Annotated in this window: 45 protein-coding genes (1 of these 45 running past the window's edge); 6 read left to right on the top strand and 39 right to left on the bottom strand. The window is 63.1% G+C overall.

Annotated features, from left to right (window positions below; translation table 11 throughout):
- Both HNQ60_RS00225 and HNQ60_RS00220 read right to left on the bottom strand, forming a co-directional pair.
- A protein-coding gene (locus HNQ60_RS00225; RefSeq protein WP_184329013.1) for a serine hydrolase domain-containing protein crosses the window boundary here: on the bottom strand, window positions 1-1,065 show its 5' portion. Its footprint begins 522 nt before the window's first position; the window shows 1,065 of its 1,587 coding nt (coding positions 1-1,065); its start codon is at window positions 1,063-1,065; its stop codon lies off the left edge, out of view.
- Between the two features lie 17 nt (window positions 1,066-1,082).
- Window positions 1,083-3,371: a TonB-dependent siderophore receptor gene (locus tag HNQ60_RS00220; RefSeq protein ID WP_184329012.1), complete on the bottom strand. Its 2,289-nt coding sequence runs from the start codon at window positions 3,369-3,371 to the stop codon at window positions 1,083-1,085.
- Window positions 3,372-3,510: 139 nt separating this feature from the next.
- On the opposite strand from HNQ60_RS00220, the gene HNQ60_RS00215 reads away from it, so the two are divergent.
- Complete coding sequence (locus HNQ60_RS00215) at window positions 3,511-4,473, top strand: AraC family transcriptional regulator (RefSeq protein WP_184329011.1); 963 nt, start codon at window positions 3,511-3,513, stop codon at window positions 4,471-4,473.
- Here the strand turns inward: HNQ60_RS00215 and HNQ60_RS00210 are convergent.
- On the bottom strand, window positions 4,457-5,233 hold the full coding sequence (locus HNQ60_RS00210) for an SDR family NAD(P)-dependent oxidoreductase (RefSeq protein WP_221303945.1): 777 nt from the start codon (window positions 5,231-5,233) through the stop codon (window positions 4,457-4,459). The two genes, HNQ60_RS00215 and HNQ60_RS00210, sit on opposite strands and share 17 nt — an antisense overlap.
- Window positions 5,230-5,961: an SDR family oxidoreductase gene (locus tag HNQ60_RS00205; RefSeq protein WP_322096823.1), complete on the bottom strand. Its 732-nt coding sequence runs from the start codon at window positions 5,959-5,961 to the stop codon at window positions 5,230-5,232. The genes HNQ60_RS00210 and HNQ60_RS00205 overlap by 4 nt, the downstream gene beginning before the upstream one ends.
- Before the next feature lie 272 nt (window positions 5,962-6,233).
- Here HNQ60_RS00205 and HNQ60_RS00200 point away from each other — a divergent pair, with 272 nt between their 5' ends.
- Entirely contained in the window at window positions 6,234-7,097 is an 864-nt protein-coding gene (locus HNQ60_RS00200) for a fumarylacetoacetate hydrolase family protein (RefSeq protein ID WP_184329009.1), read from the top strand.
- Here HNQ60_RS00200 and HNQ60_RS00195 read toward each other — a convergent pair.
- Window positions 7,082-7,447, bottom strand: a complete 366-nt coding sequence (locus HNQ60_RS00195) for a nuclear transport factor 2 family protein (RefSeq protein ID WP_184329008.1) — start codon at window positions 7,445-7,447, stop codon at window positions 7,082-7,084. The two genes, HNQ60_RS00200 and HNQ60_RS00195, sit on opposite strands and share 16 nt — an antisense overlap.
- Window positions 7,448-7,553: 106 nt before the next feature.
- Window positions 7,554-8,243 carry a hypothetical protein gene (locus HNQ60_RS00190; RefSeq protein WP_184329007.1) on the bottom strand — a complete coding sequence of 230 codons (690 nt, stop codon included), beginning with the start codon at window positions 8,241-8,243 and terminating at the stop codon, window positions 7,554-7,556.
- Between the two features lie 299 nt (window positions 8,244-8,542).
- Here HNQ60_RS00190 and HNQ60_RS00185 point away from each other — a divergent pair, with 299 nt between their 5' ends.
- On the top strand, window positions 8,543-9,670 hold the full coding sequence (locus tag HNQ60_RS00185) for a serine hydrolase domain-containing protein (RefSeq protein WP_407676425.1): 1,128 nt from the start codon (window positions 8,543-8,545) through the stop codon (window positions 9,668-9,670).
- On the opposite strand, the gene HNQ60_RS00180 is transcribed toward HNQ60_RS00185, so the two are convergent.
- Window positions 9,667-9,831 carry a DUF1287 domain-containing protein gene (locus HNQ60_RS00180; RefSeq protein WP_322096842.1) on the bottom strand — a complete coding sequence of 55 codons (165 nt, stop codon included), beginning with the start codon at window positions 9,829-9,831 and terminating at the stop codon, window positions 9,667-9,669. The two genes, HNQ60_RS00185 and HNQ60_RS00180, sit on opposite strands and share 4 nt — an antisense overlap.
- Before the next feature lie 306 nt (window positions 9,832-10,137).
- Here HNQ60_RS00180 and HNQ60_RS00175 point away from each other — a divergent pair, with 306 nt between their 5' ends.
- From HNQ60_RS00175 to HNQ60_RS00165, 3 genes are all read left to right on the top strand, one after another.
- Complete coding sequence (locus HNQ60_RS00175) at window positions 10,138-10,581, top strand: nuclear transport factor 2 family protein (protein WP_184329006.1); 444 nt, start codon at window positions 10,138-10,140, stop codon at window positions 10,579-10,581.
- A gap of 135 nt (window positions 10,582-10,716) precedes the next feature.
- Entirely contained in the window at window positions 10,717-12,435 is a 1,719-nt protein-coding gene (locus HNQ60_RS00170) for a DUF4062 domain-containing protein (RefSeq protein ID WP_184329005.1), read from the top strand.
- Window positions 12,432-16,772 (top strand): nSTAND1 domain-containing NTPase, encoded by a 4,341-nt coding sequence (locus HNQ60_RS00165; protein WP_184329004.1) that lies wholly within the window; start codon window positions 12,432-12,434, stop codon window positions 16,770-16,772. Before HNQ60_RS00170 ends, HNQ60_RS00165 begins: the two co-directional genes overlap by 4 nt.
- Here the strand turns inward: HNQ60_RS00165 and yjjJ are convergent.
- From yjjJ to HNQ60_RS28000, 32 genes are all read right to left on the bottom strand, one after another.
- Window positions 16,763-18,118 carry a type II toxin-antitoxin system HipA family toxin YjjJ gene (gene yjjJ, locus HNQ60_RS00160; protein ID WP_184329003.1) on the bottom strand — a complete coding sequence of 452 codons (1,356 nt, stop codon included), beginning with the start codon at window positions 18,116-18,118 and terminating at the stop codon, window positions 16,763-16,765. The two genes, HNQ60_RS00165 and yjjJ, sit on opposite strands and share 10 nt — an antisense overlap.
- A gap of 154 nt (window positions 18,119-18,272) precedes the next feature.
- Window positions 18,273-19,532 (bottom strand): serine hydrolase domain-containing protein, encoded by a 1,260-nt coding sequence (locus tag HNQ60_RS00155; RefSeq protein WP_184329002.1) that lies wholly within the window; start codon window positions 19,530-19,532, stop codon window positions 18,273-18,275.
- Between the two features lie 80 nt (window positions 19,533-19,612).
- Window positions 19,613-20,794 (bottom strand): tetratricopeptide repeat protein, encoded by a 1,182-nt coding sequence (locus tag HNQ60_RS00150; protein ID WP_184329001.1) that lies wholly within the window; start codon window positions 20,792-20,794, stop codon window positions 19,613-19,615.
- Complete coding sequence (locus tag HNQ60_RS00145) at window positions 20,794-21,351, bottom strand: tetratricopeptide repeat protein (protein WP_184329000.1); 558 nt, start codon at window positions 21,349-21,351, stop codon at window positions 20,794-20,796. Before HNQ60_RS00145 ends, HNQ60_RS00150 begins: the two co-directional genes overlap by 1 nt.
- Complete coding sequence (locus HNQ60_RS00140; protein ID WP_184328999.1) at window positions 21,338-33,904, bottom strand: RHS repeat protein; 12,567 nt, start codon at window positions 33,902-33,904, stop codon at window positions 21,338-21,340. Before HNQ60_RS00140 ends, HNQ60_RS00145 begins: the two co-directional genes overlap by 14 nt.
- Before the next feature lie 179 nt (window positions 33,905-34,083).
- Window positions 34,084-34,812: a flagellar type III secretion system pore protein FliP gene (fliP, locus tag HNQ60_RS00135; protein ID WP_184328998.1), complete on the bottom strand. Its 729-nt coding sequence runs from the start codon at window positions 34,810-34,812 to the stop codon at window positions 34,084-34,086.
- Complete coding sequence (locus tag HNQ60_RS00130) at window positions 34,809-35,120, bottom strand: flagellar biosynthetic protein FliO (protein ID WP_184328997.1); 312 nt, start codon at window positions 35,118-35,120, stop codon at window positions 34,809-34,811. The genes fliP and HNQ60_RS00130 overlap by 4 nt, the downstream gene beginning before the upstream one ends.
- Window positions 35,121-35,135: 15 nt before the next feature.
- The gene (locus tag HNQ60_RS00125; protein WP_184328996.1) at window positions 35,136-35,492 is read right to left on the bottom strand and encodes a FliM/FliN family flagellar motor C-terminal domain-containing protein; all 357 of its coding nucleotides are present in this window, start codon (window positions 35,490-35,492) and stop codon (window positions 35,136-35,138) included.
- The gene (locus HNQ60_RS28005) at window positions 35,489-36,274 is read right to left on the bottom strand and encodes a FliM/FliN family flagellar motor switch protein (RefSeq protein WP_184328995.1); all 786 of its coding nucleotides are present in this window, start codon (window positions 36,272-36,274) and stop codon (window positions 35,489-35,491) included. Before HNQ60_RS28005 ends, HNQ60_RS00125 begins: the two co-directional genes overlap by 4 nt.
- Complete coding sequence (locus tag HNQ60_RS00115) at window positions 36,271-37,461, bottom strand: flagellar hook-basal body complex protein (protein WP_184328994.1); 1,191 nt, start codon at window positions 37,459-37,461, stop codon at window positions 36,271-36,273. The genes HNQ60_RS28005 and HNQ60_RS00115 overlap by 4 nt, the downstream gene beginning before the upstream one ends.
- 25 nt (window positions 37,462-37,486) lie before the next feature.
- Window positions 37,487-37,891: a flagellar hook capping FlgD N-terminal domain-containing protein gene (locus HNQ60_RS00110; RefSeq protein ID WP_184328993.1), complete on the bottom strand. Its 405-nt coding sequence runs from the start codon at window positions 37,889-37,891 to the stop codon at window positions 37,487-37,489.
- Window positions 37,892-37,933: 42 nt separating this feature from the next.
- Entirely contained in the window at window positions 37,934-38,140 is a 207-nt protein-coding gene (locus HNQ60_RS00105) for a hypothetical protein (RefSeq protein WP_184328992.1), read from the bottom strand.
- Window positions 38,141-38,376: 236 nt separating this feature from the next.
- Window positions 38,377-38,826 (bottom strand): hypothetical protein, encoded by a 450-nt coding sequence (locus tag HNQ60_RS00100; protein ID WP_184328991.1) that lies wholly within the window; start codon window positions 38,824-38,826, stop codon window positions 38,377-38,379.
- Window positions 38,816-40,147: a FliI/YscN family ATPase gene (locus HNQ60_RS00095; RefSeq protein WP_184328990.1), complete on the bottom strand. Its 1,332-nt coding sequence runs from the start codon at window positions 40,145-40,147 to the stop codon at window positions 38,816-38,818. Before HNQ60_RS00095 ends, HNQ60_RS00100 begins: the two co-directional genes overlap by 11 nt.
- Entirely contained in the window at window positions 40,144-40,857 is a 714-nt protein-coding gene (locus HNQ60_RS00090) for a FliH/SctL family protein (RefSeq protein WP_184328989.1), read from the bottom strand. The genes HNQ60_RS00095 and HNQ60_RS00090 overlap by 4 nt, the downstream gene beginning before the upstream one ends.
- A complete protein-coding gene (locus tag HNQ60_RS00085; RefSeq protein WP_184328988.1) occupies window positions 40,845-41,387 on the bottom strand; it encodes a hypothetical protein in 543 nt (180 codons plus the stop codon). Before HNQ60_RS00085 ends, HNQ60_RS00090 begins: the two co-directional genes overlap by 13 nt.
- Window positions 41,374-42,819 (bottom strand): flagellar basal-body MS-ring/collar protein FliF, encoded by a 1,446-nt coding sequence (gene fliF, locus HNQ60_RS00080; RefSeq protein WP_184328987.1) that lies wholly within the window; start codon window positions 42,817-42,819, stop codon window positions 41,374-41,376. Before fliF ends, HNQ60_RS00085 begins: the two co-directional genes overlap by 14 nt.
- A gap of 7 nt (window positions 42,820-42,826) precedes the next feature.
- Complete coding sequence (gene fliE, locus HNQ60_RS00075) at window positions 42,827-43,126, bottom strand: flagellar hook-basal body complex protein FliE (protein WP_184328986.1); 300 nt, start codon at window positions 43,124-43,126, stop codon at window positions 42,827-42,829.
- A gap of 20 nt (window positions 43,127-43,146) precedes the next feature.
- Window positions 43,147-43,578, bottom strand: a complete 432-nt coding sequence (gene flgC, locus HNQ60_RS00070; protein WP_184328985.1) for a flagellar basal body rod protein FlgC — start codon at window positions 43,576-43,578, stop codon at window positions 43,147-43,149.
- A gap of 1 nt (window position 43,579) precedes the next feature.
- A complete protein-coding gene (locus tag HNQ60_RS00065) occupies window positions 43,580-43,897 on the bottom strand; it encodes a flagellar basal body rod protein FlgB (protein ID WP_184328984.1) in 318 nt (105 codons plus the stop codon).
- A gap of 26 nt (window positions 43,898-43,923) precedes the next feature.
- Entirely contained in the window at window positions 43,924-45,012 is a 1,089-nt protein-coding gene (locus tag HNQ60_RS00060; protein ID WP_184328983.1) for a flagellar basal body P-ring protein FlgI, read from the bottom strand.
- A 23-nt stretch (window positions 45,013-45,035) separates the two neighbouring features.
- On the bottom strand, window positions 45,036-45,638 hold the full coding sequence (locus tag HNQ60_RS00055; protein ID WP_184328982.1) for a flagellar basal body L-ring protein FlgH: 603 nt from the start codon (window positions 45,636-45,638) through the stop codon (window positions 45,036-45,038).
- Window positions 45,635-46,357, bottom strand: coding sequence for a flagellar basal body P-ring formation chaperone FlgA (gene flgA, locus HNQ60_RS00050; RefSeq protein WP_184328981.1), 723 nt, complete (start codon window positions 46,355-46,357; stop codon window positions 45,635-45,637). Before flgA ends, HNQ60_RS00055 begins: the two co-directional genes overlap by 4 nt.
- Window positions 46,357-47,118, bottom strand: coding sequence for a flagellar hook-basal body protein (locus tag HNQ60_RS00045; RefSeq protein WP_184328980.1), 762 nt, complete (start codon window positions 47,116-47,118; stop codon window positions 46,357-46,359). The genes flgA and HNQ60_RS00045 overlap by 1 nt, the downstream gene beginning before the upstream one ends.
- Before the next feature lie 3 nt (window positions 47,119-47,121).
- The gene (locus tag HNQ60_RS00040; RefSeq protein ID WP_184328979.1) at window positions 47,122-47,874 is read right to left on the bottom strand and encodes a flagellar hook-basal body protein; all 753 of its coding nucleotides are present in this window, start codon (window positions 47,872-47,874) and stop codon (window positions 47,122-47,124) included.
- Complete coding sequence (locus tag HNQ60_RS00035; RefSeq protein WP_184328978.1) at window positions 47,871-49,982, bottom strand: flagellar biosynthesis protein FlhA; 2,112 nt, start codon at window positions 49,980-49,982, stop codon at window positions 47,871-47,873. Before HNQ60_RS00035 ends, HNQ60_RS00040 begins: the two co-directional genes overlap by 4 nt.
- Entirely contained in the window at window positions 49,979-51,061 is a 1,083-nt protein-coding gene (locus tag HNQ60_RS00030) for an EscU/YscU/HrcU family type III secretion system export apparatus switch protein (protein WP_184328977.1), read from the bottom strand. Before HNQ60_RS00030 ends, HNQ60_RS00035 begins: the two co-directional genes overlap by 4 nt.
- Window positions 51,061-51,825 (bottom strand): flagellar biosynthetic protein FliR, encoded by a 765-nt coding sequence (locus HNQ60_RS00025; protein ID WP_184328976.1) that lies wholly within the window; start codon window positions 51,823-51,825, stop codon window positions 51,061-51,063. The genes HNQ60_RS00030 and HNQ60_RS00025 overlap by 1 nt, the downstream gene beginning before the upstream one ends.
- Window positions 51,826-51,852: 27 nt before the next feature.
- Window positions 51,853-52,113 (bottom strand): flagellar biosynthetic protein FliQ, encoded by a 261-nt coding sequence (locus HNQ60_RS00020; RefSeq protein ID WP_184328975.1) that lies wholly within the window; start codon window positions 52,111-52,113, stop codon window positions 51,853-51,855.
- Window positions 52,114-52,376: 263 nt separating this feature from the next.
- On the bottom strand, window positions 52,377-52,925 hold the full coding sequence (locus HNQ60_RS00015; protein WP_184328974.1) for a cytochrome P460 family protein: 549 nt from the start codon (window positions 52,923-52,925) through the stop codon (window positions 52,377-52,379).
- Between the two features lie 99 nt (window positions 52,926-53,024).
- Window positions 53,025-54,347: an epoxide hydrolase family protein gene (locus HNQ60_RS00010; RefSeq protein WP_184328973.1), complete on the bottom strand. Its 1,323-nt coding sequence runs from the start codon at window positions 54,345-54,347 to the stop codon at window positions 53,025-53,027.
- A 252-nt stretch (window positions 54,348-54,599) separates the two neighbouring features.
- Window positions 54,600-57,557 (bottom strand): GAF domain-containing sensor histidine kinase, encoded by a 2,958-nt coding sequence (locus HNQ60_RS28000; protein ID WP_184328972.1) that lies wholly within the window; start codon window positions 57,555-57,557, stop codon window positions 54,600-54,602.
- Window positions 57,558-57,671: the final 114 nt, after the last annotated feature.

Here is a 57,671-nt window from a genome sequence, read left to right as displayed (position 1 = left end):
ATCTGGGATTGCGCCGTCGGACATCCCCGGGAGCAGATGCTCCCAGACGAGATTCAGCAAGCCCTGCATATCGGGCGTCATGCTCGTCATGGCAATGACGGCGTCCTGCCTCGGCAGGACGATGCAGAATTGCCCGAACGCGCCATCACCGCGATAGGCATCGTGACGGCAGCGCCAGAACTGGTAGGCGTAGCCCTGATGCCAGTCACTCACCTGTTTCAGCTGAGCGAGATCCGGATTGGGCGGTGGACCGCCGGGCTGCTGGATCTTGAAGCTCGTTGCCTCCTCGATCCATCGCTTAGGCAACAATTGCCGGCCGCCCCATTGACCTTGCTGCAGATAGAACTGCCCGAAGCTCGCAATCGATTCGGTTGAGATGCTCAGTCCCCAGCCGCCGGTATCAATGCCGCGCGGGCAAACGGCCCAGCGAGCATCGGCGATGCCAAGCGGCACGAGCAGCCTCGGCCGCAGGTAGTCGATGAGCGACACGCCACACACTTTCTGGAGAATCGCAGAGAGCATGTAAGTCGCACCGCTGTTGTACAAGAACACGCTGCCAGGTGCGTGTTCGATCGGCAGCGCGAGGAACGCGCTGGTCCAGTCGTCTTGTCTCGTGATGACCGGCGTCGAGTCCACAGCGTGCCCGACTGACATGGTGAGCAGGTCCTGAATGCGCAACGCCGCGAGATGGTCGCTGATCTGCTTCGGACGCTCATCGGGAAAAAAGTCGATGACCCGATCCGTCACCTTCAATCGCTTCTCCGTGACCGCGAATCCAACGGCCGTCGACGTGAAGCTTTTGCTCAGTGAATACAGGCTCTGCACCGCGCCTGCACGATACGGCGCCCACCATCCCGCGACGACCTGCGCTCCATGGCGGCGGATGACGAGACTGTGCATCTCATGACGCGAAGACGCTGCCTGAATGAATCGCGATATGGCTTCCGGGTCGACTCCGCCAGATCCCGCGGTGGCGTTTGCGAAGATCCGGACAGGCGCGGCGGCACCCAGACCGAGTACCGCCGCGGAGAGACCCAGAAACTGCCTGCGCTGGAAGTTTGCCATCTCGTCCAATGCGTGAGTCAGAGCGAATAGTTCAGCATCAGATACACGGATCGCGGCGGGTTGGGCTGGAAAGCGTTGTTCATGACGTAGCCATCGCGGTCGGTGACGTTCTTCACGTTCAGCCGGGCATCCAGCTTACCGAAGAACGTGTAGCCGAGGAATGCGTCCGCCTGGACCAGCGAGGGAATGTGGATGTCGTACTTCCAGTCACCCGCCATCACGCCGCGCGTTTCGGACTGCCCATGTATCCAGGCGCCGAGATACAGGCCCGACAAAGCACCTTCCTCGAACTGGTAGCGGCCGGTCAGGTTCCACTGCTCTTTCGGAGTCGACGGGAAGCGCAGTCCGATCTGCTGCGGCACGCCTGGATAGTCGATGTACTCCGCGGTGGGCAGATACGTGTAGTTGGCGGAAATCTGCAGTGCCGCGCTTGGCGTCCACACGACCTCCGCCTCGGCGCCTTCCGTGCGGCCTTTGCCGCCCAGGTGATACGAGACGATCGAGCCGTTCTGTCCCTGGTCGGAATAATCCGGGGTCGCGATGTTCTCGAGATCATCCTGGAATACAGAGATCGTGCTCGCGACCTTGCCGCCGAACCATGCTGTCTTGATGCCGATTTCCTTGCCGACGCCCTGCGCGGGCGGCACTACATCGTCCGTACCCGGCTGAAGCAGGCCCGACGGCGTGAACGATTCGGAGTAGTTCACGAAGATCGATGTATCCGCAAATCGCGAATCAGGCGAGAACGGCTTGAATACGAGACCCACCTGCGGAGTCGTGTCGCTCACACGATTACCGCTCTGCTTCGTCTCGGTGTAGCGTCCGCCGACCAGCAGGCGCAGTCGCTCATCGAATGCCGACATCTGCTCAGCGATGTAATAGGCATGCGTGCGCGTGTGCCCGTAGTCTTCCTGCAGAATGTCTGGCACCGGATTCACTGCGAGCCGTGCATTGAACTCATCACGAAGCATGCGCGGGCCGTCGGTGAAGTAGTCCCACATCTGGCCGGCGCCATTCATTGCCGGCGGCCCGATGAAGACCCTCATTCTGTCCGCTTCGCGATACTGATCGTTGTAGCCGACCAGCATGGCGTGACTGACCGGTCCGGTATCGAACGTGAAGGCAGCTTCCAGCTTGTTTTCCCAGCCCGTCTCGGCCACCTCGCCGGTCAGGAAGCTCGAGAAGATGCTCGAGCGCCCGTCCGCGCCGATCACCTTGGCGCCGCTCTGGATCAGCGACAGCGGCTTCCACGAGTACGTGTTGTACATGAAGCCGTTTCGCACTTCGATGTGATCGTTGACCTTGATCGTGAAGTCCAGCGAGGCGATCTCCACGTCGGTCTCGTTGAGGTTCTGCGGCCCCATGACGTTGTAGCGCTCGCCGCCGGGCAGATACTCGGGAATCGTGATGGTCTGCGGCGGCTCGTTCGGGCCGTAAACGGCGTCCACCCACGCATCCAGCGGCACGAACCAGGGCGTGCCCGATCCCATGAACCCCTGGTGGCTCACCGGCAGCGTCGACGCGCGAAGATCGCTGTCGATGCGCCGATAGTTCAGGTTCAGCCTGATCGCGTCGGTGGGCGCATAGGCGAGCCCGGCGATGATGGTTTTCTCTTCGCTGCCCGTCCAGTCGACCCAGCCGTCAGCATCCTTGTAGTAAGCATTGATCAGGTACGCAAGCTTGTCGGAAAACAGCGGACCCGTCGAAAACAGCTCGCCGCTCTTGTAGTCCCAGCTGCCGATCCCCGCTTCGAGATAGGTCTTCGGCGTGAAGGACGGCTTCTTGTAGATGATGTTGATGATGCCGCCCGGCGGCACATTGCCGTTGAAAACCGCCGAAGGACCCTTGATCACCTCGATGCGTTCCACACCAATGGACGAGCCCAGGCCCGCGGCCGTCGACAGCGTGTTGAAACCGTCGACCTGCGGGGTGATCGCATAGCCGCGCACACCGAAATTGGTCCCCGTTTCGCCGCTGTTGCTCTGCCCGGTGACGCCGGTCAGCGAACCGATCGCATCCATGATCTGCGTCGAGCCGGTGTCCTTCAGGAACTGGTCCGTCATCGCGGTGATGGAGATCGGCGTATCCAGGATGTCCGTGACGATACCGGTCGCGCTGGTTGACGCGTCAATCCGGTAACCCCTGACAACCACCTCCTCCAGAAGCATGCTGGAAGGCGGCGTAGTCGTAGGCTCCGCCGACTGGGCGGATGCGAGCGACGCGAACGAAAGCGCGCACAGCGTGCCCCAGCGATATTTGTTGATCGACGCGATTGAAGTCAGGACGGGAATGTCGTGACGGATCATGCAGCCCCCGGTAAGACCAGTTGTACTTTGCGGACGCTGACGATTAGGACACACGCTGCGCGCGCCGGACTATGCAATAGTTGGCCGCATTCGTGTACGGTTTTAATATCCGCGGGCAGTCATCCGGGGGAACGAGATCATGGAGCCACAATTCGAAAACGTGCAGACCGATTCCGAGAGCTCCTTGTGCAGTCTCTGGTTCGCCTGCGCGAGCCTCGCGGCCGACCACACGTGGCACTACCACCCGGAGTTCGAGCTCACGTGGGTTGTTCGCAGCGAAGGCACCCGCTTCGTCGGCGACAGCATCGAACAGTACCGGCCGAACGATCTGGTGCTGCTCGGGCCCAACCTGCCGCACTGCTGGCACGATGGAAACGAGCGTCGCGGTGACGACCTGCGGTCCGAAGCCGTCGTGCTGCAATTCCGCCCCGAGAGTTTCGGCGGCGATTTTCTCGGCCTGCCTGAACTTGCTCCGATCAACAAGCTGTTTCGCGCCTCCAAGTGCGGACTGCATATTCAGGGGGAAACAGCGGAACGTGTGCAGGTGCTGATGAAGGGTATTTTCCAGAAGACAGGCCTGGTGCGCCTCATGGGCCTGCTCGAAATCCTGCAGGTTCTCGCGCAGTCTCCCCACGATCTGCGCTCGCTTGCCAGCGCGGACTATCACATCACGAACGACATCACCCAGGCGAATCGCCAGCGCATCGAGCGTATCCACCGCTATGTACGCGACAACCTCGGGCGCGACGTGAGCCAGTCCGAGATCGCTTCACTCGTGGGCCTCACGCCGCCCGCATTCAGCCGCTTCTTCCGCAAGGCGACCGGGCAGACGTTCGTCGGCTTCGTCAACATCCTGCGCATCAGCGAAGTCTGCCGCGCCCTGATGGAAACCGACGAAAGCATCACCGATATCGCGATGCGCTGCGGCTACAACAACATTGCGAACTTCAACCGGAAGTTCCTCACGCTGAAGGGAATGAACCCGACGCAGTTCCGTGATCAGCGCAATCGCCTGACCGATGGACAACGCACATCTGTTCCCGGCAACGAGCGCGGCACGACGCCGGCTCCGCGCAGCGGCCGGATCAGTATGGCCAATTAGGCTGCGTGAAAACGCCGCCGTCGACGTGCAGCGTCTGGCCGGTGATGAAGTTCGACTCTTCGCTCGCGAGAAAAAGAATTGCATTGATGACATCGGCGGGCCTGCCCACTCGCCGCATCGGAGTCACGCTCGACCAGCGCTGCACATAGTCGGGCGCTTCATGGCGCGTCCGCTCGACTTCGATCGCTCCGGGCGCGACGCAATTCACCGTGATGCCATGCGGGCCAAGTTCTATGGCCGCAAGTCTCGTCAGCTGAGCGATCCCCGCTTTCGACGCGGAATAGTCGACCAGATTCGGGAAGGCGACTTTGCTGCAGCCCGAGCCGATGTTGATGATGGCGCCCGGCTGCCTCGCCGCGATCATCAGCCTGGCGGCCTTCTGTGTGTTGAGAAAGCAGCCCTTGAGATTCGTGCGCAGCACGAGATCCCATCGCGCTTCATCCAGCTCCAGCAGCGAGCTCCAGGTCTGCACCGCCGCGTTGTTGATCAGCAGGTCCGGTGCGCGGCCGAAATGTTCAGCGACGTCATCGAAGAAGCGTTCCACCTCACATTGAATGCCGGCATCGCATCGGGCCACCCATGAGCGGCGCGCTTCTGCTTCGACGCGATCGGCCACTGCCTTAGCGGCGTCCTCGCCGTCGATATAGCTGACGGCGACATCCCATCCGCGACGCGCCAGGGCCACGACGGTTTCATAGCCGATGCCCGTCGTCCCTCCGGTGACGACGGCCAGCCTTGACGGCGCTGCGAAAGTCCTCAAAGGCTGATGCCTCCGTCGACGACCACATCGGCGCCGCTCATGAATGAGCTCTCGGCGGATGCGAGCATTACAGCGACGGCGGCAACCTCGGCTGCCTGTGCCATTCGGCCCAGCGGCTGTCGCTGAATGAGTGCTGTGCGCGCAGCATCCGGATCAGCAGCGGCGTTCAGCCGTACCGCGAGCGAGGGCGTGTCTACGGTGCCTGGACTGATACTGTTGCAGCGAATTCCCTCACGTCCGAAGTCGAAGGCGATCGACCGGGTCATTGCGATCACGGCACCCTTCGTTGCCGCGTATGCAAAACGGCGCGGCGCCGCCATCGTCGTGGACACGACGGAAGCAATGTTGATGATCGCGCCATCGCGCCGCTCGATCATGCGGGGCAGGAACGCCTGCACCATGTAAAGGATGGATCGCACATTGACGTCGATGCTGGCGTCGAAGTCGTCGGCTGTGCATTCGAGCGCGGTTCCCATGGCCACATAACCCGCACAGTTCACCAGCACATTGGTTGACGCGAAGCGCTGTGCCACCTCACATGCGTCCCGCTGACTCGTCACATCGAGCTGCACAACCTCCACGTCGCCGCGCAACTCCGCCAGCGGCTCGACGTTGATGTCCGTGGCGATGACTTGCGCGCCCTCGGCAAGGAACTCTTCGACAATCGCCCGCCCCATTCCATGCGCCGCGCCCGTGACCAAACAAGTCTTACCTGCCAATCGAGACACTGATACTCCAATGATCGAAATGAAGCGAAGAATGCTTCGCGCATGCGCGGTACGATGCAGGCAAGCTATCGACGGGGTCACTGCAGGCACCACGACGCAGTTGACGCGATACCGATATCGATTTGATCGTGCCGTCGGAGCGTTCGACGGGTGTCGTTTTGATTCAATGCTGACACGGTCAAATCAGCATCGCAGTTCAATCAAACCCATCGTGTCGCCCGCCGCGCATTCGCCGTACCGTCGCAACGACACCAAGCTGCGATGGGTTGAAGATGAAGTTGCTGCGATTCGGCCCGAAGGGCCACGAGCGGCCGGGCATGCTCGACAGCGCCGGCCGCATCCGCGATCTCTCCGCGGAAGTCGGAGACATCGATGGACGCACGCTGGAAACCGAGCTGCCGCGCCTGCGCGCACTCTCCCCCTGTGCGCTTCCACTTGTCGATTCAGCGGTTCGTATCGGCCCCGCAGTCGCGCAGGTCGGCAAGATCGTCTGCGTCGGGCTCAACTACGCAGATCACGCCCACGAGACAGGTCAAGCGGTCCCTGCCGAGCCGATCCTGTTCCTGAAAGCCACCTCATCGATCGTCGGCCCGTTCGACGACATCATTCTGCCTCCGGGATCGCAGAAGGGTGATTGGGAGGTGGAGCTGGGTGTCGTGATCGGGCGGCCAGCGAGCTACGTGTCGAATGAAGACGCACTCGACCATGTCGCAGGCGTCTGTGTCATCAACGATGTTTCGGAGCGCAGCTATCAGCTCGAACGCGGCGGCCAATGGGACAAAGGCAAGGGATGCGACACGTTCTGTCCGCTCGGCCCCTGGCTCGTCACGCTCGATGAAGCCTGTGACCTGGGATCACTGGACCTGTGGTGCAAGGTCGATGGTCAGACGATGCAGCACGGCAACACTCGCACGATGATCTTCGATGTGGCGCATCTGGTGCACTACACGAGTCAGTTCATGAGCCTTCAGCCCGGCGATGTGATCAGCACGGGCACTCCTCCCGGAGTCGGCATGAGCATGAAGCCTCCACGCTGGCTGCGCGAGAACGACATCGTCGAGCTCGGGATCGCCGGGCTCGGCGAGCAGCGACAGCGCGTAGTGCGCTATCGCGGCAGCGATCAGGCGTCGACGTGAGTAAACGTCTTGTTGACGATGCGCCAGCCGGTTCCGTCATTCGCCAGTGACAGAAAGTCGATATAGATGAGCCCGAGCATGGGGCAACGCGCGCGGACCGAAGCCACCTGGTTCACGACTTCGACGCTGAGCAACTGCATCTCGAAGGGCTCAGCCTTGGCGTGCGGCGACGGGCGGCCCGCTACCGCTGTGAGATATCCATCGAGCGTGTTGTGGTAGGGCTTGCCGCGGACTTCGCCGAACAACTGGGCTTGCGGATGAAAGACGCTGCGCAGCAGGTCGACGTCGCCCTTGTACAAACCCTCGAAGTACCGGTCGACGACCGCCGAGATCTGCGAATTCCCCTGCATTTGCAATGCCCTCTGAGCTGAGATTACTCCAAGGGTTATACGCTGCGACTGATGCGACACGCGTTGCGATCGGCGCTCGGGTCGGTGTGCTTCCATCACCGCCGGCTCAATCGCCGTGCAACGGCATTGAAGCTGTGTATTTCTGTACGAAGAAGATCAGGTCGTGATTCATCTCTGAACCATCCACGAGTTCCCCTGCGGAAGCATTCTTGATTGACGTTCCCGGCATCGGCCGCACGCGGCATGGCGGATCCGACGAACAGAACCAGGCTTCGCCAGCCTCGACTGATTCGATCCTGATGTGCGTGATGTCCGAACCGACGTACGTGCCGGCTGGCGCGATGCCCGGGCGCCGCGGCTCTATTGCACGGCTCGAATGAAAGTTGCCGGCAAGGGCGATCACGAAACCCTCCTTGACGAGCGTCTTCAGCGCCATGCCGCTGTACTCATCGATGCTCATGCCCGCCGGCACCTGGCCGCCGTGCTGAAAATGCAGCCGCAGCGCGCCCTCTCTTTCCTTCTGAACCAGGAACTCGAGCAGCGACCACATCGCCGCGGAGGAACGCCCATCCCTGATGTCGCGCCAGTGAAGAGAGCCGGAATCGCGGGCGCGCTCTGAAAGCTCCAGGGACACGATTACCGTTTCATTTACACGAGGAAGAGCGCGCTCCACCAGGCATTGCATGAGGCGCGGTGATTCGACCGTGCCGTGAACTTCGCCGATGAACAGATCGCCATGGCTGAGCAGGCGATCGAGATACGGCATCAGGCGGGCATGTCGGTTCAGTCGACTCACCCCTGACATCCCAACCCATGAACGCAACCATGGAGAACAGAGCGACTCGCCAACTCATGGATCACCGGGAACTTTGCATGATGGTCGCCAAGCTATCAGTTGCGCGGCGGGTAGCTCCATTCGCTTTCTTTCTATCCCCGATCTGGAATATTCATCGTACGAGCGCTGTACTATGCATCCATACGCCGCCCCGAGGAGCACTCGTGCGAAGCCTCCAGATAGCAAACCTGACGACTAACTGCCTTGGGGTCACATGCCTCCTGCTGCTTCTGAGTACTGCGGTTCTCGCAGGCGAACCTATCGCCAGCGTGCGCGTCGCTTTCGATCGCGACGGCGTCACCGCCACCCGAGTGCACGGCTTCGCCGACAAGGCCGCAGGCCGCAAGGTGACTGCAGATGACCCGGTACGAATCGCGTCGATCTCGAAGCTGGTCACCACTATCGGCGTCATGCGATTGGTGGAGGCCGGCAAGCTCGATCTGGATGCGGACGTGTCGACCCTGCTCGGCTGGCGCCTGCGCAATCCGGCGTTCCCTGACGCGCCCATCACGCTTCGTCTGCTGCTATCTCATCGCTCCAGTCTCACCGACGGTGCCGGCTACTGGCAGGTGACGCTGGGCGGAAAATTGCGGGACGTCGCCGAAGATCCTCGCGCATGGGACACCGCGCATGCGCCAGGCACGTACTTCCGCTACGCCAATCTCAACTTTCCGCTCGTGGCCCAGATCATGGAGCGGGTGACCGGTGAGCGCTTCGACAAGCTGATGGATCGGCTCGTGCTGGAACCGCTCGGCATCGACGCCTGCTTCAATTGGGATAGCTGTGACGCAGCCATCGCCGCCCGCGCAGTGGTGTTGTACGACGCCGATGGCAAACCGGTGAAGGACGACAATCAGGGCCGCAAGCCCGACTGCGCAGTAGTCCCGCCTGAGGACGGCAAGTGCGATCTGTCGCGCTGGCGTGCCGGCGAGAACGGTGCGCTGTTCTCACCGCAAGGTGGCTTGCGCATTTCGGCCAACAGCCTGACCCGCATCGGACGATTGCTTCTCGGCAACGGCAGCATCGATGGCAAACGGTTGCTCGCGCCTGCCTCCGTGCAATCGATGATCACCCCGCAATGGCAATACAGTGCCGGCAACGGCAAGACCTTCGAAGAAGATACGGGTGATGTCGATCAGGGCTTCTTCTGTCGCTATGGCCTGGCAGTGCAGACGCTGGCCACACCGATACAAGGCTGCCGCGACGACCCCTTCGGCGATGGTGTCGCACGCATTGGGCATTCCGGCTCTGCATATGGGTTGCAGGCCGGGCTGTGGCTGGACATCAACGGCGGCAAAGGCGTGATCTGGTTCGTCACTGGCATGCCGGACGATCGCTTGGGCGGGAAGTCGGCATTCAGTGCGGTGGAGGAAGAGTTGGCGCGTTAGTTGGGAAGATCTTCCGCCGACAATCTGTGGTGGCCAATGATCAGGTTGAACTGCAGCAGAACATCTTCTTCCCTGGTGCCGCGGCCAATGTTGTGAATGATGAGCAGCCTGCCGTCGACTGACCCGTCGGACACGATGCCAATGTGCAGGACCTCGACCACGAGGCTCAAGGGCAGTTCACTTGCCGCTTCTAAGCACTCGCGATGATCGATGCCCGCTGCTTTTCATATTCTTCAGCGTTGATGTGGCTGTCCATCGAGCCACGTCAGCGGCGCCAGATAGACGCCGCCCTGATACCAGCCGCACCGCGACCGCGGATTCTTGCGGACGAAGCATCCGGTGCCCCGGAAACACCGCGCGTATCGCAGAACTCGCCGCTCGCGAAGAGGCACCTCCATACAATGCCACGGTGCGCGGCATCTTCGCCGACTCCCCACAGCCGCGCGCATGGAACCGAGGCAAGCAAGATGAACAATAAGTCCCCAGTCCTTTGGTTGGCGCTGGTCGCAGCGTTGGCACCGACCGTGGCGTTGGCGGATCTCAAATCCGATCTACTGGCACGGGAACAGGAGATGTGGATCGGATGGGGAAAGAAGGATGCGGGGCCCTACTCAAAGTATCTCGACGCTGACTACCGATTCGTTGCGGAGAACGCGGCCCCCATCGTCGGGAAGGAGGCGAATGTAAACGCCTTGAAGAGCCACTCCTGCGAACTGGGCGCCATCTCCTTTGAGGATGTCACAGTGCGTCAGCCTGCCCCGACGGTTGGCGTGCTCGGCTACACGGCCATTGCGGACATCCGGTGCGGCGCAAAGTGGGAGACTCTCCAACTGGTTGTCACAGCGGTCTGGCACCAAAGCAATGGCAGCTGGACGACGTCCCACTATCACCAATCGCTGATCAGCAACTGATAGCTGGAACCCGCTGATGCGTCGCGACATGGGGCCTCGCACCACCCCACTGACCACTGGCGGCTCCGGCAACGATGTGCTTAGCTTCCTGCGAGCCGAACTACAAGAAGTCGATCCGCGGCGGAGCAGGATGCCATGGCGTACTCGGTGTATCTGTCGTCGACGCTCGAAGACCTGAAGCCGGAACGGGCCGAGGTGGAACAGGTCCTCAGTTCCCAGGCACAGATCATCCAGAGCTACGAAGCTTCGCCTCGAGCACTCATTGAATCCTGCTTCGAGGACATCGAGAAATCTGATGTCTACGTGCTCATTCTCGGGCTGCGTTACGGCTTTCGACCAGTCAATGCCAAGCTCAATCCCGAAGGCCTCTCGATTACCGAGCTCGAGTATCGGCATGCTGTCCGGAAGAAGAAAGACTGCTACGTCTTCAGCAAGCATCCGGACGCTGTCGCCGCCCCGTTTGCCGATGGCTTCACGAAGAAGGCAGATCCAGCGCTGATCGAGGGCTTTCGCAGTCGCGTGAACGAACGCGCAGCTGAATTCCGTGACCTCAAACAGCTGTCGGAGCTGGCGTTGAAGGGGTTCTTCAGGTTCAAGCTCGGCCGCGAGCGCGGCGCCTCGGCGTTGATGCAGCGGGATGGCTTCGACGCTGAACATCCAGCGGAATTGCGCACGGATGTGGCCATCCTCTGTGCGAAAGGAACAGACGCCAAGGCGGCGCAGTCGATCAATGCGCGCGGCGACAGCCGATTCAGCGCAATCGAGATATCACCGGACGATCAAAAATTGCAGCTCACGGTCAGCTCTGCGATCCGATCCGCCAGAGTGGGCGCTTTTCTCATCACAACACAGGCTCTGGACCGAATGAAGGCGAGGCCCGCGATGGATCTGGCGCTTGCGATGGCGGCGCAGCGCTGTGGCCAGGCTTTCCTTCTGCTGGATGGCGTCAGAGAAAGCGACATTCCACCTGCATGGCTCGCTGTTGCGAAACCGATCGAGGCTACGAACATTGCAGATTCCACCAGCGGCGTATTGAACGTCGCTTACAACGCGATCCGCGAATGCAGCCCGTCAATTGCCAGCGATCGCCGTCTCGGTGTGCCCTGCGTCGTGGTGGCACTCACGGACGACAAAGCCCGGGAACTCGTGGCAGTCAAGGGCGCCATTTTCAACGACTTCAAGGACACGCAACGCACGACGCGCCGCAAGCAATTCAACAAGCTTCGCAAGGCCATCCAGCACATCCATGCGGACTGGCCGCTGAACTTCTATGGACAGCGGCCCGAGGACTGGAAACCGTTCGGACCGGAGGGCTCGACCATTGCGGAACTGCTGGACCGTACGTTCGATCGCATCAATGGTGACCAGCAGCCCGGCAGCCGGGAACGGCGATTGCTCCGCGAGTACCGGCTGCAACCGCGCCCTTACTCGTTCGACGACTTCTGCAAAGACCGATTTGGCTCGCGCGCCATGATGGAAGAAGCGCGCGACCAGGGATGCCTGATGTTGCTCGATGAGATCGCACTGCTGTCGCCGCAGATGCGCGAGCACATTGGTTCCTTCGTCAGCGGCCATCGCGTGGCAGTCGTTTCCGCAAACCCTTGCGATCCCGCGCACCTCTCGACCCGCGATCTGCTGGACGAGTTCTCACACCTGCACGTGGGATCGCTGTTCACACGCTTCCGGGATCAGGAAGATCCTCGTTGCGAGCTGTCGCTCAACAGCGTGGCGCGGCTGCAGCGCTGGCTGCGACTCGTGCTGCCGGAGTTCGTGAACACGTTGAGCTACCAGGAAGCGCAGACAGAGCTGGTTGCCAGATCGTCGTCGGAGCTCTTCGGCGGCACCGGCCCATGATCTACACCTTCTACTCCTTCAAGGGCGGCGTTGGCCGCTCGATGGCGCTGGCCGGAGCCGCGTACCTCTTCGCCGAGCGCGGACTGCGAGTGCTTGCGATCGACTTCGACCTCGAAGCGCCGGGCCTGGAGCGATACTACTTCGAAAGAGATGCCGCGCGCGATGCGCGCACGCGGCGCGGTGTCATCGATCTCATCCTCACTTACAAGCGCGCGCTGACGACCCCCCAGGAGTTCGAGAAGAAGGAATTCCGTGCGTGGCGCAACTTCAGGACCGAGGCAGTACCGTCGACAGCGAAGGGCGGATGCGTGCACCTGATGACGGCTGGATGCCGGGAGCCTGACAACAAGCTCCGGGGCTATGCGCAAGCCGTTCGAAACTTCGACTGGCAGGACTTCTTCGACAACTGGAATGGCGCTGAATTCTTCTCCTGGTTGCGCAGGGAACTCGACGATCCGCAGACCGGCTACGATGTGGTGCTCGTAGACAGCCGCACCGGTGTGACGGAGATGGGCGGCGTGTGCGCATATCAGCTCGCTGACGTAGCCGTCATGCTGTGTGCTGCAAACTACCAGAACCTGGACGGCACACTTGCGGTCGCCCGTGATTTCCGTTCCGACGCGGTGCTCGCATTACGCGGCGGCCGTCCGCTGGATTTGCTCGTGATTCCTGCCCGGCTCGAGAACGATCATCCACAGCGCGAGGCCTTCATCACTGAATTCGAGCGCGCGTTTTCCAGCGAGGGACTACCGAAGGTCCTGGCCGACGCACGGATCGGTTATCGTGAACTGGCGTTGCCCTACGACCGCAGCTATGCCGTCGCGGAGCGGCTGGTAGGCGAATCGCCGCAGGCAGCAGCCGCGAATGTCGGGGTCCTCGGATTCTCCAAGTTGTGCGATGCACTGACGTTGCTTGCCAGCGGAGGCAAGCTGGCGCAACAGCAACCCAATGCGCTCCGGCGCTTGCGTGGAGAGGCGATTGGCGATGCCCCACTACCGATCGCAGATGTCACGCAGGGGAGCGCCGGTTTCGATGTTCTGCTCGACTACGCAACTGTCGACGGGACGCTCGCCCACCAGTTGGCAGCGGAACTTCGCAAGGCTGGGCTTTCGGTGTACGACCCGGCTGATGCCACCATGGATGCGAACGATCCAAGTCCGCTCGAGACCGCGCTCGCCTACAGTGCGTTTCTCGTGACGCTCATCGGTCAATCGCAGACGAGTGCATTCCGGGAAATGCTTTTGCGGCGGGCGCGCGAGCGCAGCAAGCCGAAAGTGCTGCCGGTGCTGCTTGGCAACGTACCGCTCAGCGCGCTCACATCATTCGGCCTGGATCAGCTGCACTCGATTTCGTTACCGGATACGAGCGCAACCGGCCTCCCGCATCTAGTGTGGAAGCTGATTGAATCTGTGAAGGAGACTCAGCGCGCCGCCCCCGGTGCTTCGGCTGAAGCGACTCCGTATCCTGGCACGCGAGCATTTGGTGAGGATGATGCACCTTTCTTCTTCGGCCGGGATCGAGACGTGGAGACGCTATGCGCGGCGGTAGCCACTCACGACATCATTCTGGTCACGGGTGAATCAGGCGTTGGCAAGACGTCGGTGCTGCGAGGTGGCGTGCTACCGCGGCTGCGTGCGGCTGTCGAGGGCGGTCAGTGGGACCTGGAAATGGTGGACATATCCATTGGCGAGGAGGTATCCACACTGCATGGGGGTGGCGACGCAAGGCGAGGACTGCTGATCATCGATGGTGCCGATACCTTCATCGAGGGTGGCGACGAAACAGCACGCGCCGAACGCATGGAGCTCGTAACCACAACTGTCGTACGCGAATCCGCGAGCCGGAAGGTGCTTGTGTGTGGTCGCGGCACCTGGGGCAGTATTGCCGAAAGGAGTCTGATGAGTCGGCTCGAGCCGCGAGCTGCGAAGATGTTCCACTATCTGATCAGCGCGCTGCCTGCGACGTCGCTGCGCGAGGCCATCGAACGGCCAGCGCAGAAGCAGCGTCACCTGTTCGAGAGCGGACTGGTTGATCGTCTCGTGACGGATGCGGGCACCAAAGCTGCCGCATTGCCCCTCCTCCAACTCGTTCTGCCACAGCTCTGGAAGGAACGCCGACGCGGCTGGCTGACCAATCATGCTTATGATCAGTTGGGAACAATCAACGGCGTGGTTCGTCAACGCAAGGATGCGTTCTACGAGACGCTGTCCCCCGCGGATCGCCGCCGCTCGACAATCTTCTTCGCCAATCTCGTCAGCCTCGACAGCCGCCTGACCCTCGTGCCGGGCCAGTGCGGGTGGCGTCGGCTGGGAACAATTCCAGCCCTCGGCCCCGACGCCAGCTCGCTGCGCGATCGGCTCGCGGCCCAGAGACTCATCGTCGCAACGGCCGATGAGGATGATCTCTATTGCTCACTCGCCGCCAGCGATGCATCCACGTGCTTGAGGAGCAGTGACATCAATGCAGAATTCATGTTGTGGCGGCAGAGATTTGCATCCTTCGTGAACTCGTGGCAAACCGCTCGCGCGCCCATCGCAGAACCGGCTTTGGGCGAGGCGCAGCGCTGGCTCAATCTCTGGCGCGAAGAGCTGAGCGAGGATGAGCGCGCCTTGATCGAGGCATCGGCTGAGAGCAGGTCGCACGCGCAGCGCGAAGCTCAACAGCAGCGCGCACTCGAGCAAGCTCGCGAACTGGTGAAGGATGAGCAATCGCGAAGAGAGGATTACCGTCCGGCGGAACTCGAAATTGCCGAGTCCCACCTTCGTGAACGAGGCAGTCGTGTGCTAGCGAGCCTCAGATCCCCCGGCGACGCGGTGAGCTTTGCAACCGCCAGAGACTTGGTTTTGCGACTCATGAGCGCGAGAGACTATGAGTTCGCATCGCTCCTGCTCGAGGCGATTGCGCGCCGTGATCCGCAGGATGCCACAACCCGCCGACGCTATGCGCAATGCCTGATCGAGACCGGTCGCGTCATGGCTGCCATCGATATCCTGTCGAGTCTTGTTCATCGCCTGTCGCCGGATCACCCGGAAAGTCTTGAAGTGCCCGGCCTGCAGGGGCGTGCGCATAAGCAGATCTTCCTTGATGCGGCCGATCCGACCAGCGAAGTTGCGCAGGAAGGTCTGCGCCATGCGATCGCTGCTTATGCAGTCGCGTATGCACGGAGCCCCGAGCACGTGTGGCATGGCGTAAACCTCGTCGCCCTGCTCGATCGAGCGCAGCGCCTGGGAGTGCACACCCATAGCGATCAGACTGCGGGTGACGTCGCCGAGTCAGTCATCGCGAGCATGGTGAAGATCCAGCCGCAGGACCGGGATTCCTGGTATCTGCCGACACTGATGGAAGCGTATCTCGGAGTGCGCGATTGGGACGCCGCAGAACGCTGCTTGCGCGAGTACGTATCCTCGGCATCGGCGGCAGCTTTCGCAATCAACAGCACACTGCGCCAACTGACGCAGGTATGGGACCTTGAGCGCACAGGAAGTCGCGGATCGGGCCTCGTCGCGGCGTTGCGCGCCAGCTTGCTGAAATTCGAAGGCGCCAGGATCGAAGTGGAAGCGAAAGACATACAGCGCTTGACTGCCGAGGAGGCCCCGCAGTCTCAGCAACTTCAAGCGATACTGGGTGACGGCGGCTCACAGACATTCGAGTGGTGGAAGAAGGGACTGGAACAAGCCAGAGCGATTGCATCCATCCGTATGCCGCAGCTTGGCCGGATCGCGACCGGGTTCTTGATGCGCGCCGCTGAACTGGGATTTGCGCACGAGGAACTGGTCCTGGTGACGGCGTTCCACGCGGTCAATGAAAGTGGCACCTCACCTGGTGTCGCACCTGCGCACGCCGAGATCGTCTTCGAGTCCGCGGAACCGGATGCCATCTACGGAATCAGCACCATCCTGTTTCAGTCGCCCTCTGATCGACTCGACGTCAGTATCCTCCGCCTGTCACGCCCCGTCGAAGGTGTTCAGCCACTGCAGTTGGCAAAGCACTTGCCGATCATCGACAACAGCCAACGCCTTTACGTCGCAGGCCACGTCAACGGACGAGCGTTGAGTCTCGCCGATGCGGGCCTCCTGGATCACGAAGGACCTCCATCCGGCAAGCCGCAGATTCCAGGCGTCTGCCGCATCCACTATCGCGCCGCTACCGGACCCGGCAGCGCAGGCAGTCCCGTGCTCAATATGCTCTGGCAAGTAGTTGGTCTGCATCACAGCGCAGGGCACGCCGGAATGCCCCGGCTGAACGGAGTGGAGGGCACCTACGCCGCTGGGGAAGCCATCTGGATTCAGTCGATTGTGCAGGCGATCAGTGCTTCACCGCATTCGTCTCAAACATAAGCCCCTGTTCTCGGTAGCGCCCGGAGCGCGCCGAGACACGCTGTGCTGATGGCTTGGAATTCCGCGGAGATTTGACTGTCCCGCGCGCAGCGCCCCCAATACCTCTCCGCGAGCTCACGCGCCCGTCCATACGATTGCATCGTGCTCGTGGTCGGAGTGGGCGGCTCGAAGACTCGCTCGACGATCTGATCGTGCTCGGGCTTGTAGAGCATCGGCAGCATGTCGTAGATCGGTGCGAGTGCGAATTCGCCGTCATATCGATCGATGAACGCCAGGTTGCCGAAGTGGCGATCCGTGTTGGCAATCAGCTCGCCAAAGGTTGCCGCCAAGCGAACTTGCTCGAGTGTTCCTTCGGAGATTCGTCCATCAGCGCGCAGTCGCGTTGCGGACGATATCCAGTTGTCTATCTTTCCATAGAGCGAAGCATCCACAGACAGGAGTGATGTCACGCCTGTTCGACCTTCCGGTCCATGACGGTCGAAGCGGTCCACCTCCAGGTAGGTGCGATCTGCGGCTTGAAGCATTCGGGACCGTGCAGCAGGCAAGCCCGCCTCGCCCAGCACTTCATGCGCTATGTGCTCGGCGATGAGCAAGTCAGACCACCGTCTTCCCACTGCAGTTGTAACGATCGGCGAGAACTTCACGATGACGTGCTTCGGTCCCGAAGCGTCCTCGATCAGCGTGGAAAATTTTGGGTGTTCACCGTGCGCGGACGACCCTGGCAGTCCGCCTTCCAGCACCTGCGTTGCCAGTTGTGGATAACGGGCGAGACGCTCGGCATCAGCGATTGGGAGACGGTGTCTTTGCTGTCCGAGATACTGATCTAGTGCGGCGTCACCCAGGATGAGATCGCCCACGGTATCGCCACCGCGCTGTGTGAGATACCGAAGATAGTGATCATCGTTCCAATCGATGACTCGCTGCGGCAGACCAAGTTCGGGATAGCGCTGCGGGACCGCTCGCCCCAGGAAGCCACCTGGGCGCTGATCTTGCAGAAAATAGGGAATGCCTTCGCTGAGACCGCTCCAAGCGAACTGCTCCGTCGCAGGATCGAAGTGATATTCGTCCGACGCAAGGGCGCTCAGCATACCGAGCGCATGGATGTCCCCTTGCTCGTCGATCCGCCGCAGTGGCCACTGCTTGCCGATGCCTTCGATTTCACGAAGCAGCGCATACCTCGCCCCTCGCGTCGTGCCCAGGCGAATGACAACTCGTTGCGAAATGAGCTCGCGTAGCCGTCGAGAAACTGCGGATTGTGATTGACCAATGGCTTGCTCCAACTCGGCGGACGAGGCTGAGCCTTCGGTCAGGCGGCGGACGATGAGATCACTGGGACTGGATGGCATCGCCCGAGTGTACTCGCATTTGCTAGTTATATGACTAGTTTAGTGACTTAATTATTTATTTTATAATCAATAATTTATATCTCGTCTCCATAAGTACGTGACTAGATACGGATGCTAGTCCAGGCGCGCCCGCGACCCTAGGAGCCGGGGGAAATCAGGCTGAGACTTGGGGTGAGAATTCTGAAGACGTTGAGACCCGGGATGCCATCTGCTGGAAGCGGTGGATTACATCGTATACGCCGAGACCGATCCCTGTTTCGAACTGCTCTCGCTCCATGGCGTTGTGGCACAGAAAAACGAGAACAGTGTTCCTCCGTGGGTCAGCGCGCCACCAGCCGCCGAACGCGCCCGGCCAGCCAGATGACCCCACGGATCCACCGCAGGGTGTGGAGCTCGCTTTCTTCTCATCCATGACGACAGCTACACCTAGCCCGAAACCGTGCCCTTCACCCAGAAGAGGCATTCCGAATATCGTGGCGCTGGCGCGCTGCGCCGCCGTCAATTGGTTCGTCGTCATCATCGCAACGGTTTCAGGGCGAAGAATGCGGACGCCATCGACTGATCCTTCTTGCACGAACAACCGAGCGAAGGTCAGGTAGTCATCCGCGGTGGACCAAAGACCTTGTCCTCCGGAAGCGAACTGCATGTCATCCGGCCGCTGGATCATTGTCGATCCACCTGGTGCTGTGAGCCGCGGAACCAGGTGCCCACTGCTGTCGTGCCCATACAGCGCAGCTTTTCGGTGAGCATTACCGGGATGGATGCTGAAGCTCGTGTCCTTCATACCGAGCCGATCGAATATCCTTCGATGCAGGACGCGATCCAGCGATGCTCCTTCGATTCGCGCGATCAGGAAACCGAGCAGGTCCGTTGAGTGGCCGTAGTGCATCTGCGACCCGGGCTGACTCAGCAGCGGCAGTGAGGCGAGGCGGGCGATCCATGCGTCTGGGCTTAGCGGATTGTCGATGCCAGGTCCGACCCTTTCTTGATAGGCCTGTGCGATTGCGCCCGTGTGCAAGTCGCCATACGTGAGACCGGACCGATGCGTGAGCAGGTCTCTGAAGCTGATGGGTCGTTCCGCTGCATCCGTCAGGTCAAGCGGTCCCGCCGAAGATCGAAGCACGCGGACATCAGTGAACTCGGGTGCCCATCGGGTGATCGGCTCATCGAGCTGGAAGGCGCCTTCCTCCAGCAACGTGAGAGCGGCAACCGAAGTGACGGGCTTGGTCAACGAGGCAATGCGGAACAACGAATCTCGACACAGGGGTACTTCGCGCGCTATGTCGGCCCAGCCGCCGGCGGCGTGGATGGTTTCGTTGTCGCGCCAGATAAGGGTCGTCGCACCTGCGATGGTCTGTGCTTTGACTGCCGCGTCGATGTACGCCGCCAAGTGACTGTTCTGGATCGGTCCCATTCGCTGAGTATGCGGTAATTGCCAGGGCCTATGTAACGACGTGATTCATGCGACGGTCCCGACCCGACGCCCTCGTCCACTCAATGCCGTGTCGCGAACATGGTGGCGGTCTCTGGATCGTCGCGCAGCGATCGCAGATGCGCTGCAACGAAACTGCGGTAGGAACCTCCTTCGTCAGCGATGCGCGTCGACATCAGCTCTTCGAAGGCTGCCTGCGCTGCCTCGCGCTTGCCTGCCCTATCCAGCGCGAGCGCATCCGCGTAGCGCGCCGAGAGACATCCAGGCTGCAGACGCAAGGCGCGCTTGATGCAGGCGGTCGCTGCAGCGCCGTCGCCTTCGAGGACCGCGACGACCGCGAGTCCGCCATGCGTTTCCGCAAAGTTGCGATCGATGGACAGCGCGCGCTGGAAGGCACTTCTCGCCTCTGGAAAGTTACCTCGCACGACCTCGATCCATGCGAGCACGTGCAGTGAGCCTATATGGTCCGGCATCGTCGCCGTCGCCAGAGCGATGTAGCGCTTCGCACTGTCCATACGCATGCGCAGCAGGTCGACGAGCGCGAGCCCAAGCCAGCCGCGACCGCATAGCGGGTGCGCCTCGACGAGTGTGAGGTAAGTGCTCGCAGCGGTCTCGTAGTCGCGTTCGTCCGCGGCTAACGCACCGAGCGTGAGCATCGCTTCCAATTGCGTTGCGTTCTGTAGCAGCGCAGCCTCCGATAGACCCCGCGCTTCGCTGAGGCTGCGCTTCTCGTAGAGCAGCAACGACAACAACCCTTTCGCATCCGCATCGTCGCTCGCAAACTCGAGATAGGCCTTGCAGTCGGCGATTGCCTCGAGCGGGCGATCGAGGTGATGAAGACAGCGAGCGCGCAGCAGCAGTGCGATCGGCAGAACCGGCACGAGAACTGGGTCCGCCAGCAGCTCGAGAGCCTGGGCGTAGTCGCCCAGGCCGAAACGACAGAACGCGAGATTGAATCGCACTTCAGGTGCTTCCAGGCCACCTGCGAGTGCGGCCACGAGCGCACATTCCGCTTCGACATAGCGCTGTGCCTGCAGCTCCACCAGCCCAAGCGACGCGAGCAATGCCGCGCTCCCCGGGTGCTTGCTCAAACCACTTTCGATAAGAGCGCGTGCGATCTTCCACTCGCCAGCGTCGCAGGCTTCGCGGATCGCATCATTGCGCAGTGCCAGGTTCGTGCTATCGCTCTCGATGTAGCTGAGCAATCTGTCGAGGCGTGACGGGTGCCCGGTCGGTGTGCTCATCACGATCGGTTTCCGTATGCGCCGAGGTTGATCGGCGCGGGCGCCGTGCCCGCTTCGCTCGCAGGCGTTGCCGCTTTCGCATTAGAGAGCTTCGCCAACAATTGCATCATGATGTTCGTGAGCCCCGGGTTCCCCACCTTGCGCGACAGCCCGGACTCGATGTGGGATTTCGCAGCCACGATGTTTCCGTCCGCGAGCGCGCCCAGTGCACTGGCGTAGCTCTGCATCGCCTGATCAGCGCTGGTCGCAAGTGTTCCGAAGTGCGTCTTCGCCTCCGCGACCGCACCTGCGTCCATCAGCATCCAGCCCAGCTGGAAGCGCGCCGCTTCTAGTCCGGGATCGATGGCCAGCGCTGACTTCATGCCCGCGATCGCGCGCGCATGCAGCCCCAGATCCGCGTGCTGGGTGGCGAGCAGGTACAACGCTGTCGCGTTCCGCGGCTGAAGGCTCAATACCTCCTTCAGGTACGACAAGCACGCATGATGCTGACCGTGCGCGCTCGCATGGAACGCGAGGTGCAGATACTCATCCGCGTCGAGCACGTCAGAACCGTCCATAGCTGCGCAGCGATCCCATCTTCGCGCTGATTGTCGGAGCGTGCTCGCGCAGCTCGCTCAGGTTCTGCTGCACCTGCTTGACCGTCGGCTGGATGCCATGCTGGATCGTTACCGCCGCAACAGCCGCCGGCCACCACCGCAACGCAATGGCCTTGAGCGGAGCGGCCACCCACCGGTAGGGATTGCCGCTCTGAACGTCGCTCTTGATGTCGAGCGCTACGAGCGGCGCGGCCACGGCATTGCCGACCGTCGATGCAGCGCGGCCGATTGCGAGGGCGCGTTCCGAGCCTCGCAACATGCCATACAGCAATGAGCCCTGGCCCAGGATCTGTGAACCGCCGCTCGTGTAGTTCAACGAGGCGATCACGGCGTTGTCTTCGCGTGTCCCCTGATAGATGTCGAGGGCGCCGAAGGCCAGGCCAAGGCCGGTGCTCACAGGCAGCGAACCATAGTCATTGAGCTTGGGCAGGTTCACGTCCCGCGGGACAGCGAGCGTCAGCGACATACGCGCCGGTGAGCTGTTCGCTGTTGCGTTGACGCCCCAGCAGATCGCATACAGGGATGCGGCGCCCGGCATTCTATGTCGCGCAGTATCCGCCTGGATCTCGGCGAACCTGATCAGGTCGGCCGGATTGCCGAGGCTGTACATGTGCACCTTCAACCCCGGATGCCGGGCTTCGATTTGCACGATCGCCCGCTCGTACTGCGCCTTGAAGGAATCATCCGCCTGCGTGCGCCCGTTCGCGCTGCCATGTCCGTTCGCCAGCATGTGGATTTCGGTGTAACCCGCCCGGCCGAGCCGATCGAGGTCATCGATGTGCTGATTGTTCGTCGACAGCCCGTCGTACATGTATGCGTCGCCGACCGATGTGCGAACCGAGAATTCCTCGATACCGCTGCCGCCGAGGCCAGCGAAGGGGGTAGCCCAGGGCGACGGGAAAGTGCGCGGATAGGGCGACCAGATGGCGTCCGCATGCGCCTCGCCAAACGTGAAGCGCGAGTCGTGAATGAGCGATTGTGCCTGCGCAATGGAGGCGCGCTGCGACAGTGCCGGATTTGCGTGGAACGACAGCGGGCCGTTGTCGGACCAGCGGCGCTGTGCCTCCTCCCGTTGGCGCTCCTGCTCGTCCATCGCAGCAATTTCCCGCCGCAGCATATCGAGCGTATAGGGCTCGGATGTGATGGGCTCAGGTGCGCCGCTGCCTTCGGCCACAGCCAGCAGCGCTCGGATATTCGCGCTCGCGCTCACCACCGGGTCGGGCGCCTTTCCATGGTCGGTGTCATCGCGCGGTCCTTCCACCAGCGTGTGGTAGATGGATTCATCGAAGGACTCCCAGTGCTCCTGCCCATCAGCGTCGATGCTCAACATTCTCACGTCGCCATCGGGCATGGGAACCTGGACGATCATTCCGGGATTCGCTCTCGCCATCGCGTACGCCTCATCCATGACGAGCGACTGTTCATCCCCGCCGACGAGTGTCTGCCTCTCATAGGACGCCGGCGTCAGCGCGGCGCCAAAGGCCGCATCTCCAAGCTCCACCTGCGTGGATTGCACTTGGGACTTGCCGCGCGGCTTCGCCGTCGGCGCGGCGATCAGCTCCCTGTAGCCGCGCGCCAGCTCCGCGCCGAACGGCGCGAACAGGCCTTCGCCGCCGTAATTGACGTCCTGCTTTACCAACCCGCCAACCAGATTCGAGAACGACTGGCGCGTCGCGCGCGTACCGAACTTGAAGGAGCCCGAATCGAGCGTCGAGAGATCGGCGTACTTTGCGAGTCGCGCCCCGGCGTACGCGCCCGCGAGGTCACCGGCCAGATCGCGCCAACGGAATGTATGGTCCTGGCCTGTGAGTCGAGCAAGGCCATAGTTACCCGCCTGGTTCGCCGCAATTGCGGCGAGTTCGCCTGCCGTCGAGCTCCAGCTCGCGATCGGTGCGGCCGCCAGACTCACGGCGCTGCTCACCGCGCCCTGCGCGGCCGACATGCCCACCGCTTCGGCATCGAAGTCCTCGCGCACGCCGAGCCCCATGCCGACGAGTTGTCCGCTTGCATTGCCCGCCGCCGCGCCGACGGCCCCACCCAGCACAGTGCCGAGCACGCCATGACTGAGGAGGCCGGCCATCGCGCCGCCGGTATACGCTGTGACTGCCACAGCGACCGCTGTAATGACGACCGCTGCGAGCACCTTGCCGACCGCCGTGCAACCGCTCGATGACGGAACAGGCACTGGTGGATACGGCGTGCTGTCGCCAATGATTCGGGCTGCGTTATACGGCGCGAACGTATTCGCGTCGTTGTGCAGATTGCTGACGACGTTCGGAACTGCGTACGACTTGCCGTGCTCCGATGCGGGCAGCGGATCGTTCGGCGACGCGCTGATGTTATTGGCGTCGGCGATCAGATACCACAGCCGGCTGTCGCCGAACACTGCCATTGCGATGCTCGCGAGCGAGTCGCCCTGCGCGACCACATACGAGCCCGGCGTGAGTCCCGGATAGGAAGCGCTGATCGGCGTAAAGCCGTTGCTGAACTGGTTGCCCGAGATGTTGCCGACGCTCGCGACTTCGTGACCGTCGCCGTAGTAGTAGTCCTGCGTGCGCACCACGTTGATGTAGTCGGAATCGCGTTTCGTGAGAATGCGGCCCTCGTTGTCGTAAGAGAACGTAAGCATGCGGCGTCCGTTCGCACCGTTCTCCTTGCGCTGGATCACGAGCCGGCCGCGCGCGTCGTACTGACTCTCGGTGTAGGCGCGCCGCGAGGGCCCCATAGTGGAGGTCACTGTGACGAGCGTTTCCTTGTAACCGCCGAACGCGGAGGTGTACTCGTAATCGTAGGTGTCGATGAAGCCGTCTTCGGTCGTTCCGCCCTGTTCGTACGTGTAGTAGTCGATATTGCCGACCGCGTCGTACCAGTTGGTCGCTGCGGAGGAGTTATCCGCATCGAACTCGTTGTACACGTACTTGTTCACGTACGTGCCGAACACCTGACCATCGGCATTATAGGTGGTGCTGGTGACGGACCGGTGGCCGTTCAATCCATACGCGCGCTGCATCAGCACCAGCCCGCGCTTGTCGAGCTCCTGCGTGAGCACGGGGCGCTCCGCCGAAGGGGGGCGTCCGTCACTGTAACTTTCGACTGCAGTGATCTGCGTCAGGTGACCGAGGTCGTTGTACGCGTAGTTCGTCTTCGTGAAGACGTCGACGTCATCGCCTATCGGAAAGCCGCCGCCGGGAATTCGACGGGTCCACTGGGAAGTCCATCTGCGGCGACCCACTTCGTCGTATTCGATGTACGTGCCATCATTCGATGACGTTCCGGGAGGCGCGAGGTCGACGGCCGTCATGCGGCCGTCATCATCGTAGTGGAACCACTTGTTGCTCAGGCCGCTGCCGCCGCCGGCGCGCTCATAGGTCGCCAGGATGTTGCGCCGATTCCCGAACTCATCGTACGTGTAGATGATCCACGAGCCAGGACGGGACGTGCCCGCCGCCGGCGGGATGCGCACCGAATTCAGACGGCCCAGTGCGTCGTAGTTCATCGTTACCGTGCGCGAAACGCCGGGAAGCGTTACGTGGACTGCGTCGAGATAGTCGCCGTACTCGTCGAATACGTGTGCCTCACCGGTGGCGCTGCGCTCGTAGGTCTCGCGCGCACGCTCACCTTTCACCGTGTAGTCGTAGTTCGAGATCTCGACCGTATGCAGAAAGTCCTGTCCGCCCGCCTCGCCGAATGTGCCTTCGGTGACGTCCTCGATGATCTGCCTGAGCAAGCCGTTGCCGTGATAGGCGTAGCTGCGGCTGCCCATGCCCACGTGATTTTCGATCGCCAGCTGACCGAACTCGTTGTATTGATACGTAGTCGTGCGAACGTCGGTCGAGCCTGAACGCACCGTGCTCTGGGTGAGCTCACCGATGACGTAGTCCCACTTGCTGTAGGTCCACGTCTGCCCGTTCTGAAGCCCATCGATTTCGCTGGTTCGATTGCCGAACTCGTCGTAGCCGTAGCTCATCACGCGGCCGCCGGGCGTGCGCGAAGCGCGCACCAGCCCGCGCTCATCGAGTTGCACGTAGCTCCAGAAAGCATCGCTGCTCGTCTCGGTGGAACCGCCGATGCTCGCACTGCCGACGCGACGGTTCGCCTGATCGTATAGATGCTGCGCCAACAGGATGGCTTGACCGTGGTGCGCCAGGTTGCGGCTATCGTACGAATCGTACTTGCCGTCGGGCCGTACGCGACGTATCACACTGCGACTGAGCACATTGCCGTTCGCGTCGAACGCGTCCACGAGCAGGACGCCCAGCGCATTGAGCGTGCCGACCCGATTCCCGTGCTCGTCATAGACATATTCAATCTTACGACCGGAATAGTCCGACTCAGAGGTGAGCTGGCCGAGCGCGTCGTATTCCTTGATGCGCGTGCGCAGCGCTGCCGACTGACCTTCGAGCCGGTCGCGCTCGTCCACGACGCGCCCGAGGATGTCATAGCGCAGCTCATGCACCACGGATGCGTCGTATCGCGAACCGTTCTCGCGCGCGACGTTGATCGTCGGCAGGCGCTCGGCGATCAGCTGATCGTCCGCGTTGTACGCATAGCTGACGACGCTTTCGAGCTCGCGCTTCACCTCGCCCGTGTTCAGAATCACATAGCCACCGTTGCGGCGCTCGGTGACGTTGCCCCAGCGATCGTACGACTGCTCGGAGAACGCGGAGACCGTTTGCATGTAACTGTTGAACGTCGCCGATTGCAGCACGTCGGTACGCGGCAGCCGCTGGATCTTCGCGCGGCCGAGTACGTCGTAGCCGATCTCCATCGTGCGCAGGAACGCCGCGCCGACCTGCTCCTGGCGCGTCATCTGACCCGTCAGGTCGTAGTAGTACTGGGTCACACCATCGCGCCCAACCCGGGTAATGAGCTCCCCCGCCTTGCTGTAGGTGAACGAGGCTACGAGCGCCTTGTCGAGCGACATCAGAGCGCTGCTGGCGGCGCCCCATACCTTGTATTCCGCCGTCTGCTCGCCAAAGGCGTTGTAGTCACAGCGTTTGCCGCTCTGCCTCGCGACGCCCTCGTCGTTGTAGACGTCGGTCACTGCGATCTGCTGGCCGCTCTTGTCGTAGGCGTAACGCCGCTCGATCGTGTGCGACTGCGTGCGCCAGCCATCCAGGGTTACATTGATCGCCTGCGTCTCGTGCGTGACGCGCCCGGCGTGATCAATGCGCATATTTCTGACCGAGCCGCGCGCATCCTTCGTCGCTATCAGATTGCCGGAGAAGTCATAGACGTTCTCGGTGACGAGCGTGCGGCCGCCGATCGGCGTGCCGTTAGCATCGACGCCGGCGCTACGCCTCTGCGTGACAACCTGGCCGAAGGCGTTGAGCGCGTACTCCGTCATCGGCGAAATCTCGCGCCGGTTGCGGAACGGGTCGGTCGCCGAGCCGGACGGCGTGGTGGCCGCCTGGCGCTTCGGCTCGATGACCTTCGTCACCTGACCGAACGCGTTATACATCGTCGTGGTGACCGAACCCATGGCATCAGTGCGGCTAGTGACGCGACCCTCGCCGTCATACGTGAGCGTCGCGACGGTGGTCGCGGTATTTCGATCATTCCACTGATCGGCATATCCATCGCCGCTGCGATAGGAGTAGCGCAGCCCTTTACGCTGTATCTCGCGCTGCTGGTCGCGCGTGTCGTAGATGAAGGTAGTGATTCGATCGTCGATATGCACCGTCGGTCGAGCCGGTGGCGTCAGCAGATCGAGGCCCGCTGCACCCGCGTTCGCATACTCGATGGTCCCGGTGAGATTGCCGAATGCGTCATACGTGCGTTCGGTCTGGTATCCGAGCGCATCGACGGTGTGCGTCGAGCGCCCCATGACGTCGTAGTAATGCCGCGTGTCGCGCCAGCGACCGCTCGCGCCGGAGTCGTCGATCTTGACCGACTCGCGCAACAGATCGCCGAACACCGTGTATGCGTACTTGGTGACGCCGGCGGAACTGACGGGTGAAACGCTGTACGGGTTCACGCCGGCGTTCGCACCATTGAAGTAGTAGCGTGTCGCCGTCGGCTGCGTGACCTGCGTCTTGCGGCCCAGATTGTCGTACTCGGCAGTGATCGTTCTGGCTGACGTATCCCCCGTCATCTGCGTCGCGATCTCGGCGGCGGTCCAGTAGCCGAGGCTCGCGCGGGGCGCTCCAGTCACTGCAAGACTGTGCCGCGTCATTGTGCGCTGTTCGTCGAATACGTTGTAGGTGAACGCGGTGACGTAGTTCATCGCGTCTATGCCATGCACGAGTCGGCCCAGACGATCGAAGGTCTGGTAGTTCGTGTCCCAGGCACTTGCACCACTGCGCGTTCGCGTCAGCACGACGTTGCCGAGCGCGTCATACTTCGTTTCCTGAATGCGCCGGAAGCTTCCTTGTGTGCTCGTCCGCTCGACGCGTCCCGTGACCGGGCTGTAATAGCCCGGCAGATGTACCTCCGTCTGACGTCCGAGACGGTCATACATGAACGTCGTCATGCGCACATCGACGGTGTCATACGCTTCGTAGCGATTCTTGAGATTGCCGAGGGCGTCATATTCATAGCGCGTCTCGAGTTCGCGCTCGCCACCGGGCGCAGTTTCGTTACTGAGCTGATAGATGGCTTTCTTGAAAATCTCCGAACGCAGGCGGCCGATACGGTCGTACCGGTAGTCCCACTCGTGCCCATTCTTGTTCCTGAAGGTGATTCGGTCCCCGAGCGCGTTGTAGGTCTGGGATTGCGTGAAGCCCAGTGCATCCGTCGTCGACAGCACCCTGCCGGAGGCGTCGTAGCTGTATTTCTCGCCGCGCGTCATCATTGCGTCGCCCACCGCACGCGCGCCACGAACCATGACGAGCTGAGCCTCGGTCGGCGTCACCGGCGCGCTGCCGGGCGGCGTAGCCTGGACGGGGATCGTGAGTGCGAATCGACGCTGCTCTTCGATCTGTCCGAGTGCGTCGTAAACCGTCTCGCTCAGGGCGCCATCGGCGGCGACGGTGAAGCGCCGACGCCCCGCGGAGTCGTACACGAACGAGGTAACGCGATCGAGATCGCCCGGATGTACCGCCGCGTCCAGCGCCGCTTTGTCGAAACTCGACAGCGCGCCGACCGTGTCGGCATAGGCGATCGTCTGCACCACGAGGCCAGTGTCGTCATACACCTGCCGCGTGACGATGTGCTCGCCGGCAGACAGCCGGCGCACGGAATACTCCATGCGTCCCGCATCGTCGTACGCGAACCAGGAACTGCGATTGGCGGGATCGGCTTCGATCGTCCCGGCCACTGCCGCATCGAGCGTGGCCGCGGCATAGTCATTGACCAGGCCAACCGCCTGCGCATACTGCATCGTCGCCACGAGCTGACCGAGCGCGTCATAGCGGTTGCGCGAAACGATGTGCTGAGTCCCGCGACCGGCGGCATCGCTCGCCATGACGCGCACGGAATAGACCATGCGGCCGGCGCGGTCGTACGCATAGTGCGAGACGTGATTGTCCGCGCTCACGCGATTGACAGCCGCGTTGATCGTCGACTCGCTGTACTGGCTCAGCGCTGGACGAACGGCGTAACGCACACGGCTGACGACGTTTCCGGCGTTGTCGTACACATTCTCGGCGACACCCCCCAGCGCATCGACCGTGAAGCGAAGCCGGTCATTCGCGTCATAGGCGTAGCGCGTGCGCTGCACGCTGGCGAGCGAGGCAGGCGTCTCCTCGAAGTACCGCAGACTGCGCAACTCCGTACGGACACTGTCATCGGTCAGGCGGTCCGCACTGGCAAGGTTTGCCGGCAGCACCATGAACTGATCGTAGCGCCGCGATTCGACGACGTTCCCGTTGGCATCGTAGATGCTTTCGCTCACGACCCAGTTGCCGCCGGAGTACGCCTGCAGCATGTAGCGCTGCCGTCCGTCCTCGTCGTAAGCAAAGTAGCTGCGCTGATCGCCGAGTGCGTCGGAGGTCACCGGTACGCTCAGCACGACATCGCCAAGCAGCGCGATCTGCTGCGAAGTGAGACTCCTCGCGTAACGGCGTGTCTGGACGACCTGGCCGTGCTCGTCATACCAGTTGCGGCTGACTTCGCCGAGCTGATTCACCGTGTACGTGAGCTGGCCGGCGTCGTCATAGACAAACCAGGTGCTGGCGCCCTTGGCATCGATCTTGCGGCTTACGCGGCCTGCGGCATCGTAGCGGTACTCGGTGGTCAGGTACTCGGTATGCTCGATCGGCCCCGGCGGCGTGCGCTCGATGACGCGCAGCGCGACCTTCTCGTGGGTGCGACGACCGAGGTTGTCGAACTCGTACAGCGTCACACGCTGGTCCGAACCGGCACGCGAGCCGCGCTGTACAGTGACGACGTTGCCGAGGCCGTCATACGCATAAGTGGTCGTGAGCTCGAGACCCTCCGGATCGAGCAGCACTTCCAGCAGCTGACCGCTGCGGTCGTAAGTGAGCTGACTTACCCGCTCGATGCCTGCTCCGACCTCGGTCACGCGGATCTGACGACCCAGCGCATCGAACCTGTACTGGGTCCTCTCGTTCAAGCCGCCCGGGTCGAGTGTGCGCTCGACCACTCGGCTGTGTTCGTCATAGCGATACCGGACAACAACGCCACGCGCGTCGCGCGTTTCGATGAGTCGGCCGGCGCTATCGTAGGTGTTGTGCTCGACGATCTGCCCGCGCGCATCCACACGCTGCGTCAGTCGTCCATCTGCATCGTAGTCGAACGAACGCACTGCGCCGCGTCCGTCCTCGATGCTCAGCACTTCGCCGTGCTCGGTGTGCGTAGTCCTGACGCGAATGCCCTCCGGAGTCGTGACGGTCATGACACGGGTTGTATCGTCGTACCGGTAGGTCGTTTCCTGGACGTACGGTTCGCCAGCGCCCACTATGCGACGCCGCACCGAGAAGACGCGGCCGAGCGCATCGAACTGCGTCGTCACGCGCCGATCGAGCGGATCCCGGACTTCGATGAACCGGCCGCCGTCGTGATAGAGCGTGCGTGTGGCTTTGCCTGCGCCGTCGACCGTGCGCACGACGCGCCCGAATGCGTCGTACTCAGTGCTGGTCGTGTGGTTCAGCCCACCCAAATCGCCGGTCGTCTCGATGACCTGCCCGAGCAGGTCGTAGTCGAACTGAGTCGTGGTGACCCGCGCGTTTGCCCGCACGATCTCCCGTGTCTGTTGCCACAGTTGACCGTACACGTCGTACTCGAATGTCGTCTTGAAGCGCTCGGCGTCCATCGTCTGCCGGAACTGCCCGCGAACGTCGTACTCATGCTCTGCGAGCTGGTCGATCTCGTTGTCCCTGATCAGCGCCAGAGGCGCGGTCAGCGTGTCGTCCACAGCGCCTCCGCCGCCATCGAGCAGCAATTCATCCATGACGGCTTCCGACAAGCGCGTCGCATAGCGGCGGGTCGCCGCAACCTGGCCGAAGGTCGTATAGCTCGTCTCGCTGACTTCACCCGCAAGCACGCCTTCCTCGTCGTTCACGACTTTGACGGTATGCGTCAGTCGATCTTCGCTGTCGTAGTAGTACAGCGTGGTATTGCCTTTGGAATCGTGGCCGCGAATTCGACGACCGAGCGTGTCGTACACGTACTGCATGCCGAACTGGACGATGGCCTCATCGGTGCTCAGCCCCGAGGCGTCACCGACCCCGCCGACCTCGCCGGTGATCTCATTGAAGGCGTTGTAGCGAATGCGGGCGCCGCGCTGACGCTCCGAACCTTCCGCGCGCACCTGCCGGATGAGTCGGCCAGCCTCGTCATACTCATGGTTTGTCACTGTCCCATCGTGCGCAACCGCACGCTGCACGCGCCCGAACTCGTCGTACTCGACCGTCGTGATCCGGCGATCTTCCCCCGCACGCTCTTTCAGACTGGTCAGCGTGTCATCGGGCGCAACGATCAGTCTCTCCATGTATTGCACGGTCTGCTGTGCATTGCCCTGCTCGTCATAAAGGGTCTCGGTGAGAAACCCCCGTTCGTCGACGTGGCCGACGAGACGACCCTGCGCGTCGTAGTACCGATAGCTGTACAGTCGTTCCCCGTCAGCGGGACGCCACAGCGTGAGTACATCATCGAGAGGCGGCAGTGACTCGTTCGCTTGCGGCCGGCCACCGCTCTGCCCGTTCGCCCGGGCTGCGTAGCGCACCGTTTCCACGAGGCGTCCTGCCGCGTCGAGCTTGTACTCGGTGAGATACCCGAGCGCATCGACCATGCCGATGCGATTGCCGTCGCGATCGTAGAAGTAGCGCGTAAGGCGATCGACCGTCTGCCGAGAAATCGCCCGCGAGGCGCCGTCATAGGCAGTTTCAGTAACTGTACCGCCGGACTCGATCTCGCGCACGAGCCGTCCCGCGGCGTCGTATTCGAGTGTCGTCGTGCGATCGTGATCAGGGTCGACGCGCACATCGCCCGTCTCGCCGATGATCAGCTGCGTCTTGGTCACAACCGGCGGGTCGCCGATCGTCCATTCGCTCGTGTCCGCTGCATCGACGTACCGTGTCTGCTTCACGACCCGGCTGTCGGCGTCATATTCGTAAGCCGTGACGGCGCCAACGGAATCGACCTCCTGCACGAGACGTCCGGCATCGTCATAGAAGCTGAAGCGACGATTGCCCTGCGCATCGATCACCATGCGCTGCCGACCAGCCGCGTCGTACACGTAGGTCGTCGTACGGGTCTCGTCTGCAGCTGAGCTCAATGCGACCCCGATCAGGCGCCCACGCACGTCGTAACTGCGCACTTCGGTGAGTCCTGCGCTGGTCTGGATGCTGATCGTCCGCGCCACGCCGTCGTATTGCGTCGTCGTCGTTCCATTGCGATCGACACGGGAGGTTTCGCGTCCCATCCCGTCGTAAGCATAACTTGCGAGCTCGTCGCCATCGCTGCGAGTCGCACCGCGCATCGCAATCGTCTGCAGCAGCTCGCCGTAGCCGCTGTAAACGAACTGCGTGACGACCGCTGCCGCGTCCAGCACGCCTTCGCCGGCCTCGTCCACGACCGCGTATGCGGTGCGCTTCGACAGATTGCCGCGGTAGTCGTACTCGAGCCGCGTGAGCTGCACTTCGTCCTTGTCCTGCAGCGCCCCGACCCAGCTCACGAGCTGCGCTTCGTTCAACCCCGACCCGGGATCCAGCGCTGCAACGTCATAGCGGGCCCCGGTGTATTCGATGGCATGCGACATGAGCCCGTTACTGCCGAAGCGGCTCTCGCTCACGCGGCCTTCCGCGGACACGACGAAGCGCAGCCGGGACTCACCGTCATATACGAAGCGCGTCGTGAACGGCTCATTCGCGGTGCGGCGGCGAGTCTCCGTCAAGACCTGGTTCTGCGCGTTGTAAGTGCGACTGACCGTATTACCGAGCGCGTCTCGCTCCAGTGTCCGGTTGCCGTTCTGGTCGTACTCGTACACCACGGCGTGGCCGCGCGCGTCGATGATCCGCCACACATCGCCCGCATCGTTGTACTCGTACTTCGTCGACAACCGCTCGGCATTCGCCTGCGGCGCCGGACTGCGCATCTCAATCAGCTGGTCCTGATCGTCATAGAAAAAGCTCCACACGTGGCCGAGTGCGTCGACCACGTCGGTGCGGCGAGGATCCGTGAAATAAGAGAATGTCTGCACGCCGCTCGCATCAGTCACCGTGGCAATGCGGCCCTGCGCGTCGTACGTGAAGCTGACGCTGCTTCCGTCGCTTTGCGTGATGCTCGCGATGCGTTCGCTCGCACCATCGTAGGCGTACGTCGTTACGTAGACGCCGCCTGCAGCGTTCAGATCTGTCCTCACCTGCTCCAGTCGACCGGCGCTGTCGTAGCGGTACTCGACTTCGCGGGTGGGCGTCGCATCGCTCGCGCTCTCGTACGTATCCACGCGCTGCAGCCGCACGTGCGACGTGCCTGGCACCGTCGCGTAGATCAGCTCGATGCGTTGTCCGCTGGCCTGATCCGTGACGTTCTTGAGCCGGTTGGCCGCGTCGTAGCCGTACGTGATCGTATTGCCACTGCGATCACGCTGACTCTCCAATCGTCCGATCGCTCCATCGGTCGTCGCCGAAGCGTAGCGCTCCTGCGCGCGCGAGCTGCCCTCGGTCCACAGCCACTGTTGCGTATCCTGATCGAACTCGAGCGTGTCATGCGCCCCGCCGCCGGCGGTGCTCACGTACTTGTTGCGTGCGGAATCCCAATTGTAGGTGGACTCATTGCCGTCGCCGTCCGTCCGGACGACAGATGTATCCGCCCGATTCGGCGCCACGCCGCTGAAGCGCACTGAACGTTCGCCGTCCCAGCGCCAGCCGTCCGTGTCGGCGTCGTTCCACGCCCCGCGCGAGTTGTAGGTGCGAAGGTGCAGCAAGTCGGTGCCGCGCCCCGCGAGTTGCTCGTCGCGAAACTGCAGGATCAGGTTGCCCGTGGCCGCGTTGACGAACGAACGACCACCCGCCTGTCCGAGGAGCCCGAGACCCAGCGAGCTACTGCCGCCCAGAATGGCGGCGGAGGTATTGAACAGGCCCAAGCCATGACCCGCGACGATTGCAGCCATTGTATTCAGCTCCGTATCTTCTTGAGGGATGCGCCGACAAACCGAAAGATCCGCCCGGCGGATCGTGAGGCGAGATTCCGCCCTTCTGTCACAGACGCGGGTCGGCCGTGAAAGCGGTCACCGCGCAGCGCACTTTGTGTGCTGTCGCGCAGGATGTGACGTGGATCTCATTCCGGGGCTCATCCATAAGCGCCGGCGATCGCCCGCAGCAGTAGCGACCAGCCGTCGATCAGCACGAACAGCAGCACCTTCAGAGGCAACGAGATCGATGCGGGCGGGACCATCATCATCCCGAGCGCCATGAGCACGGCCGCCACGATGAGATCAATGAGCAGGAACGGCAGGAAGATGATGAACCCTGCGACGAATGCGGCGCGCAACTCGCTCAGCATGAAGGCGGGCACAAGCACGCGCAGCGGCGTGTCCGCGCGCACTTCACCCAGCGGCGTGCGCGCCAGCTCGCTGACGGCGACCAGGTCTTCATCGCGAACGTGCGCCAGCATGAACGTTCTGAGCGGCGCGAAGCCGCGTTCGATCGCCTGCGTGCTGTTGATCCGGCCAGCCAGGAACGGCGCGACGCCTTCGTTGTGACTTTGCTCCAGCGTCGGCGCCATCGTGAACCAGGTCAGGAACAGCGCGAGCGTCAGCAACACCGCGTTCGGCGGCGTCTCGGGCATTCCCAGCGCATGCCGCAGGAACGACAGCGTCACAATGATGCGAGTGAACGATGTCATCGCGATCACAGCCGCCGGTATGAAGCTCAGCAACGACAGCGAGACCAGGAGCCGCACGTACGGCGCCAACTGATCTGCGCTCGCATTCGCGGGCAACAAGCCGAAACCGGACTCCGCAGCCACCGCTGCGATGGGCGTCAGCACGACCGCTATCGCGATCACGGTGCGCCTCATGGCGCCCGCGCCTTCTGCAATCTGACGAGCCACGGATGCGCAGGCGAGCCCGCGGTCGTGGCGACCGTGTCCGGCCAGTGTTGCACGACGGGCCGCGTCGACTCGATGACGAGATGAACGCGCTCATCGACTTCGACCAGATGCAGATGCGTCTCGGTCGACAACTGCAGCGACTCGCACAACCGCAGGCGAGCGCTGGATGGCGGACGCGCTTGCGGACTCCCAACACGCCGGATCACGATGATCGCAACAACGCCGAGAAACAGCACGAGAGGCAGCGCCCAGATCAGGCGCCACGCGGATTCCATAGCGGCGGCTCCGGATCAGCGAGGGGAGACTGCGCCCGCGGACGCGACGGCGGTCTGTGTGATGCGCAGGCCGAAATGCTCACCCACGGCGACCAGCACACCGCGCGCCACTACCCCGCCGTCCACAAGAACATCGAGAGGGGCATCCGCGTGCCGGTCGAGCGTGAGCGTCGACCCCGGCTTCAGCTCCAGCAATTCAGCAACGCTCAGCTGCGCAGCGCCGACGCGCACGGTGACGCGAACTCTTACCGAACCGAGCAGCGGCAGCATTGAGTCGACCACGGACATGCCCGAAGGCGTTGTCGCGGAAAGAGGGTCGAGCTCGATCTCGGTCGCGTCGTAGTGCATCGCATTGTTCGCTTTATCGGTCATGACATTCTGCTGCTCAACTGAATACTTATGAGGCCGTTGCGCTGGCCGAGCCCCGCCCGCGCAATCGCAGTGTCCGCGCAAGTTACCGTCAACGGCTCGCTCAGCAACTGCGGCAAGACCAGCACGTCGCCGCAGCGCAGATCGACGAGTCGCGACAGATCCACCTCCGCGCCGCCAAGAATCGCTTCCAGACTGACTTGGCTATCGCATATCGCTTGATCGAGCGGCACCAGAGGGTCGAGATCGTCCGGTGCACGACGCATCGGCGGCATGGAACGCCATACACTCTCATCGGCGATCGCCAGCAGGCCGAGCGCTTCGCAGCCGATGAGCACCGCTGCGGACAGCGGCCTGAACAGCCGATCGGGCAGCGCAGTGAGCGTGGCGGGATAATCCGCGAGCACAGGCCGGCCGAGCAGCGCTTCGGCCAGCGTCTGATTGCGTGCGAGCCAGGCGCAGTCGACGATGCCGACGACCCACTCGTCGGTGCCGCTTGCGAGCGGCGTGAGCTCATCGCCCAGCACGGCGCAGCTCATCGCCAGTCTCTCGGCCTCGTTCGATCGAAACCAGACCGAAGCCGTCTTGGCGCTCACGCGCTCATACTCGTACGCGAGCGAGCGCGGCGCATGCGAGATCGCGCTCACCTGTACGGCGGCGCTGCCTGCGGTGTAGCCGTTAACCCATTCGCGGCCCCACGCATCGAGCGCCGACTGCACCCGATCGCGCAGCCATTCGAGCGCCGCCGTCCCCGGAACGTGAATCGGGCGGACTGCTGCGCTCACTGCCCGGCTCGCATCTGCAAGAGGGCCTGCAGCATGTCGTTCGCAGTGCTGATGACCTGGGAGGATGCCTGATAGCCTCGCTGCATCAGGATCAGCTCACTGAATGCCTGCGTCAGATCCACATTCGACAGCTCGAGCAATCGGCCGCGCACTTTCAGATCGTCCGCCGCGCTGCGGAAGTCGACTGGATGCGTGCCGCGGTACTCGAATAGCGCATCGCCGCGTTCCACCAGGCCGCCCTGATCGTTGATGCGCGCGAGCACCAGACTCGGCCCGTCGCGCGTCTGCTCGTTCGTGTAGGTGATTTTCAATACCCCGAATTCGTCGAACTTCTCGGATGCGATTGCGCCGGTGCCATAGCCGTCCTGGTGGGCGAGACTGAGCGCCGCGTTCGTCTCCGGCAGCAGCATCACCGATTCGAAATCGAAGTCGATCTCTGCCGGATCGACGCCCTGCAGGTCGAGTGTGATGGCCACCGGCGAGCTTCCGGGTGAGGGGCCCGTGCCAATGAACTCCACTTCTCCTTCACCGATCTCGATGTCGTCTTCGAATACCGTGATATCCCAGCGCGACAAGCCGGCAGGCGCCGCCGGATCGATCGCGATCTCGAGTCGCAGCGTGTGTTTCACGCCCCGGCTGTCGAAGATCGCCAGCGGCTCGATGGTGCGCCCGTTCTCGCCGCGATTGGAAAGAATGCCGTCGAGCCGCACGGTCGTCGTCGCGCGCGGTGCACTCGTGCGGAAGCCCTCGCGTGTCAGCGGCGCAATCGCACCGTTCTCGCCGCGCGCCATCACCTTGAGTTTCGTGCCGCGCACCACCAGCTCGCCGTCGACATTGAAGTCGAACGAGCCGGCCCGCGTGTAGCGCAAGGCCCCGCTCTCCTCCTGCACGACGAAGAAGCCTTCGCCCTCGAGGAACACGTCCAGGTCGCGATTGGTGCGCGATGCTTCGCCCGGGCGCAGATCGAGCAACGTACGCGAGGCATCGACGCCGCCGCCGGCAGCACGCTGGCCGCCCGCGCCATTCTGCGAGGAGCCGCCGGCGGAACCATGGAAGACATCGGCGAAGCGCACCGTCGAGCCGCGAAAGCCCGGCGTGTTCATGTTGGCGACGTTGTTGCTGATCACACTCAGCGCACGCTCGTGGCCGCGCATTCCGGAGACCGCGACGAAGATGGATTCGATCATGGGCTGACCTCGTTGTGCGGGCGGTTCAGGTTACGGACTCGATCTGGCCGAGGGCGACGTTCGGATAGACCTCGCTGGTCTGCGCGTCCTGCACGGTCAGCCGCGGCAGCCCTTCGGCAAGCGTGAGGCGCTGCACGCGGCCAGTCACCAGGCGGCCGTCGTCGAGCCGCAGCGTCACCGTGCGATTGATGAGCCCGACCGACTGGTTCATCGCCTGCAGGGTCAGCAGCTGATCGATGCTTTCGTTGAGCCGTTGGGAGGAGTCCAGCGCGGCGAACTGCGCGATCTGGCCCATGAAGTCCTTGTTGTCCATCGGCTTGAATGGGTTCTGGTGCGTCAGCTCCGTGAGCAGCACACGCAGCAGATCATCCAGTCGCAAGCTCTGCGCTGCGGCCGTCAGATTGGCGGCCTCGGTGGGTGTAATGGCCATGATGTTTCGCTCGTGTCCTGGTCGTTGCAGACGTATCTGTCGTCAGCACCTGATGAGTGGTGCGGGAAAAGGCGGCGCATCGCGGGTCCGATACAGAGTTCTGCCGTTCACCATCAAAAGACGTAGTCCGTCGCGCCGACCGGTCAAATCCTGCGCAACAACGAACGCGGCCTGCAGCGCCGCCTGTGGATCGAGTTTCGCGTCACGCACAACGATGCCCACTTCTTTCTCGCGCACGACGACGCTCACGGACCCTTCGCTCCCCGCCCCCGATCCCGCCGCGTCGGCGTGCTCCGGGGCTGCAGCACGCTGCGGCCGGGATACCTCGTCGGACTGAGCCTCCTGAGTGAAAAGTGGAGCATCGAAAAGCGCCGCCCATTGATCGCGTTGTTCTTCACTGAAGCGGGCATGCCGCGCATCGGCTCCGACCACGCACGTCTCGCGTCCGAGCGCGCTCAGGACGGATGCCAACTGAGCGCCGCCGCTCATTCGCGCCTCCAGACGTGGCGCTGGAGCCAGAGGTCGTCGACGCGGTTCATGTCGACGCTTCGCTGTCGCGACTCCGCATTCCCAGCCTCGACGCGCAACGCCTCATCGATCGATCGCTGTCCGCCGCGCAGGCGGGCAAGCACAGCCAGCGCCTCATCCTCGCGGCGCTCGGCTTCCGCAAGCAACGCTTGTCGTTCCCGCAGCAGTCCTTGCCCGGCGCGATACGCACGCTGCAGCGACTCAACCAGCACTGGGTCCAGCCGTTCGCGCGACATCGTCGCTCGCAGATGCATCGCCGCTTCGTCGCTCTGCTGGTGCAGCTCGTGCGTGCCCTGCTGCAGCGACTGGCGGGCTTGCACGACGTGCGCAACAGTCACCGCCGCTTCGAGGACTTCGAACTCCTTCATGGCGCGCAACGCTCGCAGTGCTTTCCGCTCATTGCTCATCGTCCTTCCCCAGGCCGGCAGCCAATTCGCGCATCTGCGCCAGCGCGCGCTCGCGCGGAACTTGATGATCCTGCGCTTGCGAGAAGAAGGTGCGAATGCGAGGCGCCGCCTGTACCGCGCGATCGAGCGCCACGCTCACCCCCGGCTTGTATGCGCCGATTTCGATGAGCTGGCGATTGCGCTCGAACAGCGCGCACGTGGACAGCAGGCGCCGTGCACAAGCGACATCGTCCGGCGCTGCCACGACGGTCTGGAGCCGGCTCACGCTCCTTAGAACATCGACGGCCGGGTACTGCGCCGAGTTAGCCAAGTCGCGTGACAGTACGATGTGCCCATCGAGCGTTGCTCGCAGCGCGTCCGAGACAGGCTCGTTTAGATCGTCGCCGTCGACCAGTACCGTATAGATGCCGGTGATCGCGCCCGCGCCCGCACCAGGTCCGCTGCGCTCGCAAAGTTGCGGCAGCTCAGCGAATGTGGAAGGCGTGTAGCCGCGCGTCGTAGGAGGCTCGCCGGCTGCAAGCCCGATTTCCCGCCGCGCCATGGCGAAGCGGGTCAGCGAGTCCATCATCAGGAGCACATCTTCGCCGGCGTCGCGAAAGAACTCGGCGATGACCGTCGCCGCATACGCTGCCTTCGTTCGCACGACGGCGGGCTCGTCGGCGGTCGCGACGACAATCACGGAGCGCCGCAGACCCTGCTCGCCCAGCGAATCCTCGATGAACTCGCGCACTTCCCGCGAACGCTCGCCAATGAGCGCAACCACGTTGACGGAGGATCTCGCACTACGGGCCATCATCCCCAGAAGCGAGCTCTTGCCGACACCGCTGCCGGCGAACAGACCAACGCGTTGGCCGCGCGCGAGCGTCAGCATCGAATCGATCACCTTGACACCGGTCTCGAACACCGCCGCGACGCGTTTACGGTCCATCGCTCTGGGCGGCGCCGCCCGTAAGGGGCGCTGCTCGCGCAAGTACAATGGTGGACCGCCGTCGACGCTACGGCCAAATGCATCGATGACGCGGCCCAGCAGCTCGCGCCCGACGGGAACGGACGGCATCGCGTCCACGGCCATGACGCGATCGCCCGGCGCAACGCCGTCGGTCTCGGCAAATGGCGTCAGCCAGGTGACGCCGTCCGCGAAACCCGCGACCTCCGCCTCCAGTGGTGCTCCCGAACTTCGGTCGATCCGACAGCGCTCACCGATCTGTGCTGACGGGCCGATCGACTCGAGAATATGCCCGCGCACGGCGACGATGCGCCCGATGCGCTGAACCAACGCGCTCTTCTCGAGCGCCTCGGCGAGCGCTTGCACAGCGCTCACTGCGTCGCTCCGCTTGCGACCAGTACTGCATGGAGGCGCCGCAACTGGCCCTCGAGACTGCCGTCATACTCGCCCGAGCGCGCTTTGATCACGCAACCGCCAAGATCGAGCGCGTCGTCCGGCTCGATAGTGAGCCGCAACTCGCCGATGCGCAGCTCCGGGTCCGAAGAGAGCTCGCCAATCAGATCGCGCAGCGTTGCGACGTCGCGTGAGTGAAGGCGCGCCGTCGCTGATGACTCGCCGCGCAGCTCCGCACACACCTGACGCGCGACTCCCAGCACAAAAGCCGGCATCAATGCACTTCGGCCCGCGACTCGGCATACGGCGATCCAGGTCAACTCGCCGACGGCGGATTCGAGGCTCGCAAGCGCAAGCCCATGCGCGCGTTCGATGGCCGCGAGCGCGCTCGACACTCGTTCCGTGAGTTCCGCACGGGCGCTCGTCAGCTCTTCCGCAGCCTGTGCGCGCGCGTTATTGAGGGCTTCGGCATGACCGTCGCTTCGGCCGCGCTCGCGCTCGGCTTCGTATACGGATTCTGCGTGCGCTGCGATCTCCGCGCGAACCTGAGCATCGATCTCAACACGCAACGACGCCTCGGGCGACGGCGCAGGCTCACCCGGCTGCGAGGCGGCAGCGGCGTGAGCCGAGCGCGCTTCACTGAGTCGCACGCGACGCGCCCCGATCCTGCCGGGCCGAATCAGCGCGCCCACGCCAGAATCCTCTGCGTGCGACGGCGAAGCGTTGCGATCCATTGCACCCATGGGTCAGAGCGGCGCGCGCATGCGGGCAGCGTGCGCGACTCCGCGACGATGCGGGCGCAGAGGGCTTTCATGACTGCAGGGGCGAGCGGCATGAGTCGGCCGCGCAGTCGGGATTGCAGGGCGATGCGCCGCTGCGACGGCATGAAGTCCAGCACGCGCTCCTTCCATGGCCAGCTCGCTGCATTCATGAGATGCGCCGCCGTGCTCGTCGAGCATCGCTCCAGACAGCGCGCGACGATCTCCGGGTCCATCGCCTCGACGTCTTGCTGCGCCGAGCGAAGATCCGCGTTTTCTGCCTCGCTGCTCAACTGCGCACCCAGTGTGGGCGACACACAGAGCGTCGCGAGCTCCTGCAGCAGCGGCACGATGAGCTCCGTTTCATCAGGCGAGAGCCGCGCAATGACCTGCTCGCGCGTCCTCGCATCGAGACTGTGCAGCAGCAGGGCGGCGCGGCGCAATGCGGCTTCAGGGGCGCTCACGCACGTCCCTCGCTTGCATCCAATCGCGCACCTTTCTGGTCAGCGCATCGAGTTCGGCATCGCGCGCCGCGCTAGCGTCCCCGTCGCGCGGGCGCTCTTGAGGCGCAGCTTGCAACCGGGTCCACGCGACGACGGCAGCAGCAGTTGCGAGTAGCAGAATCCCGAAGACCCACCATTGGACTACGAGTGACGACGTGCTGGCCGCCGACGGCTCTCCCGTCGTCGCCGGCTCACCGCGCATCGGACCTTCCACGTCAATCTCTTCCACGCTCTGCGCTCGTGGAATCAGCAGTACCGTGACTGCATCGCCCCGTGCGACGTCGAGGCCGATCGCCGCCGACACGACGCGGGCGATGGCATCCTCGGTAAGCCCAGCGGGCGCACCTTGCAACACCACTGACACGCTCAGGCGCTTGATCGATCCGGGCGCGGTCAACATCTGCTCCGTGCGCCGTCCCACCGCGTACTCGTGCTCCCACTCCGTGCTGTCCTCGCCGCCGCTGGCGTCGCTGTCGACAGGGGCATAGCCTGCAGCGCCACCGCGCTGCGCCTGTCGCTCCTTGACGAGCACGCCCGCCGGCCGATCCGCGCCATCGCCGCCTTCGGCGGAGAGTGGCTGATCGGTGGTTACGCGAATCTGCCGATCATCGAGCAAGGCGTCCACCGAGATCGACGCCGTTCCCCGTGGCGCAACCTCCAGCAACAGGCGCTGCAGCTTGCCTTCAAAGTAGCGATCGACTTCGCGCTTGATGTCGAGTTGCGCGGATGACGGTTCGTCGTCGGAGCGTGTAGCGCGAGTCAGCGCTGCGCCCGACTCATCGAGCACGATTACGTCGTCCAGTCTGATTTGCGGAACGGCGGCCGCAACCAGACGCTGGATGCCGCGCACCTGTGAGCTCGACAGCTGTATGCCTGGCTGCAGGGCGACGCTGACCGCAGCTGTGGCCCGCGCCGCCTCTCGCTTGAACAAGCCGCTCTCCGCCAGGGTCACGTGCACACGTGCGCCGCGCACGCCTTCGATCGTCTGAATCGTTCGTGTCAGCTCGCCCTGCAGCGCACGCTGGTAGTTGATGCGTTGTGCAAAGTCCGTGGTAGAGAAATCGCTTTCCTCGAACAGCTCCAGCCCGACACCCGGCGGCGCCTCGACCCCGCGGCCCGCGGCTGCGGCTCGTGCGCGACCGAGCTCGGACCGGCGCACTTCCACCGCATCCCCCTCCTCACCGATGCGATGGGAAATCTTCAGGCCATCGAGTCGATGCGACAGCTCATTGACCTGCTCGGCGCGCAGCCCGGAATGCAGCACGACGTATGAATCATGCAGCAGCAGCCAGGCGACGCCGCCTGCCGCGAGCGCTGCGATCGCAATCGCCCCAACGATCAATCCCGTGCGCCGCTGCGGATTCAGCGCGCGCCAGTAGTCCGAGAGCATCATGGGTCGATCACATCTGCATGCGTGTCAGGTCGAGGAAGGACTCAACCAGGCGATTGCGCACCTGTACGAACATCTGCACGCTGAGCCGCGCCTGCTCGAGATCGATCATTACTTCGTGGAGCTGCACCGGCTTGCCGGCCGCAAGGTTGTTCATCGCCGTTTCCGCGGCGCGCACGCTCGCATTCACCTCACCAAGCCCCGTCTGAAGCAAGCGCGCAAACCCATCGCCCGCAGGTGGCGAGGCGTGTAGATCGGCAGGTGCGGGTGCTTCCCAACTCACCGCAGCGACTGCTTTGATCGCCGTCATCGATCCAATATCCCATTCCATCATCGACTCCCGATTTCCAGGGCCTTCGCGGCCAGCGTCTTCATCGCCTGCAACACCGCAAGGTTCGCTTCGTAAGCGCGCAGCGCGCTCATCACGGTCAGCATCTCGCGTGTGTGATCAATCATGGGAAAGGCGACCATGCCGTGCTCATCGGCGTGCGGATGCCCGGGCTCATACACGGTGCGCACGCCCGATCCCGCCTGCGGAGCGAGCGATGCCCGCGCGATGACACGCCCGCGCTCATGCAAGCTCAGTGCACCGGCAAACGACTTCGGTGTGGCGCGGATGACAGCGGCAACTGGCCGATAGCCTTCCGCGCCTGGCGGGCTGCTCGTGTTCATGTTGGCGAGGTTCAGCGCGGCGGCTTCGAGCCTCGCCTTCTGCGCTGACATGCCGGCAGCGCTGACCTCGATCGCGGTGACGTAGCTCATGTCAGGCGCGCGTCGGGTTGGCGATCGTCGCAAGCAGCGAGAAGTAGCGGCTCAGCGAGCTCGCCATCGCCTGGTACTGCATCGATGTCGAGGCGAGTTGCGCCAGGTCATCCTCGATCGATGGCGTTGTTTCCGCGAGATCAGGCCCAACCCGCACCGCGTCTGCGCGCCGCAGCGCCGAGTCGAACTGCACCCGCATGCGTTGATACCCCTCGGTATCGCGATTGGCCACGTTGCTCGCGATCACGTCGAGTTGCAGCGCTCGCAGCGACATCGCCTCCGACACGCGTTCGATGGTGGCTGCTTGAAACCCGCCCATGACTGATTCCTCCGGTAAAGTTGCATTCATTGCACCACCAACTCGGCGTGCAGAGCGCCTGCGGCCTTGAGCGCCTTGAGAACGGAAACGACGTCGCGCGCGCTGATCCCAAGACGCCCGAGCGCCTGGATCAGATCGGCAATCGTGCCGCCAGGTTGAGTCACGAGCGCGCCGCCCTGTTCCTGCAGATCGATGCGGGAGTTCGTCACGACCTGCGTGCGAATCGACGCCGAGGGATCCAGCAGCAACGTGGGCTGCGAGACCGCATTGTCCGTGATGATCGAGATCCGTAGATCGCCATACGAGATCGCCGCCGGTGCAATGCGCACGTCGACTCCGGAAACGACCGTTCCCGTCCGCTCGTTAACGACAACGCGCGCGCGGAAATCCGGTGCGATCTCCAGCGCTTCGATCGTGCGAATGAGATCGACGAATCGACTGCGATAAGCTGCCGGCGAGCGCACCTCCACCGCATCGGGGTTACGCGCGTATGCACTTCCTGCGCCGAGCGCTGCGTTGATCGCATCAGCCACTCGCGCTGCATTGGTGTAGTCGGGCTCGATAAGCGACACGAAGAATGCGCCATCATCGGCAGGTGAAGGCGCGGGCGGTGCAACCTCGACCAGGCCGCCGCCCGGAATCGTGCCCACTGTCGGATGATTCTTCTGACCGACGCTGCCGTTGGCCTCGAAGCGATAGCCGCCCACGGTGAGCGGCCCTTGCGCCAGCACATACGTGAGCCGATTCGGACCTTTGAGCGGCGTGAGCAACAGGCTCCCGCCCTCCAGGCTGCGCGCATCGCCCAGCGAGGTGACCGTCACATCAATCGCGGCGCCTGGCCGAACGAAGTTCGGCAGATGAGCGCTGACCAGCACGACCGCGACGTTGCGACTCGAGATCGTCTCGGGCGGCAGAGTCAAAGCAAATTCCGCGAGCAGATTCGACAAGGTCTGCCGCGTGGCGCGATTACTGGCCGAATCGCCAGTGCCTGCGAGGCCGCTGACGATGCCGTATCCGACGAGGGCGTGCGTGCGACTGCCCTCCACTCTGGCAATGTCCTTGATCCGAGCGCCGGACGACGCCACCGCAGGCGAGGCGAGGATTAGCGCGAGCATGGGGAGCACGGCCGTCTTCACGTTCAGAATCCCAGCAGCGAGAAGAAGCGAGCAAGCCAGCCCGGCCTGCTCTGCTCGGTGACGAACCCTTCACCATCGAACTCGATCTGCGCCTGCGCCACGCGGCTCGACAGCACCGTGTTGTCGGCGGCGACGTCGCGCGGCCGCACTACTCCCTGCAGAGCGATGACCTGCTCTTCGCCGTTGATCTTCAGGCGCTGCGCGCCAGAGACTTGGAGATCGCCCGCAGGCGTCACGCCCGTAACGGTCACAGACAGTTGCGCGAGCAGGCGACCGCTGCGCTGCGTTCGTCCCGCGCCATCGCTCGCCGTATCCGTTCCCGCGCGCGCCAGATGTTCGCCGCCCATGGTGGAGTCGATCTGCGCACCGACAGAGAAGTTTCGCTCGCCGCGCAGATCCGCCGACGAAGAAGCGCTGGCCGCTTCCTGCACGATGATGGTCAGTACGTCGCCGATCCGGAACGCTTTGATCTCCGCGGCCAGCGATCGATACGAAGCGGCGTCCAGAAGCGAGTCAGTCTCCTGCTGTTGGGCAGTGCCCACCTTGGCGGCAAGCAGCGCTATCAACACCGATACAGCATGCGGTATGCATCGACCTGCCCTCATCGCGCGCTCTCCACTTCTGCTTCACCCCGCGCGGTGACGCGGGCGCGAAGCGTGCGCGACGGCCTGTCGAGGCGTACGTCGGTAACTTCGCCGACATGCGCGTCGACCAGTGCGGTTGCGAGCGTCGTGATCCTTACGCCGCCGCTGCGCACTCCTAGACTTACTGCCTCGCCCGCCGCTACGTCCGGCGCTGCGCCGATATCTCCGCTGCGGACTACGTCGCCCGCTGCAAGATCGCGCAGCGCGACAACCCCCGAATCACAAGGAACGGCGAGCAACGCGTCTCGATATCGCGAAAACTCGCGCCGCTCGCGACCCACGCTGTCGCAAGTGACGATCGAGCCTTTGCGCATACGCCGTCGCGCCACAGTCGCATCGCGCAGCAGCGTCGCAGTGAGCGTGGCCCGAAGTACAGGTTCGACATTCGCCGACTCAGGTGTGTGCAAGGAGATCCTGAACGGCGGCGCGGCTGCGGCCAACTCGTCGAACGCCGCCAGCTCAGCCGCGAGCGTTTCCCTTTCCCGCAACTGGCCCGACAGGGTCAGGAGCACGCGTCGGCGGTCGATCGATACGTCGCTTGCTGCCAGGCGCTCGTCAAGCAGATTGATGAGCGCACCCTTCAACGCCTCCTCGCTGTACGCGGGCACAATGACGCGCTCAGCGAGCGCACATGCATTTATGCCGAGCAGCACCGTCGCCAGCAGCCATCGAGGGCGCATCAGCCGCGCCTCAGGTTGTTGGTCATGCTCATGAGCTCATCGGCGGTCTGGAACACTCGCGAGTTCAGCTCATACACACGCTGCACCAGCATCAGCGTCACCAGCTCATCTGTCATGCGCACGTTCGAGCCTTCCAGGCTCCTCACGGCCAGCGGGGCCGCGCCGTCCTCTCCAGGCACGATGCGGGTCGGATCTGCATCGTCGGGCGCGGTGAAAATGCCCTCGCCGCGATACTGCAGCGCCTCCGCGTTCCGAAAGACCGCAAGTTCGATCTGGCCCAGCAGGGTGGGCGTCGTGTCGTCGGCGATGAGCGCCATCACACGCCCGTCCGCCAGGACTTCAATCGAGCTTGCGTCGGAGGGCGCGCGAATGTCCGCCTTGAGCACATGTCCGCTCGCCAGCACGAGGTCGCCATTGGCGCCTATCTTGAGCGCCCCGGTGCGGCTGTAGCCCGTACGTTGCCCCGGCAACGCAACCTCCAGAAAGCCGGGCCCAACGATAGCGATGTCGAGCGCCCGACCGGTTTCATGAACATCGCCCTGAGCAGTGTCCACACGTAGTACGCGCGACTCGTGAGCTTCAGGCGTGGCGACGGGCTCACCACGCGTGGCGCGTGGCGCACGATCGAGAATCGACGCGAAATCCACCGACTGCCGTTTGAAAGCGGTCGTGCTCACGTTCGCAAGATTGTTCGCCAGCGTATCGAGGCGCTCCTTTTGCGCCTGCAACCCGACCGCCGCCACCTGCAATGCATCGAACATGCGTCAGCCCTCGCCCAGCTTCTGGATCGCGCGCCCGAGCGCCTCGTCATAGCCCTGCAGCACGCGGCTCAGGCTTTCGTACTGTCGGGCGAGCGCCGTCACATCGATCATCTCGCGCGCGACGTCGGTGTTGGACGCCTCAAGGCTGCCAGTGCGGACTCGCACCATCTCCGGATCGGCGGCGAAGATGCCGTCCACGGCCCGGAGCAGCGCGCCAGACGAGGGCTCGATGGCCGAGCGGTCCGTCACGCCGAACAACTGCAGAGCACCGACGACCAACCCATCGTCGAGAATCTGTCCGCCGCTCTCGATCGTCACGTTGGTCGTGGGCAGATGGATATCCCCGGCGGTGCCGACGACGCGCAGGCCGCGCTCACCGACCAGTACTCCGCTTTCATCGAGCTGGAATGCGCCGCTGCGCGTGAGCCAGGTCTGTTCGCCGTCAGTGAGCGCGAAGAAGAGATCGTCAGCATCGATCGCGACATCGAGCGCGCGGCCGGTGAGCGTCGTTGATGCGGGTCGCAGGTCGACGAGACGCGTCATCGAATGGGTCGACGCGGACAGCGCGACGTGTCCGGCTGCGTCCAAAGCGGCTTGGGCACGCGGCGGCGCGAACACAGCCGCGAAGTCCCGAGCGACTGCAACCTGACGTCGGTAACCTGGCAGGGTTGCGCTCGCGGCGTTCACGCTGATTGCTTGCAGGCGTTCCTGTACCTGGAGCATGCCGATGGCGGCAATGTGGGCAATGTCGCTCATGAGGCGCCTTGTGAAGAGTTATCGGAGCGGGCGGGGGAGCCCGGCGCATCAGTGGCGGCAAAGGAGACCGATGCATAGGCGCGCAATTCGAAGCCGGACGCGACTTCGGCGAGCGAGATGATGCGTAGATACGGCGCTGCGCGCTCGCACAGATTACGCAGGTGACGCCTCAGGTCAGGCGTACAGAGCATGACCGGCGCGAGATTGCTCCGTACCATTTTCTCGGCCGCCGCGCTGATGCGCATGAGGACGGTGTCCAGTACGCGCGGGTCGTGGCGACGCGGTGCAACGCCGGGGGGTTGCGGCGTCGTCACGCTGATCAGACTGTCTTCGACGGCCGGATCGAGCGTCAGCACGTGCAGAGTGCGACGATCGGAACTCAGACTGTTGCATATGCTGACCGCCAGCCGCTGACGGACGACTTCGGTCAGCAGCACTGGATCCTTGCTTGCGCGCACGCCGTCGAGCAGCCCTTCGACGATCGCCTGCAGATTGCGCACCGGGACCTTTTCGCGCAGCAGGTTCTGCAGAACCTTCTGCACGTCGCTGAGCGAGAGCTGAGTCGGCACCAGCTCTTCAACGAGCCCCGGCTGCAGCTCGCGCACGCGGGCCAGCATGCGTTCGGCTTCTGCCCGCGTCAGCAGCTCGGCGGCGCGCTGCTTGATTACTTCGCACAAGTGAGTGAACAGCACAGTGGCAGGTTCGACCAGCGTGTAACGCGCCTTGCGCGCAGTCTCGAGATGCTCCGGTTCGATCCACAACGCCGGCAGGCCGTAAGTGGGCTCCCGTGTTTCGACTCCCGGTACCAGCGACAGGTCGCCGCCCGGATGAATCGCCAGCGTGCGCTCGACCTGCACGTAGCCGCCCGCTATGACGTCACCGAACAGACTGATCCGGTATTCCCCGGCGGCCAGCGCTGCATTCTCGCGGAAGCTGATGGGCGGGACGACGAGCCCGCTTTCCTGGGCGTGCTGAGTACGGAAGCTCCCCATGCGTTGGGTGAGTTCACCCTGCACGCCGCCTACGTGTGCCGTGAGCGCTGCGCCCATCGATACTTCCAGCGCATCGACGCTGAACACCGCGTAAGGATCGGCATTCAGATCGGTCGCCGCTCGCGCCGCGACTGGATTGGCCTCCTCGCTCGCTGCCCGCGCGATCGAGCGGCTCATGTATAGGAAGACGAGCGCGGCACTCGCGCCTACGATGAGCGGCGGCAGGAGCGGCATGCCCGGTAGCAGCCCGACACCGAGCAGCACAACGCCCAGCACTGCCAGCGCGCGTGGAAACGCCAGCAGCTGCCGGAACATTTCACTGCCCAGCTGACCGTCCGAGGACGACCGGGTCACGATCAGCCCGGTACCGACCGAGATCACGAGCGCAGGCACCTGCGTCACGATGCCGTCGCCAATCGTGAGCAGAGTGTAGTGCCGCATCGCCTCGCCCCACGGCATATCCTGCTGCAGGACGCCGATGATCAGTCCGCCGACGATGTTGATCAGCATGATGACGATGCCGGCGATGGCGTCGCCCTTGACGAACTTGCTGGCGCCGTCCATCGCGCCGTAGAACGCAGCTTCGCGCTCCAGGACTTTTCGCCGGCGCTTCGCCTCGTCCTGATCGATGAAGCCCATATTGAGATCCGCGTCGATGCTCATCTGCTGGCCCGGCATGCTGTCGAGCGTGAAGCGCGCCGCGACCTCGGAGACGCGTTGCGCACCGCTGGTCACAACGACGTACTGCACGACCACCAGAATGAGGAACACGATGAGCCCGATGACATAGTTCCCGCCCACGACATGCGTACCGACGGCAGCGATCACCTGTCCAGCATCGCCGTCCGTCAGGATGAGCCGCGTCGCGGAAACGTTCAGCGCAAGTCGAAACAGGGTTGCGATCAGCAGAATCGCTGGGAACGTCGAGAAATCGACCGGCCGCGGCGCGTAGAACGTCATCAGCAGCACGACCAGGGCAAGCGAGAAGTTCACGACCAGCAGGAAGTCGAGCAGTCCGGCCGGGATGGGCGTGAACAACACCAGCAGGATCGCGACGACCAGCGCGATCACCGCAAGATCGGTGTTGCGGGCAAAGATGCGTGCCAACGCGCTCAAGCCACACGCCCCTGCCCGCCGCGCGCCGCGTACACCCAACGCAGTATCCGGGCTACCTGATCGAAATGCTCTTCGGGCACGAAGACCTGCGAGTCGTGCAGCTTGAACAACGCACGCGCGAGCGACGGATGCTCGACGATGGGGACGGTTCGCCGCCGCGCTTCTTCACGCATGCGCTGCGCCAGATCGCCAGAGCCGCGTGCGGTGATCATCGGCGCGGGCATTTCTCCTTGCCGATATTCGAGTGCGATCGCGTAGTGGGTCGGGTTCGCGAGCAGCACATCGGCGGTGCGCACCCGGGAGAGCTGGCGTGCACGCTTGAACCATTCGATGCGCAGCTCGCGCAGGCGCGCCTTGATCCGCGGGTCCCCTTCGCGATGCTTGTGCTCGTCCTTGATCTCACGGCGCGACATGCGCATCTGGCGCAGGAACTCCGAACGATTGATGAGCCAGTCGAGCGCCGCAAACACCAGCATGATTCCGGCCAGCAATGCCAGCACCGAGGCGAGGAGCGCAAGGCCGCTGCGCGACATAGGCTGGGACGCTTGCGCAGACAGGTGCAAGAGATCCTGAAGGTGATGGCGGCCCCACAAGGTCGTTGCGATGCCGACTACGATGAGTTTCGCGAGACTGCGCCACAGCTCGTGCAGCGTTTTCAGCGAAGCCAGCTTCTTCAGCCCGTTCGCCGGATTCACGCGGGTGAAGTCCGGCTTCAACGGATGAGACGAAAAAGTACCGCGCGCCTGCATGGCAGCGACAACGAAGGCTGCGATCCACACGCAGAACACCAGCGGCGCGAGTACGCTCAGCATCTGCCCGGCGAGCGATTCGCTGAGCGCGAGAGCTGATACATTGCTCATCTGCTCTCGCGAGGCGAACTGCAGCGCACGACCGAGCATTGCTGCTGTGGCGTCGAGGGTGCGCACGCCGAGTCCGTACACGCAGGCAACGCAGGCGAGCATCACGAAGGCAAAGGTCAGCTCGGCGCTGCGAAAGATCGATCCGCGCTCACGGGCTTTCTCGAGCTTGTACGGGGTCGCGGGTTCGTTGGCGTCCGCGTCGCTGCTCTGCTGCGGCATCAACACGCCCCTGATAAAGGGGCCAGACAGTTGAAGCCTCGCTGCAGCAACGGCCCCCACCCCACCACGGCGAGCGCGAGCACGAAGTAGCCGACGAGAACCTTGATGGGCATCGCGAGCACGAGCACGTTGATCTGGGGCATGTTGCGCGAAGCGACTCCGATAGCGGCGTCCGTCAGCAACAGCGCCATCACCACCGGCGCCGCAAGCGCGAACCCGAAGCTGAACATGGAACCGGCGGCGAGGAGCGGTTGCATGGGATCATCGAGCGTGGGAGCGACGCCGAGCGGGAACAGATCGAGCGATTGGGCAATGAACCGCGCGAGCTGCAAATGCGCATCACTGATGAAGAACACCACAGCGCCAACCAAGCTCGTCAGCGTTCCGAGAACGTTCGACTGCGTCCGCGAAACCGGATCGAAGATCGAACCGAGTGCGATGCCGACCTGCACGTCCATCAGGCGACCCGCGAGCGCGAGCGCAGCGAACAGCAGTTGCACGCCCAGGCCAAGCAGCGCACCGATAAATATCTCCGTTGCGATGGCCGCCGGCAGTGCGGCCGGATTGGCAGACGCAGTTGTCGCGAGATCAGCAGGCGGGCGCTGAGAAAACGTCAGCGCAGCGAGTGCAGTCACGAACGACATCCTGACCACGGCAGGTGTCCCGAAGGAAGCGAGCGGCGGCGTAAGCGCGAGCGCGACGGCGAGGCGTACTGCCAGCAAAGCCACTGACAGCATCCACGGCAGGACAGACTCATGGCTCATGGCTGATGCACGCTCACCGGGACGCGGCTACTGCGCGAGCCTCGCGAACATGGCGAGCGCGAATGCGGTCAGTTGCTCCAGCATCCACGGCGCGAGCCATGCGAGCACAATCGCGAAGACTATGATCTTCGGCACAAACGCGATCGAGGCGTCCTGAACCTGCGTGACGACTTGCAGCACGCCGGTGAGCACGCCCGTCAGGAGGATGACACCCAGCAACGGCAGGCTCAGGACCAACCCCATTCGCAACAGTTCGGACATCATCGCCAGCGCGTCGTCGCCGCTCATCGCAATACTCTCTTTATCTTCCCAACCCGCTCATCGCCTTGCGCAAGCCCGCCCGGGTCGCGGGCACGCTCAGTAAGGCCTATAAGGGGGCCTCTTACTCGCATAAGACGCGAGGTGGGGGATAAAGCGGACATCGGATGGCTGATGCGCTTTGAGCAGACAGCGAGCTGCCCGGCCGCTTCGACGCCATGTCCCCATGGCCGATGCGGTTCCGGCCCGCCGCGTCCCGGCCCTGCATTCGCGAGGCCGGGACGCACGAAGTGTCATTTCCTCTCGTATCGCGTAAAGACATAGTCCTTTGCTTTCACGATCGTGTGGCAGGCAGCCCCGCATTTCGCGCCGGTTCCATTGGGCGCGAATCCGTCGGTGGTTGCCTTGTAGTCGAAGAGACCGTATCCCCAACCACCACTACCGGCGAATCGCTTGCTGTCCTTGACCATGACCGCCACATCCTTCAGACGGTCAGGGATAGACACCTTGAATGGCGCTTCGGTACTTTTCTTCGGCGCGTACTGAATCTTCACGGCCTTGGCGCCGTCGGGAAACGATTGGCCGTTTCCCGGGATACCGGCAGCATACGCCTTGATCATCACTGGATTCGCGACGATGACGTTGAACGTCTCGTCGCCGCCCATTCCCTCTCCTCCGTCCGTGTGACTCACTGAGACCACTTCCCAGGTCTCGTAGCCTTTGAACTCCGACAGAGATACTCCATCCGGGATCCGCACTGCGTACTTGTCAGCCGCGGAAGCCGTGCCAGTCGAACCCACCAGTACGAGTATCGTCAGCATCACGCTGTAGATGGCCTTCATGAAAGTCTCCTGTGTTGTCTATTTCGAGCACCGCTGACTGAGGTGGATTCCGCGGCTGCGGAATCCACCCAGCACACAAGATGCAAGCTGTCCCGCTGTCTATCCGCGCAGCGACTTGAACCCAGCGCGAATCTCCTCGGAAAGAAGCTTCGGCTGTTCCCACGCAGCGAAGTGACCACCCTTGGCAGGCTTGTTGTAGTGAACAAGCTTGGGATACGCCTGCTCCGCCCAGCTTCTCGGCGCCTGGTACATCTCGGTCGGGAAGGCGCTTGCCGCCACTGGCACCTTCACGCCGCGTGGCTGGAAGAAGGCAAGCTTGTTCTCCCAGTACAGACGAGCGGCTGAGACTCCACTCTTCGTCAGCCAGAAGAGCGTGATGTTGTCGAGCACATCGTCCGGCGTGAGACCTTCCTTCACTCCATCGAAGCTGCGTGCGATCAGCTCCAGGCTGCGAGCGTCATGATCGAGCATGAACGTGGCGAGGCCGACGGGTGAGTCCGTCAATGCCGTCAGCGTCTGCGGGCGCGTGGCCATGAAGAAGCCGTAGTAAACGTTCTTGTAGAACGCACTCAGCATTTCGTAGCAGTGCTTCTCATCCGCGGAGAGTCCTGCTGGTACCGGCGCGCCCGCGAGCGCCGCAGCGTCGATCGCGGGCGGGATGACCTGAGGCATGTTGGTGTGAACGCCGAGCAATCCCTTCGGTGCCTGCGCACCCATCAGTTCGGCAACGATCGCGCCCCAGTCGCCGCCTTGCGTCACGTAGCTCGTGTAGCCGAGACGCTTCATCAACACGTCCCAGGCCCGAGCGATACGCTCAGGTCCCCAGCCGGTCGAGGTCGGCTTGGCGGAGAACCCGTACCCCGGAATCGACGGGATGACGACGTGGAAAGCATCGGCCGCCGTACCGCCATGCGCCGTCGGATTGGTCAGCGGCTCGATGAGCTTGAGCTGCTCGATGATGGAACCCGGCCAGCCGTGCGTGACGACGATCGGCAGCGCGTCGGCATGCTTCGAGCGCACATGGATGAAATGAATATCGAGGCCGTCGATCTCTGTGATGAAGTTGGGCACGGCATTGAGCCGGGCTTCTACCTTGCGCCAGTCGTACTCGGTTCCCCAGTACTTCACGAGCTTCTCCACCGTCGCGAGCGGCACGCCCTGTGAGAAATCCGTCACCGTCTCCTTCTCCGGCAAACGCGCTGCGGCGATACGCCTGCGCAGCTCCGTCAGATCGGCCTCAGGAAAATTCACACGGAACGGGCGAAGCGAACTGCTTTCGCCTCCTGCTGCTTTCGGATTTGCGCTCATGACCTCACTCCTGCTGGATGAAAAGATGCCGGGAAGAATCAGTGAACCTGCAGCAACCGATGCCGCTGCAGCTCCACAGAAGCGTCGGCGATCGAGACCCGGGGACTTCTGCATGACGACTCCTCGCGTTGCCGGATGGTTGAGGTGGAGGCGCGTGTATGGGGCCTCCACGCAGGCTGATCACATCAGCGGCGGGAGTTCGTGCGTATTGCACGATCGACTAGTGATCCGGCTACTGGTATCGAAGTCCGCGGATCGCATTTCGCGAAGCGCGACGACGATAGGTGTGTGCGTGAGTGATTGCCGCGAGATGCAGTGCGGCGGCCGGTCAGACGGACTACTCGTACCGTCGTCGTGAACTTTGGTTCAGCCGTACACCGGCAGCGTGAACTTCAGGATGGCGCCGCCCGGCACGTTCGCATCCGCCCACAGCCGACCGCCGTGGGCATCGATGATTGAGCGGCAGATCGACAGGCCGATTCCAACGCCCTCCGCCTTGGTCGTGTAGAAGGAATCGAATATTCGTTCGCGATCCTCGACCGCGATCCCCGGTCCGGAATCAGCGATTGCAACGACGAGTCCTTCGACAGGACTCATCTCCGTGCTGATGGTCATTTCGCGAACGTCGCTCGCATTCCCGACGATAGCTTCCATGGCATTGAGGATCAGATTCAGGATCACCTGCTGCAACTGCACCCGATCTGCGCGAACCAGCGGCATGTCGTCGTCGAGGTGCGTCTGAATGGTTACGCCATGCCTGGACAGCTCACCCCGGATCAGCGCAATGATCTCGACAATAGCGTCCTTGAGATCCACGCGCTCCATCCGTGGCGGCACCTTCTTCACCTGATCGCGGATCCCGCCGATGATGTCGCTCGCGCGGTACGTGTCGCCCACGACGCTTTCCAGCGCCTCTCTCACTTCGCTCAGATCGGGTGGATCCCGGCGCAGGAAGCGCAGCGCCGCATTCGCGTTGTTCCGCGCCGCACCGATCGGCTGATTCACTTCATGGGCGATGGAAGCTGCCAGCTGACCCATCGTTGCGAGGCGGTTCGCGTGGGCCAGCTCCGTCTGCAGGGACCGCAGCACATCTGCTGCCTGTCTGCGCTCCGTGAGGTCGATGACGAATGCCACGCCCTGATTGCCGCCCTCCTCGAACGTTGCCACACCGATCAAGACCGGGACGCGACTGCCGTCCTTGCGGAAGAATTCCTTCTCGAACGGCCGAAGGATGCCGGTCTGCTTCAGCGCAGGCAGCCACTGCTCCTCATCCCGATCGCGCCAATCCGGTGGCGTCAGATCCGTCCAGCGCATCGTGCTGGTAACGAGGTCCTCGCGTTCGTATCCCACCATGCGCAGGAAGGCGTCATTGGCTTCGATAATCCGCCCCTCCAGGTCCCAGATCATGATGCCGATGATGTTGGCATCCACGAGGCGGCGGATTCTGGCCTCGCGCTCGGCGAGATCGCGATAGAGCCGGGCATTCTCGATCGAGATGGCCACCTCTGAAGCCAACAGCTTGAGGATGGTCATGCGGGCCGGCGTGAACACGTGCGCCGTGAGATTGTTCTCGAGGTACAACATTCCGAGGAGTCGCGCCTGCTTGAGAATGGGCAGGCACAAGACAGAGCGAGCGCGGCGGTTCGCGATGTAGACGTCATCGGAGAATGCGCTGCGCCCGAAGGCATCCTGAAGCAGGACCGGCTCCTTGGTACGCAGTGCATACCTGAAGGCAGTCAGCGGAAGGTCGAGCTCTGTCACGGCACCCTGTCGAAGGGCGATTCGCACTGCGTTGCTCTCGGTCACTCCTTCGGCCTGGATCCGGTACTCGTCCGCCCTCGGCAGAATCAAAAGGCCGCGCTCGGCGCCCGCGTGCTCGATGGCGGTGCGCATTAGTGTATCGATCAGTTTCTCGAGGACGATTTCGCCCGAGACCGCCTCCGACACCTTGATCACCGTAGCAAGATCCAGGTGCTCGATGGGCGCGACCATCGTCGCCGTCGGCTCGGTGCCGGCCTTCTCGGCTTTCAGCTGCGGGAACTGCTGCTCCAGCTGCCGTACCTTCCCATCTGCACCCCAGCGCTGATAGCAATACCTTGCGTCACGCAGGTATGCCGTCGCGATCTTTTCGAAGCCACGGGACAGGTAGAAGCGACCGGCCAATTCGTTGGAGAACGCCTCATGGTGCACGAAGCCGTTCACACGGGCCGCGCGAATGGCCTTCTCGTAGAGATCCTGTGCCTCGAGCGTTCTGCCCTCGATCCGCGCCAGCTCCGCGCCCGCAATGGCGGCTCGATTCTCGAAGGTTGCCGGGTTGTGCTCCGCCCACACTGCAAGCTGCCTGTGGTGAGCGGCCAGCGCGGCGATATGTGTCGGCTTCAGCTCGTCAGGTGCGTCGTCCCAGGCTGCGGCATGCGCGAGCGCGCCGTACAACGGATGCTCTGCAGTTTCGAACTGGCCGGATGAAGTCCAGGCCAGCGGATCCGCATGCAGGGAGGCTTCAACCGCTGAGGCACGATCGCCGGCCAGGAAACGCGCCTGTGATTTCCGGGTCCAGTAGTAGAACTCTGCCAGCGCGAGATTGCGGTTGCTCGACAGGCGCCGTTCTGTCTCGACCTCAGTGTAGTCGTCGTAGTCCATCGACCCGAGTGCGGGGGTCAGTCCCCGCAGCGAGCGGATGAGTCCAAGCTGAGCTCCGCACAACTCCACGACGAGACCGAACCCATGTTGCTTCGCGAAGGCGAGACCCTTTTCGCATTCCGACTGCACTTCGGGGAGCGGGTCGCCCACTGCCAGATAATTCGTGACGATCTGATCCCAGCTGTACGAGGCAAACGTCAGATCTCCCACGCGATATGCGGCATCGAAGGCACGTCGGATGAGATCGCGTCCGGCGGCCACGTGCTTCACCCACGGAAGCACGGTGCATCCGACATTCATGTAGGTTCGGGCCTGGTAGCGCGTCAGACCGCGTTTCTCGACCAAGTCATAGCCCAGTTGCCCGAACCGGAAAGCATCCTTGTAGTTGTTGAATCGTGGGCCACCGAACATGGCGAGCCACACATAGCCGAAACACGAACCGTCGCAATTGCCGTGCTCCAGGCTCAGCGTCACCAGACGGCAGACCACGAGCGTCGACAGGTTCTCATCGAACATCAACGATGGCGTGACGATCTCGGTCGTGACATCCATCGTATCGAGAATCTCGGGGTCCGTGATCAGCGGCAAGTCAATCAAGTCTTCGATCTGCCGCTCGCCGAGCAAAGTCCAGATCCGTTGGTACTCGCGCTGCACGTCTTCACGGCTCGGATGATTCGACCACACTGTTCCGTCGCGCCGGAGCCGTAAGCTCCCCCGCCTCGGACACAGCTGAATAGTAGACTCTTCCGGCGAACCGGGAGAGTGTCATGAGGAAATCGAGGTTCACGGAATCGCAGA

The organism is Povalibacter uvarum, assembly GCF_014202975.1.
Classification (GTDB): Bacteria; Pseudomonadota; Gammaproteobacteria; order Steroidobacterales; family Steroidobacteraceae; genus Steroidobacter; species Steroidobacter uvarum.
This window is presented reverse-complemented; position numbering and strand designations above follow the sequence as displayed.

Excerpts from the sequence above, each read along its gene's own strand:
- flgA (WP_184328981.1), bottom strand. The coding sequence starts at position 46,357 with ATGCGCCCTCGATGGCTGCTGGCGACGGTGCTGCTCGGCATAAATGCA.
- HNQ60_RS00145 (WP_184329000.1), bottom strand. The coding sequence starts at position 21,351 with ATGGACGGTTCTGACGTGCTCGACGCGGATGAGTATCTGCACCTCGCG.
- HNQ60_RS00175 (WP_184329006.1), top strand. The coding sequence starts at position 10,138 with ATGAACAATAAGTCCCCAGTCCTTTGGTTGGCGCTGGTCGCAGCGTTG.
- HNQ60_RS00020 (WP_184328975.1), bottom strand. The coding sequence starts at position 52,113 with ATGAGCGGCGACGACGCGCTGGCGATGATGTCCGAACTGTTGCGAATG.
- HNQ60_RS00060 (WP_184328983.1), bottom strand. The coding sequence starts at position 45,012 with ATGCTCGCGCTAATCCTCGCCTCGCCTGCGGTGGCGTCGTCCGGCGCT.
- HNQ60_RS00155 (WP_184329002.1), bottom strand. The coding sequence starts at position 19,532 with ATGGGACCGATCCAGAACAGTCACTTGGCGGCGTACATCGACGCGGCA.
- HNQ60_RS00055 (WP_184328982.1), bottom strand. The coding sequence starts at position 45,638 with ATGAGGGCAGGTCGATGCATACCGCATGCTGTATCGGTGTTGATAGCG.
- yjjJ (WP_184329003.1), bottom strand. The coding sequence starts at position 18,118 with ATGCCATCCAGTCCCAGTGATCTCATCGTCCGCCGCCTGACCGAAGGC.
- fliE (WP_184328986.1), bottom strand. The coding sequence starts at position 43,126 with ATGACGGCGATCAAAGCAGTCGCTGCGGTGAGTTGGGAAGCACCCGCA.
- HNQ60_RS00025 (WP_184328976.1), bottom strand. The coding sequence starts at position 51,825 with ATGAGCCATGAGTCTGTCCTGCCGTGGATGCTGTCAGTGGCTTTGCTG.
- HNQ60_RS00215 (WP_184329011.1), top strand. The coding sequence starts at position 3,511 with ATGGAGCCACAATTCGAAAACGTGCAGACCGATTCCGAGAGCTCCTTG.
- HNQ60_RS00110 (WP_184328993.1), bottom strand. The coding sequence starts at position 37,891 with ATGGCCATTACACCCACCGAGGCCGCCAATCTGACGGCCGCAGCGCAG.
- HNQ60_RS00065 (WP_184328984.1), bottom strand. The coding sequence starts at position 43,897 with ATGGGCGGGTTTCAAGCAGCCACCATCGAACGCGTGTCGGAGGCGATG.
- HNQ60_RS00010 (WP_184328973.1), bottom strand. The coding sequence starts at position 54,347 with ATGCAGAAGTCCCCGGGTCTCGATCGCCGACGCTTCTGTGGAGCTGCA.
- fliF (WP_184328987.1), bottom strand. The coding sequence starts at position 42,819 with ATGATGCTCTCGGACTACTGGCGCGCGCTGAATCCGCAGCGGCGCACG.
- HNQ60_RS00220 (WP_184329012.1), bottom strand. The coding sequence starts at position 3,371 with ATGATCCGTCACGACATTCCCGTCCTGACTTCAATCGCGTCGATCAAC.
- HNQ60_RS00100 (WP_184328991.1), bottom strand. The coding sequence starts at position 38,826 with ATGAGCAATGAGCGGAAAGCACTGCGAGCGTTGCGCGCCATGAAGGAG.
- HNQ60_RS00125 (WP_184328996.1), bottom strand. The coding sequence starts at position 35,492 with ATGACCGATAAAGCGAACAATGCGATGCACTACGACGCGACCGAGATC.
- HNQ60_RS00015 (WP_184328974.1), bottom strand. The coding sequence starts at position 52,925 with ATGAAGGCCATCTACAGCGTGATGCTGACGATACTCGTACTGGTGGGT.
- HNQ60_RS00030 (WP_184328977.1), bottom strand. The coding sequence starts at position 51,061 with ATGCCGCAGCAGAGCAGCGACGCGGACGCCAACGAACCCGCGACCCCG.
- HNQ60_RS00170 (WP_184329005.1), top strand. The coding sequence starts at position 10,717 with ATGGCGTACTCGGTGTATCTGTCGTCGACGCTCGAAGACCTGAAGCCG.
- HNQ60_RS00130 (WP_184328997.1), bottom strand. The coding sequence starts at position 35,120 with ATGGAATCCGCGTGGCGCCTGATCTGGGCGCTGCCTCTCGTGCTGTTT.
- HNQ60_RS00040 (WP_184328979.1), bottom strand. The coding sequence starts at position 47,874 with ATGAGCGACATTGCCCACATTGCCGCCATCGGCATGCTCCAGGTACAG.
- HNQ60_RS00195 (WP_184329008.1), bottom strand. The coding sequence starts at position 7,447 with ATGCAGGGGAATTCGCAGATCTCGGCGGTCGTCGACCGGTACTTCGAG.
- HNQ60_RS00150 (WP_184329001.1), bottom strand. The coding sequence starts at position 20,794 with ATGAGCACACCGACCGGGCACCCGTCACGCCTCGACAGATTGCTCAGC.
- HNQ60_RS00165 (WP_184329004.1), top strand. The coding sequence starts at position 12,432 with ATGATCTACACCTTCTACTCCTTCAAGGGCGGCGTTGGCCGCTCGATG.
- flgC (WP_184328985.1), bottom strand. The coding sequence starts at position 43,578 with ATGAGCTACGTCACCGCGATCGAGGTCAGCGCTGCCGGCATGTCAGCG.
- HNQ60_RS00200 (WP_184329009.1), top strand. The coding sequence starts at position 6,234 with ATGAAGTTGCTGCGATTCGGCCCGAAGGGCCACGAGCGGCCGGGCATG.
- HNQ60_RS00140 (WP_184328999.1), bottom strand. The coding sequence starts at position 33,904 with ATGGCTGCAATCGTCGCGGGTCATGGCTTGGGCCTGTTCAATACCTCC.
- HNQ60_RS00045 (WP_184328980.1), bottom strand. The coding sequence starts at position 47,118 with ATGTTCGATGCATTGCAGGTGGCGGCGGTCGGGTTGCAGGCGCAAAAG.
- HNQ60_RS00115 (WP_184328994.1), bottom strand. The coding sequence starts at position 37,461 with ATGATCGAATCCATCTTCGTCGCGGTCTCCGGAATGCGCGGCCACGAG.
- fliP (WP_184328998.1), bottom strand. The coding sequence starts at position 34,812 with ATGAGGCGCACCGTGATCGCGATAGCGGTCGTGCTGACGCCCATCGCA.